Here is a 55554-nt window from a genome sequence, read left to right on the forward strand (position 1 = left end):
GCCCATGTCCTCCGCGCCTTCCACGCGGTGTTTCATGTCCGCGGCCGTGATGTACGCCTTCGAGGGGATACAGCCCACGTTGAGGCAGGTCCCCCCGTAGGCGTCCATCTCGACGAGCGTCGTGTCGAGGCCGAGCTGTCCGCCCCGGATGGCGGCGGTGTACCCGCCCGGCCCCCCGCCGATCACGAGGAGCTCCGTACCTGTAGAGACGTCTCCAACTACCATGCGCCGGGCTTCCGACGGCGTCGGCTTTGTTCTTGTGAATGACCGGCCGACCCTGCAGCCGCGAACGGAGACAGACGCTTCGTTCCGAGGCCGGCCCTACTCCAGCAACAGCAGGTCGGGGTTCTCGAGGTACTCGACGAGCGTGTTGGCGAACCGCGCGGCGTCGGCCCCGTCGACCACGCGGTGGTCGATAGAGAGCGAGAGCGGCAGGGTGTGCCGCGCCACGACCTCGCCGTCCTCTACGACCGGCCGCTGTTCCAGCTTCCCGAGCCCGAGGATGGCGGTCTCGGGGTAGTTGACGATCGGCGTGGCGTACTCCCCGCCGATGGCCCCGAAGTTCGTGATCGAGAACGTCCCACCCTGCATCTCCTCGCGGGCGATCGAGCGGTCGCGGGCCTTCGCCGCCAGCTCGTTCACCTCCTCGCCGATAGCGAGCATATCCTTCTCGCCCGCGTTCTCCACGACGGGCACCATCAGTCCGGCGTCGGTGGCGACGGCGATCCCGACGTTGTGGTAGCCCTTGACCAGTATCTCCTCGTTCTCCTCGTCGAGCTGGGAGTTGAGGATGGGGTGCTGTCGGAGCGCCGCGACGACGGCCTTCACCACGAACGGCATGTACGTCAGCCGCGTCCCGCGCTCCGCCGCGCGGGGCTTCAGCCGCTCGCGGACCTCGACGAGGTCGTCGACGACGGCCTGATCGTGGTGGCTGACGTGCGGGGCGGTGTACTTCGAGCGCTCCATGGCCTGCCCGATGGTCCGCCGGATCCCGCGATAGGGGACCCGCTCGACCTCACCCTCGGCGGTCGCCTCTACCTCGGCCCCCGTCCCGGGAGCCGACGCGCCGTCGCCGCCCGCCTCGGCCGAGACCGCCTCGACGTCCGCCTCCTGGGCCGCCCGCTGGGCCTCGGCGTACTGGCCCACCTGCTCGGCGGTGACGAACGACTCGCCCTCGCGCGTCTCCTCGGTCGGTACGTCGTCGAGGTCGACCCCCTCCTCGCGGGCGAGTCGACGGGTGGCCGGGGCTGCGAGCGTCCGTTCGCGGCCCGCCGGCTCCGGGCCGGCCGTCGCGCCGTCGCCGATTCCGGCTCCCGTCGACGCCGCTGTCTCGGTCCCCCCCTCGACGCGCCGAGTCGCCTGTCGTGGCTCCGACTCGGGCTCACCCGACTCGTCTCCGGACCCGGACTCACCCGTATCCTCGGCGGCCGCCCGTACGTCGGACTCGGTGACGCGACCGCCGGGGCCCGACCCCGAGACGGCACCGATGTCGACGTCGAGTTCGCGGGCAAGCCGCCGGGCCGAGGGTGCCGCGAACGTCCGGCCGCCACGCTCCGCCGCCGAAGCCGTCCCCTCGGCCCCGACCTCATCGCCGTCCGCCTCCTCGATCGGGGTCACCGCGGACTCCGGCTCGCTCGCCTCGTCGGGCTCCGTTTCCGTTCCGGTCTCGCCCCCCTCTGCGGGTTCGTCGGCCCCGGACTCCTCGCCCTCGACGTCGAAGGTTATGATCACCTCGCCCACGGGGACCATCTCGCCCGCCTCGGCGCGTATCTCCCTCACGGTGCCGTTCACCGGCGAGGGGACCTCCACGACGGCCTTGTCGGTCTCGACCTCGGCGACGGGCTGGTCCTCGGTGACGGTGTCGCCGACCTCGACGAGCCAGTCGACGATCTCGGCCTCGGTCAGCCCCTCGCCGACGTCCGGGAGCTTGAACTCGCGAACCATGCTCAGAACTCGTAGGCCCGGCGGATGCCGTCCTCGATCCGGGCCGCCTCGGGCAGATAGTAGTCCTCGAGCGCGTACAGGGGGACGGGCGTGTCGAACCCGGTCACCCGCTCGATGGGGGCCTCCTGGTACAGGAGGGCCTCCTCCTGTATCGTCGCCGTGATCTCGCCAGCCAGCCCGCCCGTCTTCGGTGCCTCGTGGACCACGCAGGCCCGCCCGGTCTTTTTAAATGACTCGACGATCGCGTCCTCGTCGAGCGGCGAGAGCGTCCGGAGGTCGACCACGTCGCACTCGATCCCCTCCTCGGCCAGGTTCTCGGCGGCCTCCATCGTCGGCCGGGTCATCGCCCCCCAGGTGAACACCGAGACGTCATCGCCCTCCCGCCGGGTGGCGGCCTCACCCAGCGGTATCGTATAGGGCTCGTCAGGCACCTCCTCGCGGAACGCGCGGTAGATGAGCTTCGGTTCGAGGAAGATCACGGGGTCCGGATCGCGGATGGCCGAAGCGAGCAGCCCCTTCGTGTCGTGTGGCGTGCTCGGGATGACCACCTTCAGCCCGGGTTCGTGGACGAAGAACGCCTCCTTGGACTCGCTGTGGTGTTCGGGCGCGCGGATGCCGCCGCCGTAGGGGGCCCGGACGACCATCGGACAGGAGAACCGCCCGCGCGAGCGGTTCCGGAGCCGTGCGGCGTGGGAGATTATCTGATCGAACGCGGGGTAGATGAACCCCATGAACTGAATCTCGGGGACGGGGCGCAGCCCGTAGGCGGCCATCCCGATGCTCGTGCCGACGATGCCCGACTCGGCCAGCGGCGTGTCGATCACCCGGTCGCCGCCGAACTCGTCGTAGAGGCCCTGCGTGGCCCGGAAGACACCGCCGTTCCTGCCGACGTCCTCGCCGAGGACGATCACGTCCTCGTCGCGCTGCATCTCGCCGTACAGGCCGTCGCGGACCGCCTGTACGAGGGTGAGGTTCTGCGTCGTCTGTTCCTGAGTGCTCATCGGTGGCTCACTCCAGTAGTTCCTCGTCGCCGTGGCGTTCACGTAACTGTTCCAGTTCGCGCCGCTGTTCGCGCAGTCGTCGGGGCATCTCGGCGTAGACGTTGTCGAAGATGGTCTCGGGGGCCGGCCGCTCGAACTCCTCGGCGGTCTCGATGGCGTCGGCCACCTCCTCCTCGACGCTCGTCACGATCGCGTCGATGCGGTCGTCGTCGAGGATCCCCCGCTCGTAGAGGTACGACTCCAGTCGGGGGATGGGGTCCTTCCGCCGCCACCGTTCGACCTCCTCGTCCTCGCGGTAGATCGAGGGGTCGTCCGCGGTCGTGTGTGCGCCGAAGCGGTACTGGACCGCCTCGATCAGCGTCGGGCGGAGTTCCCCCTCGTCGGGGGTCCTCGCCTTCTCGAGGGCGTCCCGCGTCACCTGGTAGACCGCGAGCGGGTCCATCCCGTCGACCTGGACGCCCTCGAACCCGTAGGCGTGGGCCTTCTGGGCGATGGTCGCACTCGCGGTCTGTCGTTCCCTGGGCACGGAGATGGCCCACTGGTTGTTGTTGCAGAAGAACACCGCGGGGACGTCGAAGACGCCCGCGAAGTTCAGCCCCTCGTGGAAGTCCCCCTCCGAGGTCGCGCCGTCGCCGAAGTAACAGAGGAACGCCTCGTCGTTCCCCTTGAGCTTCGACGCCCACGCCAGCCCCGTCGCGTGGAGCACCTGCGTGGCGATGGGCACCGCCACGGTGAAGATGTTGAGTTCGTCGAGCTTGTTCCCGCGCTCGTCGCCCATCCAGTACCGGAGCGTCTGGGGGAGCGAGAGCCCGCGGACGTACGACGCCCCGTGCTCGCGGTAGGAGGGGACCATCCAGTCCTCCTCGGCGAGCGCCGTCGCGGAGGCGATCTGTGCGCCCTCCTGACCCGACAGCGGAGGGTAGGTGCCCATCCGACCCTGCCGCTGGAGGCTCACCGCCCGCTGGTCGAAGTGACGGGCGAGCCGCATGTCACGGTACATCCCGACCAGCACCTCCTCGTCGAGATCCGGGACGGTCGCGTCCTCGAGGACCCGCCCCTCCTCGTCGAGGACCCGCACCTGGTCGTCGGGGTCCCGCTGGAGCGTGCTCATACCTCCCTCCGTACCATGGTTCACCTGTCTCCGCCGGCGGCATAGTCCTTGCGTAAAATTTGCCCTGTTCGTCCGGCGTGCCCCGATCTGGACGGGCATCCGGTTTCCCGAACCGGAACGGGACTCGGGACGTCCGGGACTCGCTCCTCGAAGCTCCACACTCGCCTGTCACTCGGCCCGAAGCCTACGTCCGGGCCACGCGCCGCACTACTCGCGGGTCGTTACACCCCCGCCTGCTCACGGGCTCCACCCGCTCGCACGGCCCGAGGGACCGGCGGTCCCTCGCTGCTCGCTAGTCGGAGGCCTCGCTCCCTGCGGTTCACGGCTCGGTTCCTCGCGGGTCACGCCGCTCCCCGCTCGCGTTTCGGGACGCTTCGTCCAGTCGCGCCTCGCTCTCGCTCGCTGCGGCCGCGCGTCTCACGGGTCGCTTCGCTCCCCGTTCGACTTTCCGTGGCCCGAACGTAGTGAGGGCCACGCGTCGCGTGGCTCGCGGTTCACTACGTTCACCGCTCGCTAGTCGGAGGCCTCGCTCACTACGTTCGCTGCGGCCTCCCTCGCCTCCTCGACGGACTTCCCCTCCCGCAGCAGTGCCTCGACGAAGAACTCGCCGGCCCTGAACGACGACCGGACCATCGGGCCGGACGCACAGTAGAGGAAGCCGAACTCCTCCTCGGCGACTCGTTCCCACACCTCGAACTTGTCCGGGTGGACGTAGTCGAACACCTCCAGGTGTGACCGCGAGGGCTGGAGGTACTGTCCGAAGGTCACCACGTCGGTTCCGACCTGCCGCAGGTCGGAGAGCGTCTGGTAGACCTCGTGGTCGTACTCGCCGACCCCGAGCATCAGCGAGGTCTTCACCTTCGCGTCGCTCTCCTCGTGGTACCGCTTCAGCACCGAGAGCGACTGCTCGTAGCCCGCCCGCCGATCCCGGACCGGCCACTGGAGCCGCTCGACCGTCTCGACGTTGTGCGCGAGCACGTCCGCGCCGGCCTCGCAGAGCTCGTCCACGAGTTCCGGGTCGCCCCGGAAGTCGGGCGTGAGCGCCTCGACGAGTATCGAGGGGTCCCGTCGCTTTATCTCCCGGACCGTCTCGGCGAAGTGGCCCGCCCCCTGGTCGGGGAGGTCGTCGCGGTCGACGCTCGTCAGCACCACGTAGTCGAGGCCGATCTCGGCGACGGCGTCGGCGACGTTCGACGGCTCGTCGGGGTCGGGAGGCTCCATCCCCCCGGTTTCGACGTCACAGAAGTTACAGCCCCGCGAGCATCGATCACCGAGGAGCATGAACGTGGCCGTCCCGGGGCCGTTGCGCCCGGACCAGCAGTCCCCCAGGTTCGGACAGGAGGCCTCCTCGCAGACGGTGTGGAGGTCGTGCTCGCGGAGCGTCCGCTTGATATCGGTGAACCGCTCGCCCGAGGGCGGGCGGGTCTTCAGCCAGTCCGGCTTGCGGACCCCACTCATCGCCCGTCCGTTCGGGGCGGAGGTTGAAAGCCCTGTGGTTCGACCACACACGGTGCCGGCGGGGGTCCCGGAATCGGCGTTCAATCGTTCCGACAGGTTTGAGAGGGAGAACCCTCTCCGTCCCATGTAGTATCGTGCTCCAGGTCGACAGCGAGGAGATAACCGGGGGGCCGCTGCTCAAGGCGCTGCTCGTCCTGGCGGTCCCGCTCCTCGCACAGAACTTCGTCCAGGTCGCCAACCAGGTGGTCGACCTGTTCTTCCTCGGGCGACTCTCGGAGGCGGCGGTCGCCGGCGTGAGCCTCGCGTCCCCGGCGGTCGTGCTGCTGTTCGCGCTGACCGTCTACACCCCGTTCGTCGGAACGCAGGTGCTCGTCTCCCAGCGCGTCGGCGCGGACGACGGCGGTGGGGCCGTCTCGGCGCTCGGAGCCGGCCTGCTCGTGGCGGCCGCGAGCGGCGTGCTCGTCGGCGCGGGGGCGTTCCTCGCCGCGCCGTGGCTGGCCGACCTCCTCGTGGCGGTCCAGCCCGCCGGCGAGGCGACGACGACCGTCCGCGGGTTCGCCGTCGACTACCTCCGCGTGATCGCGGTGGGGCTCGTCGCCGTGACGCTCGCCGACACCGTCGAGGCGGCGTTCGTCGGCTGGGGCGACTCCCGGGCGGCGCTCTACATCAACCTCGCGACCGTCGCGGTCAACGTCGTCCTCGACCCGCTGCTCATCTTCGGCCTCGGCCCGTTCCCGCGGCTCGAAGTCCTCGGAGCCGCCCTGGCGCTCGTCGCCGGGTCGGTCGCCGGCCTCGGGGTGGGAGTCGCCCTCGCCGCCACCGGCCGGGTCGAGGGGTACCGGCTCGGCGGAGCCGTCCGCTCGGCCCTGTCGGTCGACATCGGCGAGATCCGCGAGCTGGTCGACGTCGGGTCGCCGACCGCGGCCCAGCAGGCCGTCCGCCAGCTCGTCAACGTGCTGATGGTCGTGATCGTCTTCGCGGCCGGCGGGGCAGCCGGGCTGGCGGCGTACTTCGTCGGCGCGCGCGTCGCCAGCGTCTCGTTCGTCCCCGCGACGGGGCTCCAGCAGGCGGCGCAGTCGATCGTCGGACAGAACCTCGGGGCTGGTGCGGCCGATCGGGCCCGCCGGGCGACGTGGCTCGGCACCGCCGTCGCCGTCGGCGGGCTCGCTATCGTGGGTGTGCTCCAGTGGGTCTTCCCCGCCGAGATCGTCGGCCTGCTCGTCCCCGAACTCGACGGCCGGGCGTTCGAGTTCGCCGTCGCCTACCTCCGCATTCTCGCGTACGGCTACCCCGCAATCGGGGCCGCCTACCTCCTCGAGGGCGGGTTCAACGGTGCCCGGCGAACCCGGACGAGCCTCGTCGCCACGCTCGTCCAGTTCTGGGCCGTCCGTCTCCCGGTCGCCGCCGCCGGCGCGTTCGTCCTTGGGGCCGGCGTCGAGGCCGTGTTCTGGGCGGTCACGGTCTCGAACGTGCTCGTCGCCGTCGGGCTCGGCATCTACTACCGTCACGCCGTCGCCGGGGGGATGCTCACCCGGGCGACGGCGGAGGCCGCGGACTGACGGGGACGAGTTCAGGCGAACTCGTTACAGACGGGGATGCCGACGGTCCCGTAGTCGCTCATCGACGCCAGCGTCCCCGGGACGTCGTCGAGCGAGATGGTCTCGGAGACGACCGAACTCGGGTCGAGCTTGCCGCGGTCGACCATCCGGAAGATCTCGTCGTAGCGGGTCGGCTGCATCCCGAACGACCCGAGGAAGTCGATCTCCTGCATCACCATCGCGTCGGTCGGCAGCGCGACCATCCCCTGCTCCTCCTGGGTGGTGAGCCCGATCTGGAGGTGCTGGCCCCGCCGGCCGAGCGAGAGCACCGAGTTCCGGGAGGTCTCGGCGATGCCCAGGGCGTCGATCGAGACGTCCGCGCCGCCGTCCGCGAGCGCCTTGACCGCCTTCGGGACGTCGTCGGTCTCGGCGGCGTTGACCGTCTCGTCGGCTCCCAGGGATTCGGCCTTCGAGAGCTTCTCGTCGGTGAGGTCGACCGCGACGACGTTCGCGCCGAGCGCGTCCGCGATGTGGACCGCCGAGAGCCCCACGCCGCCGCAGCCGTGGACCGCCACCCAGTCGCCGGGGCCGACGTCGGCCCGGTGGGCCAGCCCGTGGAAGGCGGTCATGAACCGGCAGCCGAGCCCGGCCATGTCGACCGAGTCGACCCCGTCGGGGAGGTGGACGGCGTTCATGTCCGCCGTCGGGACGTGGACCTCCTCGGCGAACGCGCCCTGGGCGACCTCGGCGAACCCGAGCGGGACGACGTTCTCGCAGACGTTCGAGTGCCCGGCCATACACTCCGGACAGACCCCGTCCGCGAGGTTGAACGGAACGGCTACCCGGTCGCCCTCGCTCACGCCCTCGACCTCCTCACCCGTGGCGACCACCCGACCGGCCGGCTCGTGGCCCAGTATCTGTCCCTTCGGCGGTTTGGCACCGATCCAGTCCCAGTCCCCCTGCCAGCCGTGCCAGTCCGACCGGCAGACCCCGCACGCATCGACCTCGACGACCGCGCCGTCCGGTGCGGGGTCGGGTGACTCCACGTCCTCGATCTCGAGCGGTTCGCCGTACTCCTTCAGGACTGCTGCACGCATACCGCGTGAGGTATCGTTATAGTCCGTCATAGCGCTTTGGGGACCGGCCACCGGCGGGGGATACCGCTCCCGTTCGCCGCCACGGGATGGGAAACGGTTTTGCCCGTCGCCTCCCCCGGTTCGGTGTGGCCGTAGAGGGGAAGACCGTCGCCGACGTGGTCCCGTCGTTCGCGGAGGCGTTCCCGTTCGAGTCGTTCAACCGGATGCAGGAGGCCGCGCTCCCCGCCGTGCTGGAGCGCGACGACAACGTCGTCGTGAGCGCGCCGACCGCCTCCGGAAAGACCGCGCTCGCCGAACTCGCCATCTGCCGGACGCTCTCGCGGGACGGAACCGCCCTGTTCATCGCCCCGCTCCGCGCGCTCACCAACGAGAAGGAGGCCGAGTGGGCCCGCTTCGAGGAGCTGGGCTACTCGGTGTACGTCGTCACCGGCGAGCGCGACCTGAACCCCCGGCGGGCGGCGCGGGCGGACATCCTCGTGATGACCCCCGAGAAGGCCGACTCCGCCACCCGAAAGCACGATTCTCCCCGCTACCAGTTCGTGACCGACGTCGACCTCTGCGTCATCGACGAGGTCCACCTGCTCGACTCCGACCGGCGGGGTGCGGTGCTGGAGGTGACCATCTCCCGGCTCCGGCGGCTCTGTGACCCGCGGGTGGTGGCGCTGTCGGCGACGATGCCCAACGTCGAGGACGTCGCCCGGTGGCTCGACGCCCCCGAGGACTGCACGTTCCGGTTCGGCGACGACTACCGGCCCGTGCCGCTGCACGCGAGCGTCGAGACGTACGCCCACGGCGAGAACGCCTTCGCCGACAAGTACCGGCGGCTCTACCGCGCGCTCGACCTCTCCCAGCCCCACGTCGAGGACGGGGGCCAGGCGCTCGTGTTCGTCTCGTCGCGCCAGGACACCGTCCGGGCGGCCGAGAAGGCCCGCGACGTCGTCGCCGAGCGCGACATCGATATGGGTGCCCGGGGGGACTACGAGTGGCACACCGAGGCCCGCGAACTCGACGACGGCACGCTCTCCAACTCCGTCGTCGACGGCGTGGGGTTCCACCACGCCGGGCTCTCGCGCTCGGACAAGAACCGAGTCGAGGCCTGGTTCAAGCAGGGGAAGATAGGGATCCTGTTCTCGACCTCGACGCTCGCGTGGGGCGTGAACCTCCCCGCGCGGTGCGTCGTCATCCGGGACACGAAGCTCCACGACCCCCTGGAGGGGGAGGTGGACATGAGCCCGCTCGACGTCCTCCAGATGCTCGGGCGGGCGGGTCGGCCGGGCTACGACGACGCGGGCTACGCCTACGTCGTCACCGACGGCGCGGAGGCCGAGAAGTACCGGCGGCTCCTGCGGGACGGCAAGGAGATCGAGTCGCGGCTCGCGGGCGAGCTCGACGCCCACCTCAACGCCGAGGTCGCCCTCGGCACGATACGCGACCTCGACGACGTGATGGACTGGCTCGAGACGACGTTCTACTACGTCCGCGCCCGCGCGGCCCCCGAGGACTACCGGACCGAGGACCGGCTCCGCGAGCGGGTTCGCGAGACGCTCGGGTCGCTCGTCGAGGACGGCTTCGTCGAGACCGACGAGGAGCTCGGCCTCGAACCCACAGGGCTGGGTCGGTTGGCCTCGAAGTTCTACATGCGCCTCGACACCGCGCGGTCGTTCGCCACGCTCGCCCGGAGCGAGGGGATCGACGAGGACGCGGTACTCCGGACGGTCGCCGACGCCGGCGAGTTCGACTCCGTCTCCGCCCGACGCGACGAGCGCGAGGCGGTGCGTGCCGTCCTCGGCAGCGAGGTGCGGCGCACCTCGGAAAGCAGCGAGGCGCGGAGCGCCTCGAGCGGCGGACAGGCGAACGCTACCGGGACCGCGTCGGCGGGGGCGGACCTCGACCCGGGCAACCGGAAGGTGCTCGCTATCCTCCGGGCGTCGATGGACGGCACGACCCCCTCGGAGCTCCAGAGCGACGCGTGGGTCATCCGACAGAACGCGCTCCGGCTGCTCGGGGCGCTCCGGGCGTTCTGCGCGGAGTTCTCGGACCCGGCGGCGGCGAACCTCGTCCGCCGGGTGTCGGCCCGCGTCGAGCACGGCGTCTCGAGCGCCGCCGTCGGCCTGACGGCCATCGACGGCGTCGGGGCCGGTCGCGCGCAGAAGCTCGCCACGGAGGGGCTCACCACCCCCGAGGCCGTCCGCGAGGCGGGTGTCGAGGGGCTGGTCGCGGCTGGCCTCTCCGAGGGCGTCGCCGAGCGCGTCCTCGAGAACGCCCGGTCGCTCCCCGCCGTCGGCGTCGAGTGGGGCGAGTTCCCCGACTCTATCGCGCGCGGCGAGAACGAGATGTGCGAGGTCGACGTGCGGAACGCGGGCGGCGGGGCCTCGGCCGGCGTCCGCGTGACCGTCAACGACGTGGAGATGAACACCACGAGCGCGTACCTCGGCGAGGCGACCGTCCCCGTGGGGGTGTTCGGGGCCGACCCCGACGAGCTCACCTACGCCGTCGAGGTGACGTTCCCCGACCTGCCGCTTCCGCCGGTCCGCGAGGAGCGGGTCGTCCGCGTGGTGGACTGACCACGCCCGATCACCCCTCGAAGCCCCTCCTCCGGACTCGACTTCGATCGCTCGCTGGTCGCACGCTCATCGCATCACTGGTTCGCCGCGTTCACGAAGGCTCGGTAACCGGTGTACAGAGCGAACAGGACGAACCCCGCCGCCGAGTAGGAACTGACACCGAACGCGACGAACGTAGCCACGACCCCCAGAAACAGGAACAGGAGAGTCTGACCGACGATCACCCCGTTCGTACCGAACCTGTCCAACAGCCGCCCCGTGATGGAGTCGAAAACGAGGTACAGAGCCTCCGATAGCAGGTCGAAGTACTTGCCGATGATAGCGCCGAAGATCGCGGCGAGGACCAGTTCGGAGTCCCCGGTCGAGAGCAGATCGGTCGTGAGTAGAACGAGCGCAACGGCGACCGCGGCGAGCGCTCGAAAGGGGTTCAGTACCACCTCCCGGTTCAGTTTCCTCGCCCAGTCCGACCAGGTCGCGTAGTCGTCTACGCCCCCATGAGGATCGCCCTTCTCGGCCGTGATCCCGCTCGCCCCGTCGTTCTCCTCGGACATCCGTATCGGTCCGGTCCCGGCTTCCGTTAGGCTCTTTCCAAGCGCGTCGATCTATCCCGGCTACGCGCCGGTACGGGATCGAGCGACGGAGGAGGCCCTCTACCGCTCGAAGTCCCGTCGTACACCGCTCTCGAGGGGGTTCCTGTCGCCGGTCTTCCGGATAGTGACAGGAGCGATCGAAACGGACTAGATGCAGTCGGCGGACACGCCGGGCGGGTACCGTTGGCGGGCAACGGCGGTCGGCGTCGAGGGGATCGCCGACGTGGCCTCCCCCGTGTGGCAGGACCGCTTCCGGCGCGAACGTGCCGGCAGGCGGGGTTATCCCCTCGGAGCGCCTCCTGGTCCTCATGCATCGACAGGGGTACAGTCCGGACCGGACGGCGGACCGTGGTGAACGCGCGACGACAGTCGAGACCGGCTTCGTCGAGACGAACGGGATCGAGACGTACTACGAGCGCCGGGGGGAGGGGCCGCCGGTCGTGTTCATTCACGGCACGCTGATGAGCACGACGGCGTGGGACGCACAGACCGAGGCGCTCGCGGACGAGTACACCACGATCGCCTACGACGTGCGCGGACACGGCCGGACCGGTGGATCCGATATCGAGTCCTACTCCTTCGAGCTCTACGCCGAGGACCTCCACGCGCTCCTCGCGGCGCTCGACGTCCGGGAGCCGGTGCTCGTCGGGCTCTCCGGCGGGGGCTGTATCGCCCAGGTCTACGCCGCGCGTCACCCCGATAACGTGGCCGGGGTCGTCCTCTCGGACACGTTCACGACCGGGCCGCTGTCGCTCCCCGGGCGGCTCCTCTTCGCCAACCTGCGCGTCTTCGGCCTGCTCGATAGCGTCGTCCGGTACACGACACTGAACCGGCTTCAGCTTCGGGTCGCCAACCGACTCGCGCCGGGGTCGGGCGGCGACGGGACGACGACCCAGCGGCTCATCGAGGAGGCACCGACCATCCCTCACCCCGAGTTCGTGAAGATCACCGACGCGATGGCGTCGTTCCCGACGAGCGACTTCGACGGGTCGGACATCACCGCCCCGGCGCTGGTGCTGTACGGCGAACACACGTCCCGGACCTTCCGGGCGATGCACGCGCGGGTTCCCGAGGGACTCCCGAACGCCACGGTGGAGGTACAGGTCGTCCCCGACGGAGGCCACGCCTCGAACATCGACGACCCGGCGTTCTTCACCGGGGCGGTCCGGGCGTTCCTCGATCGGGTCCACGGCGGGGGGTGATACGGTCGTGCGCAATTCGTTACCGCCGTATCGCCGCACAGATCGTGTTCCGACGATCGAGCCAGCCGCCGATCGATAGCGTCGAAGATAGTTACGCACGACCGTATGAGTCGACGACCGCCCCCGACGCCCTTTTGACCCACAGCGGAGTAGCCGTTCCCATGCGAGCGCTCACGCTCGGCCCCGAGGGAACCTACTCCCACCGGGCCGCCCGCGCGGTGGCCGACGAGATCGAGTTCACCGAATCGGTCACGAACATCGTCGAGGGGGTCGCATCGGGCGAGTACGACCGCGGGGTCGTCCCCATCGAGAACAGTATCGAGGGGAGTGTCACGGAGTCGCTCGACGCGCTGGCCGAGCGGAACGTGGCCGTCGTCCAGGAGATCGTCACCCCGATCAGGCACGCGCTACTGGCCCAGGCCGGCGAGTTCGAGACCGTCGCGAGCCACCCGCAGGCGCTCGCGCAGTGCCGTTCGTACCTCGAACGGGAGTACCCCTCGGTGAAGACGGAGGCGGTCGCCTCGACCGCACGCGGGGTCGAGCGCGCCCGCCAGGACCCCAGCGTGGCGGCCATCGGCCACCCCGACAACGCCGGCGGCGACCTGCGCGTACTCGCCGAGGACATCCAGGACCGCACCTCGAACGCGACCCGATTCGTCGTCCTCGCCCCCGAGTCCGAGAAGAGCGAGGCGGGCGGGAAGAGTTCGCTGATCATCTACCCGAACACGAACTACCCGGGGCTGCTGCTGGAGATGCTCGAACCGTTCGCCGAGAGGGACATCAACCTCACCCGGATCGAGTCGCGCCCCTCCGGGGAACGCCTCGGCGACTACGTCTTCCACTTCGACTTCGCCGCCGGCCTCTACGAGGAGCGCTCCCAGGAGGTCGTCGAGGTCCTGCGCGGGATCGCCGGCGAGGGGTGGGTCCGCGAGCTCGGCTCCTACGACACGAAGCACGTTCTCTACTGACCATCTTTTTCCGCCTCGGGTGCGCTTCGCGCACCACTCGGCGGAAAAACATGGGTGAAAAAAGGCCGCTCGCTCGGGCCTGCGCCCCTCGCTCGCGGTACGGTAGCTAAGCCTCCTGTGGTTCGCTCGAAATAGCGACGGACCCGGATCGGACAGAAAGCCGCACCTGAATAGTCCTCCCGAACCGGACTACCCGGGCCCTACCCGAACCGTGGGAGGTCTGTCAGGAGTAATCACCATCGAGACTGAACCAGGGAGCGCGCTCCGTCGACAACTTCGAAAAGACACTTGCCGACCCGGCAGCACGTCCCGGCGTGCCCGGACGCTCCTCGCAGTCGAGCCCCCTCCAGTACGTCGGTGTCGCGGTCGCGCTCGTCGCCGTCGTCGGATCGGTCGCCCTCGGGTGGGAGTTCGGCGGGACCGGTGACACGACCCCGCTCGTGCTCGGTGGAACCTGTGCCGTCGTCGCGGTCGGATGGGCGCTCTATCGGCAGGCGTAACCGAGCGAGTCGGCCGAGGGCTGCCGGACGGGCGCGTCGTGTTCGACCGACCCCGGCCGGTTGGCGGGAGCCGTTCGGACGGCCAGAAAAGATATGCGTACGAACCACATCGGTTACGTTCGTGACAGGACGGCCCTTCACAGAATCATGAGTCTACAGTGCCCGGACTACTGGACGATGCAGGAGGCGATACGCGAGCTGTCCGACCAGGTCGATGCCGTCGAGCAGTTCCGGCAGCGATCCCCGCTTCCTCCGTATTCGGATTAGTCGCCCCGGTCGCCGGTGGGGCCAGTACGAACGATCTAACGGCCGAGATCTGACAGGTAGCACCGTCGCCGCTGACGGCCGGCTGCTCTCTCGGTGAGGTGGTCGTGAATCCGTCGCCGCGGGCTCAGAACGGCAGGAACCGGTCGTACGTCTCGTCGATGTAGTCGTTGATCCGGTCGCCCTCGGGACTCCCCCACGGGTTGCGCGAGAAGTAGTACATCGACGCGAGGACGACCCCGATGACGAGCGCGTACCCCGGCGCGACGGCGCTCACGAGGAACGTCGCCACGCCGGCGATGACGCCCGACAGCAGGATGTCGACGATCTGGTAGGCCACGCTCATGCCGGTGAGTACGGCCGGGGGCGGTATGTGGCCCCCGGTTCCGGCTCCGGTTCATCCACTCGACGGGGGCGGCGGACGTGAGCGACGTGCGGAGTCGCCCTCGTGTGGGACGGGTCGACCTCGAAAGCGGAATAGGGACCGAGGGAGGCACGGTGACGGTGTCTTTTTGCCCACGGGTCGAGCGTGGGAGGTATGCTCCAGTGGCCCGACGCGACCGTCTACGAGGCCCTCGCCGAGGTGGCCGACGAGCGGCCCGATCGGACCGCGGTCGTCTTCGAGGGACGGCACCTGAGCTACGCCGACCTGCTCGACGGCGCGCACGCGACCGCACGGGCGCTCGCGGCACGCGGTGTCGGCGAGGGCGACACCGTCGCCGTCTGGCTCGGCAACCGGCCCGAGTGGCTGACGATCCAGTTGGGAGCCTCGATGGTCGGGGCGAGCGTCGTCGCCGTCAACACCCGCTACCGCGCCCACGAACTCGAGTACATGCTCGCCGACTCGGGCTGTTCGCTCCTGTTCACCGAGTCGGAGTTCCTCGGCCGGGACTACCTCGACCTGCTCGCCGAAGCCGTCCCCGAGGTCGACGAACCGGACCCGTTCCCCACCGGATCGTTCCCCGAACTCGAAGGGGTCGTGGCCGTCGAGGGGCGTCCCGAGTATCCGGGTGTCACCGCCCACGAGGCGTTCCTCGACGCCGGTGGGGGTTCGATAGAGCCGGCGACGGACCCGCTTGCACCCGCGGCCGTCTTCTACACCAGCGGGACGACGGGCGACCCGAAGGGCTGTCTCCAGTCGAACCGGTCGCTCCTGAACCACTCCTACGCCGTGGGCGAGCACTTCGGCCTCGACGATTCGGACACCGCGCTCGGGATGATGCCGTTCTGCGGGATCATGGGCTACAACGCCTTCCTGAGCGCGCTCGTCCACGGCATCCCGCTGGTAGTGCTCCCCGCGTTCGATGCCGAGCGGGCGCTCTCGGCCATCGACGAGCACGGCGTGACGTACGCCTCCGGGACCGACGCGATGTTCGAGCGGATGCTCGACGCCGACGGGTTCGCCCCCTCGCGCGTCGCGTCGTTCGCGCGGGGCGCGGTGTTCTTCGCCGGCGGGTTCGACGACACGACGTTCGAGCGCATCGAGGCGGGGTTCGGGTTCCCCGTGGTCCAGCCCTACGGGCTCTCGGAGGCCAACAGCCAGGTGTTCGTCGGCGATCCGTCCGACCCTCCCGAACGGCGCAAGCGCGTCGGCGGGCCGCTCGTCCACCCCGACGAGGAGGAGGCCCGTATCGTCGACCCCGAGACGGGTGAGACCCTCGACGCCGGCGAGCAGGGCGAGCTCCTCCTCCGGGGGTACAACGTGATGCTCGCCTACCACGACAAGCCCGGGGAGACGGACGAGACCCTCGACGATTCGGGGTGGCTCCACACCGGCGACCTCGCCGAACGCGACGAGGACGGGTACCTCTACTACCACGCTCGCCTCGACGACGCGCTCCGCGTGCGGGGGTTCCTCCTCACGCCGCGGGACGTCGAGCGGGCGATCGAGGCGTTCGACGGCGTCGACCGCGCACAGGTCGTGGGCGTCCACCACGAGCGCCACGGCGAGGTGCCGGTCGCGTTCGTCACCCTGCGCGAGGGGGTCGAGACCGACGAGGCGACGCTCCGCTCGTTCCTCGACGACCGACTCGCCGACTACAAACACCCCGACGCGATCCACTTCCTCGACGCGTTCCCGACGACGGAGGGACCGAACGGCGTGAAGGTGCAGAAGTCGAAGCTCCGCGAGCGGGCGATGGAACGGCGGTCCTGATCCGGGGACGTCGCGTTTCGGAGGAACTACTAAGTCGGCGTCGTCCCTCTCCGGCTCGTGTCAACAGAGATCGTCCCGGGCGTCCACGACATCACCGTCCGCGAGGACGCCAACGGCCGACGCTATCGCGCGTACCTCGTCGAAGACGACGGCGAGGTGCGGAGCGCCTCGGAGAGCCGGACGGCGTCCGGCGGCGTCCCGACGCTGTTCGACGCGGGACTCCCCGATACGACCGACGCGCTGTTCGAGGGGATCGAATCGGCGGGGCTAGCTCTGTTGAAATCCTATTTTCTCGATACTCTTCGTTCCAGAATAGCCGTTAGGCAGGTGGAGAACTAATAGTTAGAGAAACCCCAGTTTCGATGGATAGTTAGGCGAGCGTGCTGCATACACAGCGCGTATCGGTCACGAGTGAGTGGTGTCAGTCGAGGTGATCGGTCGTCACACCTTTTTCACCGAGTGACCGCAAGCATTCGCCGATCAGAACATGACCGACTATCTAGGTCTGTCCTGGCGAGATGTCGGGGCGGGCCTCGCCGCCGGCGGGTCGGCGCTCCTCGCTGCCGTTCTGGTTAACCTCTGGAACTTCGTTCAGACGTTCAGGGCCCGAAGATTCGACTCCGCTATGCTAGCGGAGTATCGGCGAGGAAGTGAGATCTTCTTCCTCGGGGTGATCGTCACACCGGTCGTCGCTCTCATCGTAGCGACCGTTGTCTGGCGTGTGATGATGCCAGATGAGCCGGACCCGCGCTACGGCGCCGTAGCAGGCGTCGTTTCAGCGGTCGGGTCGCTCTTCATATTCGCAGCTCTGATAGGCTTCATGTTCTCTCTGAGTCAGATTTCCACTGGCGGACTCGCTGGTGCGCTCTCCGAGTTCGTGTTCCTCACTGCTCTAATCGCTGTATTCGGGGGTATCATTACTCTCCCCGTTATCGCCCCAATAGGGGCCATTGTGGGATACGGATACGAATGGCACTTGATCCGAAGGTAGAAAGCTCCGTTGAAACCCTATTATCCAGATATATTCTCGCCTGAAACAGCCGGTCGATGAGAGCTGCAAGCCTAGCGATGAGGTTATGTATAAAATTCTATTTGTAAACATTATGTCTATGTCACGGCGTTCTCGGTTCATCATCTACGAATCTCTCCTGATCATTCTTGGATTCGCTATCGCTGCTCAGGTAGCGCCACCAGATATCTACAGCCAGATTATTGGGACGTTAGTGATCTTAGCAATCACACTCCCACTCTCGTATTGGTTGGTCTACAAACGTCAGTAACCGATACGCGTCTTCTCTATACTGACTACAGCAAGGCAGAATGTATCACCTGTTGAGAATTTCAACAGAGCCACGGGGCTCGAACCCGAGCGGCTCGTCCTCACGCACGCCGACGCCGACCACGTCGGCGGGTTCGACGCCGCAGTCGAGCGATATGGCCTCGAAACGTACGTCCCCGAGCAGTCCGACCTCGACACGGAGAACGAGCTGGATCACCGGTACGGCGACGGCGACCGGATCGGCGGGTTCGAGGCCGTCTACGTCCCCGGACACCGCCACGACCACCACGCCTTCGTCGACGAGGAGCGTGGCGTGCTCGTCGCCGCCGACGCCGTCTCGGGGGGTTTCCCGAGGACTACCTCCTCCCACACGCCGCCGTCTACGCCGAGGACCTGAAGGGGACCGAGCTGAGCCTCGATCGGCTCCTCGACTACGAGTTCGACGCCGCGCTCGTCCACCACGGGACGAGCGTCACCGAGGGCGCGCGGAAGGTGTTCGACCGCTACGTGAACTTCCCCGGGCGGCCCGACGAGCCGGTGAAGTAGGGCGGCTCCCGCACGGTGGCGCGGAGCGTGTGAGTCCGGGTCGGCCACGCGGGGTTCGATCACTACCGCCGGTTCAACCACGCCGCGAACGGCTTGCCCGTCGACGCGCGCTCGATGTACTCCCGCTGAGTACGGGTTATCGCCTCGTCGAGCGACGCGCCGGCGTCGAGGCGCTCGCGGGTACGCGATCGCTTCCACGCGCTCGGGGTCGTCCGTGCGGCCCACCGCGCCTCGATCGGCTCCAGTAGCTCCGCTATCCGGCGTCTCCCGAGACCGCGGTCCACGAGCCCCTCCCGTGCGAGGTCGAACAGCTCCGGGTAGATCTCCTCGGCCTCCCCCGTCCGGTCGCCGTCCCGGGAGATCCACGCGAGGTCGGCGTCGAGTCCGTCGCGTGCGGCCGCGTACGTCGCGTCCCTGGCGGCGTCCCACGGGAGCGAGGCGACCGGGTGGTCGCTCGTCACGATCCCGTGGACGACCCCGACGACGAGCGCCTGGAGACCGACCACGTCGGCGGAGCCCGGTTGAGAGGGCAGGAGCCGGTGCTCGATGCGGGGCCCCTCCGGCCCGAGCACCGGCCGTACCCACCGCCAGCAGGTGCTCTGTTTGTGGAGTAGCTCCCAGTGCTCGGCGGCGAACCCGTCTCGTGGATCGTCGTCGACCCACTCGCGGAGGTACGGAGCGCAGGTCCGATCGGCGACGAGGCGGTCGACGACCTCCGCGGGCGTCCCGAGATCACGGGGGAACCTGACCTTGCCCGGCGAGCCGACGTTGATCGACTCGAAGATCGGGAGCCTGAGTTCGGAGGCACCCGCGAGGACCGTCTCCGCGTCGACTCCCGCCCCGTAGAGGTCCGGCGGGAGGAACGGGGAGTTCACCGCGAGCGCGAGAATCGGCCCGGCCGCCCGGAGGGTGGCGTTGAAGTACCGGGGGAAGGCCGCCGTCGGCGGCTGGAGGTGGACCTGCATCGAGGTGGCGAGTGACTCGATCATGATCGTCGGGAAACGCCGTCGGCACCCGGGAACGTCGAGTTCGACCGGCCCGTGAGCGGTGATATCGGCGTCGAGCGCGAGGTAGCGCGGGGCCTGCGAGGCGTTCGACGGGAAGGCGAACTCGGCGACCTGGTCGACCTCGCCCAGGTAGGCAACCGATCCCTCCAGGGGTGGTATCGTCCACATCCCGTCGGTGACGAATCGGAGGTCGGCCGCGTCGAACGCCCTCCGGACGCGCCCCACCCGTCCGTCGAGTTCGGTCGCCTGCGTGCCGAACCCCCCACGGTCGAACCCCGTCCTCGAGGTGTTGAGTTCGGCGTTGTGGCGGCCCAGTTCGCGCTCGCAGACCGACCCGAACACGGCGTCGGGGACGCGCGCCAGCTGGCCGTCGGCGTCCGTCGCGTACCCCTCCAGTTCGAGGCCGAGCGCGAACCCGGCGTCGAACCGCCCTCCTTCGAGGGCCTCGCGGACGGCCTCGGCCTGCGCTTCGACCCGGCGGTCGAACTCGCGGTGGGTCGCCTCCCGGCGAGTCTCCCTGACCGTCGCGAGGGTGTCCATGCGCCTCCTGGTCGGGCGACCAACATGAGAGTTCGTGTCACGCATCACGGGTGGCCGCCGACTATATACGACGGACGGTCCACGACAGGCTACATGATGGACGCGGACTCGGGAACCGACGGAGCCGTACCGAGCGCGAGCGAGGACGGCGGTCCACGATCGGTCGAGACGAACCTCTTCCTCACGGTGTCGGGACCGTCCGGCTGCGGCGCGACGACGGTCTGCGAGGCGCTCTCGGAGGCGATGGACTGTGGCTACGTCAGCGGCGGACAGATCTTCCGCGACCTCGCCGAGGATCGAGGGATGAGCCTCACGCAGCTGGTCGCGGAGGCCGACACCTCCGGCGATATCGACCGCGCGCTCGACCGTCGGCTCCGGACCATCGCCGAGAAGTGGGGGACCGCGAACAAGGCGTTCATCCTCGAATCCCGGCTCGCGGGCTGGCTCGCGGGCAACCGCGCGGACCTGCGGATCTGGCTCGACGCCCCCGAGGAGATCCGCGTGGCGCGGACACGTGACCGCGAGGAGATGGAGGCGGAGATGCGCGTCCGGGAGGTCCTGGAGGCCGGCCGCTACGAGCACGAGTACGGCGTCGACATCTCCGACCGGTCGTTCTACGACCTCGCGATCAACACCGCCCGGTGGGATCCGGAGGGGGTCGTCGATCTGATCCTGACGGCCGTCGAGCGGTACGACCCCGAGGCCGACGAAGGGGCGTTCCCGACACGGGACGTCGACCTGTAGGAGGCGTCTCGACCACGAACACCGCCCCGAGCGGCGAGTCGACCGGGCCGTTTCCGATCGGGACCGGCGCGGCCGCCCACTCTGTAACCCTTATCGGTACCGGGACGCGTAGGGGTTCCTACATGGACCGGTCCTCGCTCGACTGGCGGCCGACGGGCGTCGAACTGGCAGTGCTCGTCTCGGGGCTCACCAGTATGGGCCTGGAGATACTCGCCGGTCGGCTGCTGGCCCCCGAGTTCGGCAGCAGCATCTACACCTGGGGGAGCATCATCGGGGTGTTCCTCGCGGCGCTCTCGCTCGGTTACTACCGCGGCGGCCGGCAGGCCCGCGAGGCGACCCGGTCGAACCTCGCCACCCTCATGCTCTGGTCGGCGGGGTACGTCGCCGTCCTCCTGCTCGTCGGCGACCTCATCCTCCGGGCCACGGGCTCGTTTCCCGTCCCGGCACGGTTCGCACCCCTGCTCCCGGTGACGCTCCTGTTCGGCCCGCCGGTGTACCTCCTGGGGTTCATCAGCCCCTACGCCGCCGAACTCTCCGACCGCGAGACGCCGGGGGCCGCCTCCGGCCACGTCTACGCGCTCGGGACGGTGGGGAGCATCGCTGGCGCGTTCCTCACCACCTTCTTCCTCGTCCCCTCGCTGTCGGTCCAGACCGTCGGGATCCTGTTCGGCGTCGTGCTCGTCCTCGCCAGCGTCGGGCTCTCGCTCCCCTCGCTCGCGCGCGAGCGGCTCTCCCAGATCGGGGTCGTCCTCGTCGTCCTCGTCGCGGTGGTGATGACCGGCCCGATCGGCGCGGCCGTCGTCGGCGACACCGTCTACCGCACCCAGACCCCCTACCAGTCGCTCGCGGTCGTCGACGACGGCGACGTGCGGACGCTCTACCTCGACGGCCAGCCACACAGCGCGATGGACCTCGACGAGCCCTACCGCCACGTCTTCGACTACACCCGCTACTTCCACATCCCCCTGCTGATGACCGAGGACGTCGACCGCGTGCTGTTCATCGGCGGCGGGGGGTTCACCGGCCCGAAGCACTTCGCGGAGATGGGTATCACCGTCGACGTCGCGGAGATCGACCCCGTGGTCGTCCGCACGGCGGAGGAGTACTTCGGGGTCGAGGAGTCCGAGAACCTCGACGTACACACCGTCGGCGGCCGGCAGTTCCTCCAGGAGACGAACCGAACGTACGACCTGATCGTCCTCGACGCGTACAAGCGCGACAAGGTGCCCTTCCAGCTGACGACGGTCGAGTTCATGCAGTTGACCTCGGAACACCTCGACGAGGACGGCGTCCTGCTCGCGAACGTCATCTCGGCACCGAGCGGCCCCGCCTCGAACTTCTACCGCGCCGAGTACCGCACGATGGGCGAGGTCTACCCGCAGGTGTACGCCTTCCCGACCTCTTCCACTGGATTAGTCCAGAACATCGAACTCGTGGCGACGAAGAACGCGAGTCGGATCACGCAGGCGGAGCTCCGGCAGCGCGCGAGGACCCGCGACGTCGGCGCGGACCTCTCACGGGCGGTCGGGTTCTACCGGACCGACGTCCGGACCGGGGACGTGCCGGTACTCCGGGACGGCCGCGCGCCCGTCGAGCAGCTGCTCGACCCGATGGCCGGCCGGGCGTACGTCGTCGAGGAGGAGAACGGCACGACCTCGACGTCGGCGTCGGTCGAGCGCCGTCGGGCCGTGCGGCCGCCCGCGGCCCCGCCGTAGCCACCCCGACCCGTCGAAGGCGCGGGCGCACAGCGCCGTGCGTCCCGTGGTCCGGGTCGCCGGTGTCGTCGGCTTGATGTGTCCTCGTTCGGACTGAGCGTCCATACAGTCAGACCAGCCACACCCCCAGGTGCAGTCACTCCTGGAGACGGTCGCGGCGGCCGACGTACTCCCGCTCCACCAGTACGGCCCCGAGGGCGCTCGCGAGGTGTCCACGGAGATGCGCCCGGACGTCGACGGGCCCGGGGTGGGCGGGGTGACCGACCGGACGGTTCCCGGCCCCGACGGCGAGGAGGTCCCGATCCGCGCCTACCGGCCCGAGGGCGAGGGGCCGTTCCCGACGGTCGTCTTCTTCCACGGGGGCGGGTTCGTCATCGGTGGGCTCGACAGCCACGACGTACCCTGTCGACACCTCGTCCGCGAGAGCGGCTGTGGCGTAGTCGCGGTGGACTACCGCCTCGCGCCCGAACACCCGTTCCCCGCGGCGGTCGAGGACGCCTACGCCGCGTTCGAGTGGGTCGACGCGAACCCGGAGGAGGTGGACGGCGACGGCCGCCTGGCGGTGATGGGTGACTCGGCGGGCGGGAACCTGGCGGCCGCCGTCTCGCTGATGGCCCGCGACCGCGGCGGCCCCGAGATCGACCGCCGGATGCTGGTCTACCCCGCCGTGAGTCCCCGCGAGGACTGATCCTCCCGGGAGGCCAAGGCCGAGGGGTACTACCTGGAGGGGTCGGACATGGAGTGGTTCGGCGACTGCTACTACGCGAGCGACCTCCACACGGCCAACCCGTACGCGTTCCCCCTGGTCGCCTGCTCGCACGCGGACCTGCCGCCGGCGACGGTCCTGACGGCGGGGTTCGACCCGCTCCGCGACGAGGGCGCGGCGTACGCCGAGGCGCTCGAGGACGCGGGCGTGGACGCCGAGCACGGCAACTAGAGGGGATGATCCACGCGTTCTTCACGATGCTCGCCGGTCCGGTCGAACTCGACCGTGCCCACGAGGCCGTCGCGGACGTCGCGGGCGACCTCCGAACGACGTTCGACCTCGGGTAGCGGAGGTCCCGGACGCCGCCGGTGCCGGCCTCAGGCCACGTTCTTCGGCCGAATTCACTCCGGTTCCGCGACGGTCATGACGGGGACGGGGGCGGAGCGAACGGTCTTCTCGGCGACGCTACCGAGCAGGATACGGTCCGTGCCGCGTCTCCCCGTCGTGCCCATCCCCACGGCGTGTACGTCGTTCGACTCGATGCAGTCGAGGATCACCTCGGAAGGCGTTCCGTGTTCGACGTGGCGGACGGTACTCGTCACCCCCTGTGCCTCGGCCGCCGAGACGACGGTCTCGACGGCGTTGGTCGCGGCCTGTTCGCTCTCCTTCCCGGAGACCGTCGACCGAACGTCCACCCCGAGTGTACTATCGTCTACCACGGAGAGGACGTGCACGGTCGCATCGAGTGCCGCGGCGAGCTCGACGAGGTGATCGGCGGCGTGCGTCGCGGCGGTGCTCCCGTCGGTCGGAACGAGGAGGTTCTCGTAGGGGAATTCGAGCGTCTCGTCGGGCTGCATACGGGCCGAGAGAACGGGAACCGAGGAGAGCCGGACGACCTTCTCGGAGACGCTTCCACCGAGGTATCGCGAGAGCCCCTCGCGGCCGTGGGTCGGCATCACGATCAGGTCCTGATCGTACCGCTCGGCGTAGTCGACGATCGTCGGGGCCGGATTGCCCTGGACGATGTCGGTGTCGTACGACGTTCCGAGCGTGTCCAGCGTTTTCGCGGCCTCGTCGACGATACCCTCACCCTCCCGTTCGAGCGCATCGACGGTTTCGCCCTCGACGACGGTGACGCTGTCGCGCGTCGTATCGGCGACGTAGAGCACCTGGATCGTGGCGTCGGCCCAGTGAGCGATCTCGCTGGCGTGGTGGAGCACCTGGGCCGCACCGTCGCTACCGTCGTACGGGAGGAGAACGTTCTCGTACATGATCCGGTGGGCGGGAGGTACGGCTGCCGATCCCTAATGGGTTTTCACTGTCCCCGACGCGAGCGGCATCTAGCCACAGCGGATCTGTCGGGAGGGATCGTCACCCATCAGGAATTCCGGCCGCCGGGACGCTGCCGGTCAGTCGGGATCGTCCTCGTTCGCCACCGACTCCTCCTCGATCGGGGCGGCGGTTTCGGGGTCGACGGTCACCCGGACCTTCTGTATGCGGGTGTTTTCCACCTGCTCGGCCCGCAGTGTCACGTTCTCGTAGTCGAACTCCTCGCCCTGTTCGACGAGACGGCCCGCACGGTTGAAGATGAACCCCGCGATCGTCTCGAACTCCTCGCCCTCGGGGAGGACGATGTCGAGTGCCTCGTTGACCTCCTCGATGTTGACCTCGCCGCGGACCAGCACCTCGGTGTCGCCGACGAGCTCGATCGGGTGGTCCTCACCACCCACCAGTATCTCGCCGACGATCTCCTCGGTCATGTCCTCCATCGTGATGAGACCCTCTGTGGCACCGAACTCGTCGACGACGATGACCATGTGCGTCCGGTTCTCGCGCATCTCCGCGAGGAGTTCGTCGACGTTCTTCGACTCGGGGACGTGGAGCGTCGGGTTGACAACGTCCGCTACCTCGAGGTCGGGGAAGGTATCGTAGCTGGAATCGTCCAGTTCACGGATGTCGAAGACGCCGATCACGTCGTCCAGCGAGCCGTCGTAGGCCGGGAGACGGGCGTGCCCCGACCGGATACACTGCTCGATGGCCTCCTCGACGGTCGCATCCCCTGGGATGGCCGCCACGTCGAGGCGGGGGGTCATCACCTCCTTGGCGGTGGCGTCGGTGAACCGCAGGGCGCGCTGGAGCATCTGGCGTTCCTCCTCGTCGAGGACGCCCTCGCGCTCGCCCGTCTTGATCATGTTCCGGATCTCGTCGCGGGTGACGTACGTCGATTCGATGGACGCGCTGCCGCCGGTGATCCTGTTCACGAGGCCCGTCAGGTAGTAGAACAGGACGATGAGCGGCCACAGCACCTTCTCGACGACCTTCAGTCCCCGGGCGACGCGCCGTGCGTGCAGTTCGGTGTTCTCGACGGCGTAGGACTTGGGGGCGCTCTCGCCGAATATCAGAACCATCGACGTGATACCGAGCGACGAGACGATGACTGCCGTACTCGCGTCGAAGTAGAAGCCGACGAGGGTGGTCGAGATGGAGGACATCGTGATGTTGACCATGTTGTTCCCGACGAGGATCGTCACGAGCAGACGATGAGGGTCCTCCTTGAGGGATCTGACCGCGCGCGCGCCACGCTTGCCCTCCTCGACCATCGCGTCGATCTGGTGGGCCGGCAGGGAGAACAGTGCGATCTCCGACGAGGAGAAGAATCCGGACCCCACGAGGAGCATCAGGATCATGAGGACACCGACGAGGGTGACCCCTGTCTGCCCCAGTTCGACACCGACGATGGGCACGGTGTACAGTGTGGTACTGGCCTCAGATACCGCTACGAGTACGGATGCCATCATCGGTTCCGCCTATCACTCGAACGGGAAAGTAACCCCGGGTAACGGAGAAAGGAGGTCACGACCGGCGCTCGTACGTGGCCTGGTTTTCTTCCGCTCGTCTTTCGGTCGTGCGTCGAACGTCTCGGGTCGAAATCCCACGGCAGAAAGCCTCCGAGCGGTACCCATCCTCTCGCTCGGACGAACGCGGGGGTATCGACGATCCCCCCGGAAGAACCACCAGGGAGGATCGAGGTCAGTTCTATCGAGCGAGTGTCGCTACTCCAGCGCGCCGACGTTGCGGGCCAGCACGCCGACGCTCACCAGCGCGATGAGCCCGCCCGCGGTCAGCACCGGGTTCAGCCCGCCCGCCGGGACGCCTGCGATGAGGACGATCAGCCCGACCACGATGCCCACCAGCGGTCCACCGAACGCGACCGTCTCCTGGTCCATGCCATCCAGTACCCGTCCTCGATAGTAAATCCCTAGCACGGATCACGGGGCCGTCAGTCGTCGACGGACTCCGCGTCGGTCTCGGCGTCCACGTCCCGCTCGGAGGTGTCGACCGTCGGTCCCGGTCCGCGGGCCGGAGCACCGCTCTCGACGACGCCCTCGCGCCAGGTCCCCCGCCGGAACCAGGCGACGGCGAGGAGGAACGAGCCGAACGCGGCGGTCGCGTACGCCCACCAGATGCCCGACGCGCCCATGCCGAACCCCGATACGACCACGCCGCCGGGGAGGGTGAGGGTCCACGCGAACGCGAGGACGAGCGCCACCGGCACGCGGAGGATCCACCGCGAGAGGAAGGAGAGCGCCATGGCGACCTTGGTGTGGCCGGCCCCCCGGAAGGCTCCCTGGATGGTCATGACGCCGCCGAAGAAGGCCCACGAGGGGGCGACGACGCGGAGGAAGACGACTCCCTCGGCGACGACTTCGGGATCGGCGACGAAGACGCGGATCGCCGCGGCGGGGAAGGCGAGGACGAGCGCGGTCGCGCCAAGCAACAGGCCCATCGTCCCGGCGGTGGCGACGAACGCCACGCGAGCGGCGCGGTCGGGCGTCTTCGCCCCGAGGTTCTGTCCGACGCCCGTCGCCGTCGCCTGGCCGACCGCGCCCGCGACCGACCACGTCACCGACATCAGGCGGACGCCGACGCCGTAGGCGGCGGTCGCGGCGGGGCCGAACCGGGCGACGAACCCGGCCATCGCGACGGCGGCGAAGCTCCGCGCCCACCCGTCTAGGGTCGCCGGCGAGCCGATGTCGATCAGCTTCTTCAGCACCTCGCGATCCGGCCGGAGGTCCGAGAGGTGGAGTCGGACGCCGAACCCGCCGTGCAGGAGCACCACGAGCCCGAGGGCGACGGAGGCCCCCCGCGAGAGGAAGGTGGCGACGCCGGCCCCGAACGTCCCCCACGCGGGGAACGGCCCCCACCCGAGGATGAGGAACGGGTCGAGGACGACGTTCGCACCCGCCGAGAGTACCATCAGCCACATCGCGGTCCGCGTGTCGCCCGCGCCCTGGAGCGAGGCGCGAAAGGCGAAGAAGAAGAACGTGAACGGGAGCGCGAGGAAGATCACCTCGATGTACGCGAGCGCCTCCGTGAACACCTGGCCGCGCGCGCCGATGAGCGAGAGGAGCGGCCGACGGATCGCGAGTCCCACGAGCGCCAGCACCGCCGAGACCGCGAGCGTCAGCAGCACCGTCTGGGCGACGACGTGGTCGGCCCGCCGGTCCTCGCCCGCGCCGACGTACTGGGAGACGAGCGCGATGGTCGCCGCGGTGATACCCATCGCCGTCGAGACGAACATCCACGACAGCGGAAACATGAGCGAGACGGCCGCGACCGCCTCGGGGCTCACGCGGCCGACCCAGAACATATCCGCGAGATTGTAGAACGTCTGAAGCAGGTTGCCGAGCACGAGCGGCCAGGCGAGCTGGCCGAGTCTGGGCGCGATCGCGCCCGTGGTCATGTCGACGCGGCTCCGCTCCTTCGCTCCCACGAGTGGTTCGTCCGGACGACCGCCCCGGTTTTAACCCCCCGGATCGGAGCCGCCGTCCCCTCGGATCAGATCGAGGCGTCCGAGCGGTGGTACGGCCCCGCGCGGACGGCCTCGGCCAGCCGGGTCAGCTCCGTCTGGGTGAGCCCGTCGTCGACCTCGGCGAACAGCGCCTCGACCTCCTCGCGCGGGAGCTTGACCGTCGACGCCTGGTCGACGGACTCCCGGCTCCGCTCGCGGAGTTCGCGGAGCGTGCCGAGCGCGAGCAGGTACGGGAGTCCCGCGGCCTCCAGGAGCATCGCGTCCCCCTCGGGGACGCACTCCAGGTAGCGGCGGGCTCCGGGCGCGTAGGTCGCGGCGTGATCGACCAGCCGCCGGACGACCCGGTCGACCGCCGCCGACCGGGAGGCGTCGCCGACTGCGGCGTGGTCGATCCCCTCCTCGGCCAGCCACTCGGCCGGCAGGTAGACGTTGTTCTCCGTCTCGTAGTCGGCGCGGACGTCCCGGGCAACGTTCACGAGCTGGAGGAGGAGCGCGAACGCCCGGGCGTCCTCGGGGTCGGGCGTCGGCCAGCCGGTCCCGTAGTACTCCAGCAGGTTCGTGAACAGTTTGCCCACGGTGCCGGCGACGTACCAGCAGTACTCCTCGAGCTCGTCGATGGTCCGCAGTCGGAGCCCGCCCTCGTCGGCGTAGCGCCGGAGGAACCCCGCCATCCCGCTGGCCATCTCCCGGACGACCGGCCGCATCGCCGCCTTCACCGGTGGATCGAAGGAGTCGAAGACACGGAACACCCGGTCGGCGTCGACGACGACCTGCCAGTCGGAGTCGTCGTCCTCGGCTCCGGGGTCGTCCGGGCGGACCGGCTCGACCGCCTCGAGGAACGCCTCGACGTCGGTCTCCTCGGCCGGGTCGAGGACCGCGTCGTACGTCTCGAGGAGGTCAGCCCGGACCCCCGGGGGGATCGACGGGTCGTCCTCGACCGTATCGGCGATCCGACAGAGGAGGTAGCCGGTGCAGACCCACGACGCGACCGGCTCCTCGAGAAGGTCGATACTCAGGGCGAACGTCCGGGAGACCGACTCAACGGCGTCGAACGTCCACGCCCGGTCGGAAGTGACACCCGGCGCTTCGCTCATCGGCCGTACAGACGCCGCCCCGGTCTATAAAAGCCCGGTTGTCAGAACCGGGCGCAGTCGTCGGAAAAGGGTTCCGATCGAGGTTCCGGAGCCCCGAGACGGCCGAACGTCCCGCGGTGACCGAGCGCGGAGGCGACTATCGGGCGGCTACCGGGCGACTACCGAACACCGTCCGCGGCGGCGACCAGCTCCTCGACGCGGCCGACGCTCACGGGTGCCGTCGTCTCGCCGCCCTCCTTCAGCGCCGTACCCACGACGACGCCGTCGGCGATCGAGAGGAGTTCGTCGACGTTGCGGGCCGTGACGCCGCTGCCGACGAACACCGGGGCGTCGAGGCCGAGATCGTCACGGCGCTCGACGGCCCGCTCGACGTCGGCGAGCGCGGTCTCCCGGCCGGTCCGGGCACCCGAGACGACCACCCCGTCGGCGAGCCCCCGCTCCGCGGACTCGGCCAGCGACTCCGCCTCGTAACCCGGGTCCGCCAGCGGTGCCGAGTGCTTCACGTCCACGTCGGCGAGTATCCGCACCCCGCTCGCGTCGATGCGCTCCCGGAGCCGAGCGGTCTCGTGGGCCCGCCCCTCGAGTATCCCCTGGTCGGCCACGCGAGCGCCGACGTGGACGTTCACGCGGACGAAGTCAGCACCCGAGGCGGCCGCGACGGCGACCGCGGCCGGACCGTCGTTCCGGAGGACGTTGACGCCGACCGGGAGTCCAGCCGACTCGCGCACCGTCCGCGCGAGGCTCGCCATCTCGGCGACGACGGGTTTCGGGACGTCCTCGGGGTAGAACGGCACGTCGCCGAAGTTCTCGACCATCACCGCGTCGACGCCCCCGGCCGCGAGCCGCTCGGCGTCCCGGCGGGCCGACTCGTGGAGCCCCTCGCGACCCGCTTCGGGATCGTACCGGGGCGCGCCGGGGAGCGGCGGCAGGTGGACCATCCCCACCACCGGCTTCGACGCGCCGAAGGTCGAGTTCGTCTCCATGACCGGGGACTCGACCCTGGTTCCCTTAATCCTGGCCGAGCCGCGGGAGTCGGATCCACTCGTCCTCGGCCGGATCGTGGGGCGACACGGCCGGCCGGAGCCGTCGCGACCGTCGAAGGCGCTAACCGTCGGCAGGTCGATACTCCCGCATGGCTCGTACTCCCCGGACGCCCCCCGGGAGCCCCTTCGTGGGGAACGTCCTCCGGTTCGCCCGCGACCCGCTCCGGTACCTCGACGCGGTGCGGGATGCCTACGACGATCCGATCGTTCGGCTGTCGGGGCCGGGCGGCGACGTCTACCTCGTCCTCTCGCCCGAACTCGTCCGGCAGGTGCTGGTCGACGCGGACGCCGAGCGACGGACCCGACGGGACGGCGGGCCCGGCGACCCGGGCTACGTGAAGGCCGACCTCCGACCGGAGCTCACCGAGCCGTTCCTCGGGGAGGGGCTCCTCAACAGCGAGGGGGGCTCCTGGGCGGACCAGCGAGGGCGGCTCGATCCCGCGTTCTACGCCCCCGCGTTGCGCGGATACGTCGGCTCGATACGCGAGCACACCGCCCGGATCGCCGAGGACTGGCGCGGGGAACCCGACCGGGACGTCCACGCCGACATGACCGACCTCACGGTCCGGGTGATCGCCGAGACGCTCCTCGGGACCGAACTCGACGCCGGCGACGTCGCCACGGTCGAAGCGGCGATGGACGACCTCTCCGAGTCGTTCGGACCCTCGCTGAGCCGTGCGGTGCTCCCCTCCTGGGCCCCCCGACGTCGGCCGGCGGGGTTCGACCGCGCGATCGAGGACCTCGACGCGCTGGCCGGGCGGATCATCGAGGGACACCGCACCCCCGATCCGCCAGCGGACGTCGTGACGACGCTGCTGGCGGCCGCCGACGCCGGCGAGATAGCGGAGCGTCGGGTGCGAGACGAGGTGGTGACCCTCCTGCTCGCCGGCCACGAGACGACCGCGCTCGTCCTGACCTACGCGTGGTTCCTGCTCTCGGGCGACGAGAGTGGGGCGACGACCGATCGACTCCACGAGGAGGTCGACGCGCTCGACGGCCCGCCGGACTGGGAGGACCTCGACTCGCTCCCGTACACGGAGGCGGTCGTGAACGAGTCGATGCGGCTCTACCCGCCGGTGTGGGCGCTGTTCCGCGAGCCGAGGGGTGACGCCCGCCTCGGCGACTACCGCGTTCCCGCCGGGACGCCGCTGATCCTCCCGCAGTGGGCGATCCACCGCGACGGTCGGCACTTCGAGGACCCGCTCTCGTTCCGACCGGAGCGCTGGCTGGAGCGACGACCGACCGAGACGGCCGCGTACTTCCCGTTCGGGGCCGGCCCGCGCGCCTGCATCGGACGGGGGTTCGCGACCGTCGAGGCGAAGCTCGTCCTCGCGACGCTCGCCCGCGAGTTCGACGTCGGGGTCCACGAGGGGAAGCTGGATCTCGACGTCGCCATCACGATGCGGCCGGAGGGACCGGTCGGGGCGCAGGTGAGCACCCGTTCGTCGTAGGTACCGGAACGCTACCCGGTCGGGAGTTTATCTACCGGGCGTTCCCAGTGATGACGTGGACCGAACCGTCCGTGCCGTGGTCGCCGACGCGCTCCCGGAGGCGACCGTCTCGGGGATCGAGACGCCGGCGACGGGCAACAGGAAGCGGACGGCGTTCGTCTCGCTCGCCGACGGGCGCGATCTCGTGGTCCAGACCCGACCTGCGAACCCGGAAGACACGGGAGCGGGACTGGCGACCGAGGCCCGTCTCGCACGCGAGATCGACCGCCGGACCGAGGTGCCGGTCCCCCGCGTCCTCGCCGGCGGGACCGTCGAGGGCTTCGAGTACCTCCTCACCGAGCGGGCCCCGGGGGAGGACCTCCACGCCCGGTTCGTCGATCTGTCGCGGGCGGACCGCGAGGCGACCGTCCGGTCGATGGGACGGTGGCTCGCGGCCCTCCACGACGCCTTCGCGTTCGAGGGGTACGGATCGGTGGTGCTCGGAGGCGACCGGCTCCTCGTCGCCGACCCCGTGACCGACTGGCGGGCGTGGTTCCGTGGCTACGTCGAGCGGGCGCTCTCGTCGCTCGTCGACGGCACGAGCGAGAGCCTCGCCGGCCTCGCATCCCGGGTCCGCGAGGCGGTCGACGCCGGGCTCGCGGACCTGCCGACCGACCCGGCGGCGCGGCTGTTCCCGTGGGACCTCCGTCCGGGCAACGCGACCGTCGGCGGCGGGACGGTGACGGCGCTGCTCGACTGGGGCGAGCCGCTGGCGGCCGCACGCGGGCTCTCGCTGGCGAAGTCGGCGTACGTCACCGCCGACTGGTACCTCCCCGGGGCGGCCGACCGGCTCCGGTCGGCGTTCCTCGACGGATACCGCGACCGACTGGCGCTCCCCGACCGGTCGTCGACGGAACGGCGGCTCTACCGGATCGCGGCCGTCGTCGCCTCGGCCGTCGACTCCCGGGGCTGCGTGACCCGCCCGCGCTACCCCGAACTCGGTGACGAGGCGGCCGCGGCGTTCCACCGCCGGCACCTCCTCGCGGCACTAGACGGTGAAACGCCCGTTTGAGTGATCGTTCGGTTGATATGCTCCCCGTCGTTACCATCAGGTGCCGCCCGGGGGAACGCCCCCACCCCCGGGACGCCCGGTCCCTCCCTCCCCCTTCGCCGGGCGTGCGAGAACGCGCCGCCCGACCACCGGTCCCCGGATTCGATCCGGCTCCCGCCCTCCCCCCCTGTCAGATCCGGCCTCCACACGGTATCCAACCGAGCTGGTCGGGGGTGCGTCGCCGGCCACACGCTCCTTCCCACCGAAAGGTGGATTCAAACCGCCCCCCCGCACAACCCGGCCGTATGTCCGGGTCGGAGCTCGCGGAACGGGTCAGACAGGCACTGGACGTCGACCGCGAGGAGTTCGAGCGGCGGGTCGCGGACGAGGTCGAGGAGCTGAAGCGTGAGCTCCACGAGGGAGCGTTCGACAACCCCCAGGCGATCGTCGGGTTCGAGTACGAGTTCTACGCGGTGAACGCCGAGACGGACGCGCTGATGCGGGTCCCCCGGCGGCTGCTGGAGTTCATCGGCTTCGAGAAGGAGCTGGGGCTGCACAACGCGGAGATGCAGACCACGCCCCAGCCGCTGTCGTCCTACGGCCTGCGCGCGACGACGGCGGAGGTCCAGGCGAAGCTCGACGCCGCCCAGCGCGAGGTCCGCAACGAGGGGATGCGCCTGGTCAGCGACGGGATGTGGACGGTACCGCCGATCGGCGAGACGGCACGGTCGTACCTCGCCGACAGCGTCGAGGAGGACGGGATCAGACTCGCGACGGACATGTCCGACTCGGTTCGCTACCACGCGATGGCGAACACCGAGTTCGGCGCGACGATGTCGCTCTCGGCCCCGCACGTCGAGCTCGACGCCGAGACGGTGATGCCCGAGAGCCTCATCACCTCCATCCAGCCCCACTACCAGGTCCCCCAGGCGCAGGACCTCCCCGAGTACTTCCGGTACGCCCTCCGTATCGCGGGGCCGCTGGTCGCCCTCGCGGTCAACTCGCCGTTCTTCCCCCCGGACCTCTACACGGCCGACCCCGAGGTGGTGTTCGCGGACTGCCCGATGGAGAACCGCGTGAGCGTCTTCGAGTCCGTGCTCAACCCCCCGGACGACCCGAAGGTCCGCTTTCCCGAGGACATCGAGAACGTCGAGGAGGCGGTCGACGCCATCGCCGGCGACCGGACGGTCGTCCCCATCCTCCAGGAGCCGACGGGCCGGTTCGACGACCGGTTCGCGCACTTCCGGCACAAGCACGGTACGTTCTGGCGGTGGGTTCGACCGGTGTTCGACGGTGCCTCCCGGAAGGCGGCCAACGCCCGCATCGAGTTCCGCCCGCTCCCCGGCCAGCCCACCGTCCGGGACTCGGTGGCGCTCCTGGCGGTCTACGCCGGCCTGATGGAGTCGCTCCCCACCCGCGAACACCCCGTCTACGACCTCGACTGGACCGACGCCCACGAGAACTTCTACGCCGCCGTCCAGAACGGCCTCCGGGCCGATCTCGAGTGGATCACCCGGGACGGCGACCCGACGACCGATCCCGAGGTCGTCTTCGGCGAACTGTTCGAACACGCCCGAGACGGCCTCGAACTCCGCGGGCTCGACGAGGCCGAAGTGGATTACTACCTCCGGCCGCTCGAACGCCGGGTCGAGCTGGGCGTCACCCCCGCACGGTGGAAGTACCGCGAGGTCAGGAGCCGATACCAGCGAGGCGTACCGTTCACCGAGGCGATCTGGGGGATGCAGGCCGACTACGTCGACGCCCAGTCCGAGACGCTGATCGAGGGCTGTTTCACCGACTGGCTCGGGGAGTAGATTCCCACCGGGGAAAACGCCTTGAGCGCCCTCGCCTTGCGGGCGACATGGACGAACGCGACGGGCCGACGGCGGGGGGGCTCCTGCGGCGGGCCTGCGAGAAGCACGCGGATCGCCCGATAGCTACCTTCGAGGGCGAGACGTGGACCTACGGCGAGGCGTGGGAGCGCGGCGGGCGGCTGGCGGTCGCCCTGGGGAACCGTGGCATCGAACCGGGCGATCACGTCGGGACGATGATGTCCAACCAGCTGGAGTACCTCGCGGCGAACTTCGCCTGCGTCCGGGGCGGGTTCGTGCACGTCCCGATGAACGACATGCTCACCGCCGAGGAGTTCTCGTACATGCTCTCGGACTCGGGGGCCAGGGCCACCATCGCGGGGGGGAACTTCACCGGGACGCTCGCGGACATCGAGCCGGAGCTCCCCGACCTGGAGCTCGCGGTCGCCGTCGAGAACGGCGTCGGGGAGCAGGTCCCCCTCCAGTCGCTCGTGGCGGAGGCCGACGGGGACGGAACCCGCGACGTCGAGGTGGGGGCCGACGACATGCTCCGGCTGTGTTACACCGGTGGGACGACCGGCCGCCCCAAGGGCGCGCGCCACACCCACGGGACGCTGGCGATGGATATGATGGCCCACGTAATGGCCCTCGAGATACGCGACGCCGAGGAGGTGCTCGTGACGACGCCGCTCCCCCACGCCGCGGGCTACATGCACCTCGCGGCGCTCACGCAGGGCGCACACCTCACGCTCACGCAGGGGTTCGACCCCGAGGGATTCCTTGGGATCGTCGACGACGAACCGATCTCCTGGACGTTCCTCGTCCCCACACAGATATACCGGCTGCTCGACCACGAGGCGCTGGCCTCGACGGATCTCTCCTCGCTGGAGACGGTCGTCTACGGCGCGGCACCCATCACCGCCGAGCGGCTCACGGAGGCCCTCGACGCCTTCGGCGACGTGTTCGTCCAGATATACGGCCAGACCGAGATGCCCGACATCGGGATGGTCCTCCCCAAGGGGGACCACGTGATCGGCGAGACGCGGATCGAGTCCTGCGGGAAGCCGGCCGCGATGGTCGACGCCGGCATCGTCGACCCCGAGCGCGAGGATCTCGACTTCCGTGAGGCGGGCGAACCGGGCGAACTGGTGATGCGCTCGCCCTACGTCATGGACGGCTACCACGGGAAGCCGGAGCAGACCGCCGAGACGATCGTGGACGGGTGGCTCCGCACGGGCGACGTCGCCCGACGCGACGAGGCCGGCTACGTCTACCTGCTCGACCGCGCGAAGGACATGATCGTCTCCGGGGGGATGAACGTCTACACCACCGAGGTCGAGGACGCCCTCGACGAACACCCCGGAGTGAGACAGGTCGCGGTGATCGGCGTCCCCCACGAGGACTGGGGGGAGGCCGTCCATGCCGTCATCGTCCGCGAGGGCAACCTCACCGCCGCCGATCTGAAGGAGTTCGCCGACGGGAAGCTCTCGGCGTACAAGAAGCCCAAGAGCGTCGAGTTCGTCGAGGAGATCCCCACTACACCCTATGGAAAGGTCGACAAGAAGGCGCTCCGGGAGCCCTACTGGGAGGGCTCGGACCGACAGATAAGTTGAGCGGTCGGGTCCGGTTGGAACAACACCAACGACGGGCCACATCTCCCTGTTGGGTTGACCGAGCGCAACGAACACAATCCTCTCCATACGGAGCGACTGGTGTGGGTTGCAGATGTACCAGTACCAACGAGATCGGCGAGCACGTGCCCCCTTCGTCACCGAGATGATCTCTCATGAACGCACCACTAGTTGAGACGACGTTGGAGGTGCCATCCCTCCCGACTGACCCCCACGTGGCAGTCATCTCTAGGAAAACCGCGACCGTGGCCGGGACAAAGTAGAAAGACTACTCAGAGGCGACCCACGTACACTCAATCTGTTTACGCGGTGAATATTCAGAATATTTCCACTTCAACTTCGATTTTCTTGCCATCGATAGTCCGTGGTCCTTCGAGATCTGCCTTTATGTTGTGTCTATCATGAATAAATGAATCTGGATCCCAGATTATTATTATGAGATTATTGCAGTTCTCGTGAGCATGGTAGCTCCCTATATCTATTTTCAACTCGTCCGCCACATTCTTTCCATGAGTTTCATTCCGTACATATTTGAGTTCAATTCCTGTTGATATCTATGGAATAACAATATCAACCCGTTTTGAAGAGCCAGCATGCTTTGGAGTATATTCTTCTGTCCGTGTATCAAGGAAGATTGGTTTTATTATCGCATATAATAAGTCGTGAATGTCCTGTTCATCGTTGATTTCAAATGGGGGCCGGTTTCCGTAACGATTCTGGAGGGCATGTACAGATGTTTCTAAGTTCTGAGTGACTTTTCGCAATATAGCACGATTGTCAAGCGATCTATTTTCATCAACCAAATGATATCTTTCTTTCTCATGACCTGACGTCAGACTCTCCAAATCAGCGGTCATGAAGTTTGCAAAGCTAAACGATTCTCTCTGAGTATCTACTCTTGGATCCTCTATTACTCTTTCCCGAGCCTTGCTGTTGGATATCTTATTTAGCGCTTCTCTTCCAGAGCATCCCGAATCAGTATAGTGTAGGTACTCTTCATAGGCTTTTGCTGCTTCAACATACTCCACTATTTCTGGTGGTTTAAATGGCACACGACAGTACCGAAACTCGTCAAACTCCTCAAACCAGAATTGAGCGAAAACACAACCTTCGCTTTCTAATGTTTCTAAATCCTGCAACCCCCGCTCAGGAAAATATTCAAACTCATAGTCGAAGTATCCCATGGTACATTGAATCTAGGAGAGGGGTAATAGCTTTCGACAGATAAATTCAGTCGGTATAATGCCTGACTACACTTGTGTGTCATTCTGGAACTGTCTGGGACCCAGCGCTCTCTTCATTGCCGTAATTATACTCGAAGTGTAAGCATCGGTACTCGGTCGGTTTCAGACCTACCGAACGACTACGTCAAGATCGGACATCATGGCCCGGCGGCTCCACAGGTAGCGCCCGAGGACGATCCAGGCGAGGCCGTAGAGCAGCATCGGGCCGGCCCACGGGTCGGCTCCCTCGCCCATCACGTAGGTGGTGAACGCGATGGCGAACGGAACGCCGACGGGCAGGGCGGCGACGAGCAGCCAGGCGACGATACGCGGGCTCGTCGAGGCGTCGCTCCGCAGCATCGCGATACCGAGCGCCAGCATCCCGATCGACGCGGCGAGGAATCCGAGCAGGAACGCCAGGAAGCCGGCCTCCGAGACGGGAGGCATCGTGAGGGTAGTCACGACCAGCCCGACCGAGGCGGCGATCCAGCCGAGGCTCAACAGACCGAATCCGACCGTTGCGAGTCGGCCAAACCAGCCCCGCTCGCTCGCGTACAGCGCCGGAAGCGCGAGCGCGAGGACGAGCATCGCGACCGTGCCGAACGGCTCGACGTACTCGAACTCGGCCTCGTTCAGGACGCTGAGCAGGGCGAGTCCCGTAACCGCCATCATCGCTCCGCCGACGAGCCCGGCGAGGGCGCTCGCTCGCATCCATCGCCCGGTCGTCGGCTCTTCGATATCCCGTACTTCGTACTGAGTCATGGTGTCTTCCTGATTCCCGTAGAATCGACCCGAAGACGCGACTCTCGTAAAATCAAGCCGTAGGGAGCTATTATCAGTTATTAAACATGTCGAGTGAGAAACGGGAAACGACCGTCGGCGGGCTGGCCCCTGGATCGATCAGCAGGTCCGATTCCGGATGGGGGCGCTTATATCTCCGCACACCCCGGTGACGCTCATGCCCACGGACGCCCACTACTACGACGACCTCGCCGTCGGCGACACCTTCGAGACCCGGGGTCGGACCATCACGGAGACCCACCTCGTCCAGCACGCCGGGACGACCGGCGACATGAACGAACTCCAGATGAACGCCGAGTTCGCCGCCGACACGGAGTTCGGCGAGCGGGTCGTCCACGCGCCGCTCACCTACGCGATGATGGAGGGACTCATCACGAGCGACTTCCGTCACGAGGACTCGAACGTCTGTTACTACGGCCTCGACTCGATGCGGATCCCCGAACCGACGTACGTCGGCGACACCATCTCGGTGGGGAGGGAGGTCGTCGACAAGCGCGAGCGGGCACCGGGGGGTATCGTCACGTTCCGCGACGAGGTGACGACCGCCGACGGCCGGACGGTGCTGGTCTGTGAGACACTCGAGTATATGCGGGCTCGGGGGGATTGAGGACCCCTACGCCGGCCGGAAGTAGAACGCACCCTCGCGCTCCCCGACGTATTCGAGCGGCGCGTCGGGGGCGGGTCGCTCCCCCTCTTCGATACCGTCGACGCCCTCGATCCGCGCGGTGACGCGGACGGAGTCGGCGACGTCGACGAGTCCCACGACGAACGGCTCCTGACCCTGGTGGTCCGAGCCCGGGACACGGATGGTGGTACTGGCGTAGAGCCGCGCCGACCCGTCGAGGGGGCGGGGTTCGAGGGACTCCGCGCCGCACGCCCGGCAGACGCTCGGCTCGTGGCCGTACAGTGCGCCGCACTCCGCACACGCCCGCGCGGGGAACTCCGGCGGGGTTCCGCCCGACGTCACCGGCGGTCACCTCGCCCGAGGACGGTGACGGTACAGACCGCGCCGCTCCCGCCGAGGTTGTGCGCGAGGCCCACCGCGGCGTCCTCGACCTGGTTCTCGTGGGCCCCCCGGAGCTGTCGACAGATCTCGTACACCTGGCCGATACCGGTCGCACCCACAGGATGGCCCTTCGAGAGCAGCCCGCCCGAGGGGTTGACGGGAATCTCGCCGCCCACCTCGGTCCGGCCCTCGGCGACCGCGCGCGCACCCTGGCCCTTCTCGAAGAACCCGAGGTCCTCGCTGTCGCCGATCTCCGCCGGAGTGAAACAGTCGTGGAGTTCGACCACGTCCACCTCCTCGGGGCCGAGGCCGGCTTCGGCGTACGCGCTCTCGGCGGCGTCGACGGTCGCGTCGAGCGTCGTCAGGTCCTCGTAGCGGTGACCGGCGTTGTGGCCGGTCGCGTGGCCCGTCCCCAGCACCTCGATGGGGTCGTCGGTGAACTCCTCGGCTACCTCGCTCGCCGCGAGGACGACCGCCGCGCCGCCGTCGGCGGCCGGACAGCAGTCGTAGAGCCGGAGCGGGTCGGCGACGAGCCGCGACTCGACCACCTCCTCGACGGTGACCGGTTCGCGGAACCGGGCCCGGGGATTGCTCGCGCCGTTCGCCCGGTTCTTCACCGACACCGCCGCGATCTCCTCGCGGGTCGCACCGTACTCGTGGATGTAGCGGTCGAGGTAGATACCGTAGAACCCGGGGAACGTGAGCCCCGTCACCCCTTCGGTGAGTCGGTCGGCGGCGCTCCCGAGCGCGCGGGTGAACTCCGCGGTCCCGGCGTCGGTCATCGACTCGACGCCCGCCGCGACCACGACGTCGTACTCGCCGCTCGCGACCGCCCGGTGGGCCTGGCGCAGGGCGATACCCGAACTCGCACACGCCCCCTCGGTCGTCATCGCCGGCACGCCCGAGAGACCGACCTCGTCGGCGACTATCGGTCCGACCGCGCCCTGTCCCTCGAGGATGCCGGCGACGAAGTTCCCCACGTAGAGCGCCCCGACCGCCGAACGACCGACGCCGCCATCACGGAGCGCACGCGCGACCGCGCGGCTCCCGAGGTCCTTCACCCCACCGTCGAGAACCCCGAACGGCGTCGTCCCCGCACCGACGATGCTCACGTCTCGCATACCGTCCCGGTCGGGGGGCCCAGTTTAACACCCTTCCGGGCCGGGGGCCGGAATCGCGACCGGTAGCTATCCGTACTGGGCGGCCGAACGGGGAGTATGGAGCTCTCGTCAGCCGAACGCCGCCTCGCGAGCCGGGGGGCGCTCGCGGTCGGTCTCCTCCACGTCCTCCTGCCCGAACTGCTCGTCGACGTCGTCCGGTTCGTCTACGACGTCGCCCTCGACGTCTCGTTCGTCCCGCGCGACCGAACCGCCCGCCGTGTCCGACTACTGGGGGTCTTCCTCCTCCTCGCCGGAGCCGTCCTCTCCGTGTTCTCGGACTGAGGAGTGACAAGGGGTCGAGGGATCGGTTCCCGGGGCACGGCACCGATGGATTCAAGTACTTTTAGGTATGCCTAAATCACGCGGTGGGCATCAACCTGGATCCACCATCCGTCACCACCGCTCCTCGGGGCGCTGATCGGAGCGCCCCACTGGCTCCTGTCCGTCCGGAGCGCCGACCTCCTCTCGATAGTGAACAGACCAGCCGCGTCACTCCGCCTCGTGTTCGACGTAGGCGATGGCCTCGTGGGGCGTTTCTACGGCTTTGAAGCCGTCGAACGCCGAGCAGTCGTGGGTCCCGAGACCCGCGACCGGCCGGCCGTAGACGAACGCCAGACCGAGTTCGGAGAGCGTTCCCGCCGCTCCATCGACGGCGATACATGCCGTCCCGTTGAGCACGACGAGCGCGTTACGGGCGTCACCCAGCCCCGTCGCGATACCCGTCTCGACCCACTCGTTACCCGCCTCCGGGTCCCTCCCTTTCAGGACGCCGATGGTGTGGCCGCCCGCGTCCCGTGCACCTCGACAGACCGCCTCCATCACCCCGCCGTAGCCGCCACACACCACCACGTGGTCGCGCTCCGCGAGGAGTCGACCGACCTCGCGGGCCCGCCCGTACGTCTCCTCGTCGACCTCGCTCCCGCCGATGACGCTCACGCGCATGTCGAGGGCGACGGTCGGTCGGGGGAAACTACTGTCGTCGCCCGAAGGGCGTGATCGAAGTCACTGATTCTGAACTATCGTAACTAACTTCGGACCAGTGTGAGTATCTAAACACCGGCTTACTGCTTGTCACAGCACTCAACGGTTCGGAGTGAACGCCCGCAGAAGCCCGGAGTGAGAGCGAGACGCGGACCGGTCAGGCGCTGGCCTGGTCGATCCAGTCCTCGGCGCGGGAGACGGGGACCTCCGCGGCCTCGGCAACCGCCTCGGGGTCGGCGTCGGCGAGCGCCGCCGGCCCGTCGATGCCGGCCTCGCGGAGCCGTTCGGCGTACGTCGGTCCGATCCCGTCGATCGACTCGAGGTCGCCGCCGGCGACGGCCTCGGCGACCGCCGTCTCGACGTCCGTTCCCTCCTCGGCGGAATCGCCGGAATCGTCGACATCCGGGGTCTCGGGGCCGGATCCGCCCTCGGCCTCGACGGAGTCGTCCGCCCCGTCGGCGTCGCCCGTGTCCTCGATCTCGACGTTCACCTCCCCCTCCTCGACGGGGGACTTCTCGTAGAACCACTCGGCGACCCGGGGCCAGACGTCCTCGTGCGAGGAACTGGAGACGGAGAGACCGATGTGGCCGGTCGGGTACTTGATCTGCTCGACGTCGTCGGTGCCGACCACGTCCGCGAACGGCTCGCTCGCGCCACAGGGGATGAGGTGGTCGTACTCCCCCATGATGAGCAGCATCGGCATGTCGATGTTCGTGACGTCGACGTGTCGGTCGCCGAGATGGAGCTCGTTCTCGTAGAGCTGGTTTCCCTGGTAGATGTCGGTGAGGAACTGCTTGTACGCCTCGCCGGCGACGTCGATGCCCTCGTCGAGCCACCGCTCCATCCGGGCGAAGTTCTCGACGAACTCGTCGTCCTCGATGTTGTCGTAGAAGCGGACGTACTTCGAGACGAAGTTCGAGACGGGGTCCATCAGCGCGAACCCGACGTCGAGCATCTCGGCGGGCATGTTGCCGAACGCCTCGGTGACGTCCTCGGGGTCGTAGTAGGACTCGTCGCCCCAGAGCTCGAGCACGCCGCCCGACTGGTCCTCGAAGTAGAGGCCGGCGGCCATCAGCCCGAGCGAGCGGACCTTCTCCGGTTTCAGCGCGGCGTACATCGCCGCCATCGTCCCGCCCATGCAGTAGCCGAGCACGTTGATCGAGTCCTGGCCCGAGCGCTCCCGGACCTCGTCGACGCAGTTGTCGATGTACCGGCAGACGTAGTCCTCGAGGGTGAGGTGCTGGTCGAGGCGCGAGGGCTCGTTCCAGTCGACGAGGTAGACGTCGTGACCGGCCTCGAGCAGCCGCCGGACGACCGATCGGTCGGGCTGGAGGTCGAGGATGAACGGCTTGTTGATCAGCGCGTACGTGATCAGGATGGGCACGCCGTGCTGCTCGTCGGTCAGCGACTCGTAGTGAAGCAGTTCGAGCTTGTTCTCCGTGTAGACGACCTCGCTCGGCGTCTCGCCGACGTCGATCGACGCGACGCGGTCGAGCTGCTCGTCGGTGACGTTGGACTTCTCGAACGCCTCGGTCGTCGACTCGAGCACCTCCCGCTGGGTGTTCAGCGCGAGCGCGAACGGGTTGAATCCTCTTTCGGACGCCATCTCACTCCTCCAGGTGTTCCAGCACCCGGTCGAGCTTCTCCTCGACGGCGTGCTGGCGGCGTTCGAGTTCGATCAGCCGCTCGCCGACCTCCTCGACGTCCCCCTGCGTGGGGAGCCCGAGCTGGGCGAGGGTCTCCTCGCTGAACTCCTCCGTCTGGGTCTGCATCTCCATCATCGTATCGACCAGCTGGCCGTTGGCCGCGGCGAACGCCGACGTGGACATGACCTCCTTGAACGCCTGGTTGGCGCTCTGGAGCCAGACGTCGCGGAGCTCGGTGAACGAGACGTCCTCGCCCTCGGCGGCGTCGGCCGTCCGCTCGAACAGCTGTTCGGCGGCGTCGATCCAGACCTCGTAGGCGCGGGCGTACCCCTCGAAGTTCTCGGCCATCATCTCCTCGTCGGGGACGGAGTCGTTCATCGCGTCCGCCCACGACTCCATGAGGCTCGCCTGGGCCTCCATGTTCTGCTCGATGGACCGGGACATGGTGTCGTTCATCTGCTCGACCATCCTGGCCCACTGCTCCTGTACCTCCTGCATCTCGTTGGGTGTCTCGCTCATGGTGAATCTCGTCCGCGTGTAGCCGCTCGACCGATAAAACGGTAGGGTTGGGCCGGCTCAGGCCTCGACGTCGACGCTCGCGGCCTGCATCCGCTCGAACTGGGCCTGTAGCTCCTCGAGCTGGCTCTGGAACTGTTCGAACTGGGACTCGAACTGCTCCTGGAAGCGCTCGGTCTGGGCCTCGAACTGGGCCTGCATCTCCTCGCCGCTCTCCTCGAGCTGGGCCTGCATCTCCTCGAACTGGCTCTCGGCCTGCCGGAAGGAGTCGAGGGTCTGGCCCTCGATCTCCTCGTGCGCGTCGAGCAGCGCCTCGATCTGGTCGTTCAGCACGGACAGGTACTCGACGGCCATCTCGTCGTAGGCGTCGATACCCTTGGCGAACTCGCCCTCGGTCACGTCGAACGCCTCCTCGTGGGTCTGGTAGAGCGTATCGAACTGGCCGTCGACGGTCTCGCGGACCTGACCGGTCATGCTCGCCGCGCCGGGGACGGTCGCCTCGACGACGTCGAGGTAGCTGTGGACGGCGTTCTCCGTCATCTCGACGGTGCCGCGCTGGGCCTCCTCGGTCACTTCGACGCCGTCGAGGGCCGCGGCGTTCAGCCGCTTCTGGAACTCGACGCCGCTCTCGATGGCCTGCTGGCCCTGGCGGATCGCGCTGCGCTGCATCTCGAAGACGGTACTGACGGGGGTCGTGAAGGTGGGTTCGTTACTCATCGGTATCACTCCGGTTCCGCTTGACGGGGACGACGACGGTCTGGACGATGTCGCCCTCCTCGATATCGAGGGCCTCCCGCTCGGCGTCCGGGATCGATATCCGGCCGCCGCTCTGGACGCGCGTCTTGAACATCGCCATCTGACTCATCGCGCCGATCTGCGGGGCGAGACCGCCCGAGTCGCCACCACTACCGCCGAGGAACTGTTTGAACAGCTCCTGCTGCTGCCGGGTGGCCTGCTCGGTGGCCTCCTGAAACGCCCGCATCACGGGCGGGAACGCCGGGCCGTCGCCATCGTCTGTCATCGCGTACGGGATACGAAGGTGTCTGAGGGTAAAAAGATTGTCTTTCTCACCACTCAGAACCATTTGCCACCATCATTCGGTGTCAAGGGCGATTCAACCAGCATCCTTTAGTAGGAGTGGATGATATATACGGCTCATGAGTTCCGGGTCCTACCCGTCTCTGTTCGGGGTGTGGTCGCGTACGTCTTCGATGATGTTCGAGTCGTTCATGGAGGCGAACCGGGCGGCGATCGCCTCGATGGGAGTCCCGGCCCGTGGGCCGGAGAAGGAGGCAGAGCCCGACGAGCGGGAGCTCCCGGCAGAGGATCGCATCGAGCCCGGCGAGGACCTCCCCGAGTGGGACGTCGAGTTCCACGGCGACGACGACTCCCTCGAGGTGGGCGATAAGATCTGTTTCACCAAGACGCTCACCGAGGCGGACGTCGACCGCTTCGCCGCCGCCTCCGGCGACACCAATCCGATCCACCTGGACGAGGAGTGGGCGAGCGGGACGCGCTTCGGCGGCCGCATCGTCCACGGCATCCTCGCATCCGGGCTCATCTCGGCCGCCCTCGCGCGGCTCCCCGGCAGCGTCATCTACCTCTCCCAGGACGTCGAGTTCCGCGCGCCCGTCCGCCTCGGCGACCGCGTCACGGCGGATGTCGAGGCCGTCGAGTCGCTCGGCGGCGGCCGCTTCCGCCTCCGGACGCTCGTCAAGAAGGGCGAGGACGTCGTCATCGACGGCGAGGCCGTCATCCTCGTCGACTGACCGCATCGACACGCACCACACTCCGACCCGGACTTCTCCGCCGTCGCTCAGGCCAGGAACCCCGTCACGTCCGCGTTGAACCGCTCCGGGCGTTCGCGGGGGGGCCAGTGGCCCGTCCGTTCGTACACCTCTAGCTGTGCGTTCGGGAGGAGGTCGGCTGCCCGTTCGGACCAGGACGCCGGCAGGAGCGGATCGGACTCGCCGTGTACCAGCAGCGTCTCCGTCTCTAGCCCCGCCAGCCGGTCGTGGTAGTCCGTCTGGAGGCCGCTCGCCCGGAACTCGCTGCGCTGCCACGACCGGACCGTCCGGCCGACGGCGTCGTCCTGGACCGCCGCGTAGACGTCCTCGACGAGGTCCTCGGGCGGCGTCCCGGCGGTGACGCTCCGGAGGTGACCGCGAACCGTTGCCTGCGAGGAACCCAGGCTCCGCCACCACCCCCGGTGGACGAGCGGGATCCGCAGGCCGACGCTCGCCGCCGGCCGCCAGTGGGCGTCCCCGCCGAGCCCGTAGCTGTCCACGAGGACGAGCCGGTCGACGTCGTGATCGAGCGCGTGTCCGAGCGCGACGCTCCCCCCCATCGAGATGCCGACCAGCGACGGCGATTCGACGCCCAGTTCGGCGAGGTAGGCCCGCAACACCCGGCGGAAGAACGCCGTCGTGTAGCGGGTCGACGGCTTGTCGCTGTGACCGTGGCCCGGGAAGTCGATGGCGTGGACCCGGTGGTCCTCGGCGAGTTCCGGGAGGAGGTACCGGTAGGAGACGGTCGCCGCGTCCAGCCCGCAGCCGTGGAGGAGCACCACCGGATCGCCCGACCCGGCGGTGTAACACTGCACGTCGACCTCCCGCCCACGGCGGTCTTCACCTACCTCCAGCGTCGTCGTCTCGGCCCGTACGGCCCCGTCCCCGTCCATACCCCCACGCGGGCTCCCCCGGACATACCTCTTCCGCCTCCCTCGAACGGTTTCCGGCCCGCCTATCGGGGAACCCGCCGATCGGGAGTCACTCGCCGTCGAGCGGTTGCCCGCGGCGGTCGACGCGAGTCACCGGGAGGCCAGCCCGCTCGCCGTGTTCGTGGACCGCCGCCTCGTCCTCCGCCCGGTAGTGACAGAACGTCCCCGTCACTCGGCCGTCTTCGTCGGTCAGTACCTCCGAGTCGATCCAGCGGATGCCGACGCCCTCCTCGCGGAGCGCGGAGAGCGCCTCGCCGGAGGCCGCCGCCGCGTCGTCGAGGTCGTCTCGGGTGATCGGGTCGTCCAACGCGCGCAGTATCAGATAGTCGTTCAGGTCGTCGGTGTCGGTCATCGTTGGAGATTCTCGTCGGTCCCGGTCCGACCGCATTCGTTCCCGGTGTCCACGCCGATCGCCCGATCCACTGGCCGATCCGGTCCCGTCACGGCTCCCGGAACAGCCACGTCTATCCCCGCGCGTATCTTGAAACTGGTGCTGGTCCGTCAACGGCGCTCTCCAGTCGCCCCCGCCGATGGGATCGAGAACCTACCGCTCGACGATCAGCAGCGCGACACGCTCGAGCACCAGCGCCTCGATGTCGGCGTCGGTCGCCTCGCGCTCCGTCTCGCCGATCTCGAAGAACTCGCACACTCGCTCGGGGTCGTAGGCCCCGAGGGTCTCGGCGGGCTCGACCAGCCCCTCGATGGCCGTCGCCGCCGCTCGTTCGCGCCCCTCGACGCCGTCGCCCTCCCCGGTCTCGGGGTCGTCGACGAGGACGACCACGGGGACGACCCCCTCGCCGACGCCCATCCCGAGCGCCCGGTCGATCTGTCGCCGGCCGGCCGCGTACAGCAGCACCTCGACGGCGCGGTCCTGGACGATGGCCGCCCCGCGCCCGCGCTCGCGGTCGGCCAGTTCGAGGGCTCGTTCGAGGTGTCGACGCGAGACGACGTACCGGGCGTCGAACGTCTGGACCGTCACGCCGTGCTCGTCGCCGACCGCCGAGAGCGCGTCGACGAACGACTCGGCGTCGGGGAACCGCTCGCCCCCTACCTCGACTCGACCCTCGATCAGCTCCATACCGCCGGGTTCCCGCGGAGGCTTCCTACCGCTGTCGGTTCGGGTCCGCACGGGAGCGCGGGCTAGCGTTCAAGATGGGGACCACTCGCAGGTCGTCCCGGTGGTCAACCCCGCGTCCTCGATGTGGGCGGCGAGACAGCCGTAGTTGCAGTACCGGTTGCTCGGTTCGCCCGTCGGGTCCACGCCCTCCGTGACGCTCACCGGGTCGTGTCGTCGGACGTCACAGCCGCAGTAGACGCACTCGTACGCGCCGTCCGCGTCGGCCGGGGTCTCGACGCTCATGGCCGTCCGTTCGAATCGCGGGGCCAAGAGTCCGTCGCGGCGGCTCAGAAGTCACCGAACGTCGCCTGGTCCTCCTCGTCGATCGCTCTCTCGCCATCCCCCTCACCGTCCTCGACGGCGGGTGCCTCCGCCGGGCGCGCCGACTCGTCGGCGTCCACGCCCTCCATGGAGGGGTGCTGGTGCCCGGCGTTCTCCAGCACCGACTCGGCGGTCTTCCGCCGGCCTCGCAGCGCCCCGAGCACGACCGACTTGTCGGCCTCGCGCAGGTCCGCGCGGGTCTCGATGTCGGCCGCGTACAGCCGCCGGGCGCGCTTTCGACCCACGCCGCGGACGCCGGCGAGGTCGAGCAGCTCCTCACGGACGCCGTACTGTACCCGCTTCTTCGCCTCGCGGACGGCCGTCACGCTCCCCAGGTCAAGCTCCGCCGCGAGCGACTCCGCCGCGCCCAGCAACCACTCGGCCGTATCGACCTTGCCGCGGATGTCGCCCGGGCCGACCCCGTAGCGCTCGGTGATGCGGTCCTCGTCGACCTCGTCGGCCCAGTCCTCGAGCAGCTTCGCCGTCTTGAGCGCCGAGAGCCAGTCCTCGAACCGCTCGTCCTCGAACTCGCTCGGCATCGCGCCCAGGAACTCCGACTCGCGCTCGTAGGCCATCATCGCCAGGTCCTCGCGCTCGCCCGACCGGAGGTAGAGCTGGTACATGTCGGGTGTGCGCGAGACGAGGTGGTAGAGCCCGAGCGCGCTGACGTCGGTTGGGTCGGCGTCCCGGAGACCGTCGATGATCTCCGCGGCGCTCATGGGGTCGAGGTAGAGCCGCGAGACGGTGTGGCCGAGCCCGGTCGCCTGGAGGCCGTCGCCGTCCCGCTCGACGAATCCGTTCGCCTCCAGGTAGCCCAGCACGTCGTCGGCGACCCGCTCTAACCTACCCGATTCGTCGGTCTGTGAGGCGTACAGCGTCTGTTCGAGGAACTCCAGCAGCGCGCCGCGAGAGGCGGCGAACCCGCTCGCGACCGTGGCGAGGACGTGGGTGCGCATCGCCGGCTCGGCGGCGAGCTTCGATCGGACCGGTTCGGGCTGGGCCCAGACGTACCGGTCGAACAGCTCGTCGAGTTCGTCGTGGGCGTTCGCCAGCAGCACCGCCTCGCCGTAGGGATCCATCCCGGGTCTACCCGCCCGGCCCATCATCTGGTGGACCTCCAGCACCGAGAGGGGTGCCATCCCACCCGCCGACCCGTCGTAGCGCCGCCAGTCACGGACGATCACGCGCCGCGAAGGGGTGTTCACGCCCGCCGCCAGCGTGGGGGTCGCACAGACGCACTTGACGAGCCGGTCGCGGAACGCCTCCTCGACGGCCGACCGGTGGCCGGGCGCACAGCCCGCGTGGTGGAACGCCGCCCCCTGTTCGACGGCGTCGGCGAGGTCCTCGCTCGTTTCCGTGTCGCTCACGCTCCGGATCTCCTCGGCGACCTCCCGTAACTGGGTGATCTCCTCGGCGTCGAGGTGCTCTGCGGTGGTGCTCGCCAGCCGGCGGGCGGCGGCCTCGGCGTTCCGTCGAGAGTTGACGAACACCAGCGTCGAGCCGCCCTCCTCCGCGACGTTGCCCTCCTCGTCGTACTCGTCCTGGAGCGTGTCGCGGACGATGGCCGCGGTGGGTTTCTCGCCCGACTTCACCCGGAGCTCCCGCTGGGTCCCGTCGTCGAAGTGCAACGCCTGACCGTAGTGGACGCCCTTGCGGAGCTCGATGGGCCGCCAGTCCGAGTCGACGAGGCCGGCGTCGAGCCAGTCGGCGAGTTCGTCGGCGTTGCCGATGGTCGCCGACAGCGCCACCACCTGGAGGTCCGGGTTGATGCGCCGGAGTTTGGCGAGCGTGACTTCGAGGGTCGGTCCCCGGTTGCGGTCGTCGACCAGGTGGACCTCGTCGGCGACCACGCAGTCGAGCCGGTCGATCCACGACGCGCCGTTTCGAACGAGCGAATCGACCTTCTCGCTCGTCGCCACGATGATGTCCTTCTCGCCGAGCCACCGCTCGTTGGACTCGTAGTTGCCAGTCGAGACGCCCACCTCCACGCCGTACTCCTCGAACGCCTCGAACTCCGCGCGCTTCTCGCTCGCGAGCGCCCGCAACGGGACGATGTAGAGGGCCTTCCCGCCGGCGGCGACGCTCGCGAGCATCGCGAGTTCGGCCACGAGCGTCTTGCCCGACGCCGTCGGGACGCTCGCCACGAGGCTCTCCCCGCGCGTGACGCCCTTCTCGACGGCCTCGGCCTGCGGCGGGTAGAGCGACTCGATACCCTCCCCCGCGAGGTGGTCGGGGAGCCACTCGGGGACGCCGTCGACCTCCGAGAGTTCCATTGGCGGGAGGTAGGGCGGTTTCGGATTTAAACTGTCGCACACGGAGCAGGGAAAGAGATCGGTGCGTAGTGCGTCTTCCGGGGAGGACGGGGGAACCCTGATTAGATCGTATACGAGTGTATACGACATGAGCGAAGCGACCAAGACGCTCCGTGTCTCCGAGGAACTCCACGCCTACATCAAGGCGCACAACCGGGAGGGCGAGACGCTCAGTGAGACGCTGGAACGACTCGTCGGCGGTCCGTCACTCCACGAACTCGCTGGCGTCCTATCCGACGACGAAGCGGACACGTTCCGCGAGGCGATCGAAGAGAGCCATCGGGACCACGACGAGGAGATCGAGCGGATGCTGGACCGGATGGAATGATCCTCGACACGTCGTTTCTCATCGACGTGATGAACGCCGACGACGCGGCACTCGGGAAGGTCGACGAGATCGAAGCAGACGGTATTGAGCAGAACGTGCCCGCGATGACGTTGCAGGAGCTGTACATCGGCGTCGGTGCGAGCGACCTGCCCGAGCGCGAACGGCGGGAGATCGAGTACGTCGTCGAATCGAGACCGATCCTCCCGACGACCGAGGAGATCGCGCGCAAAGCAGGACGTATCGATGGACGACTCCGGAAACGGGGTGAGCGTATCGATCTCGGCGACGCCACCATCGGCGTGACGGGTGTCGTCCGTGACGAACCGGTCGTCACCGGGAACCCGGAACAGTTCGAGCGGATCCCGGGGCTCGACGTGGAGAGCTACTAAGTCACAACGGGAACGTATGTCAGGAGTTCTCCGACTCTTATCAGTGAGAAATCGCCGTGGACTCGCCGGGACCGAGCGAACGCGAAGCGTTCGCGAGGGTCGGCGAGTCCATCGACTGAGCGAGTGAAACGAGCGAAGGGAAGTGGACTCGCCGGGATTTGAACCCGGGGCCTCTTCCTTGCGAAGGAAGCGATCTGCCACTGATCTACGAGCCCTCGTGTCGCGTTCTCCGCTACTGTCGTCGATCGCTTGTAGCTTCCGATACCGGTTCAGTTCGGTCCACGCGCGAAGCGAAACGCGTGAGACGAGAGTCGGCTTCAGTCCTCGAGGACGATCTCGATGGAGACGTCGTTCGGGACCTGGATACGCATGAGCTGTCGGAGCGCGCGTTCGTCGGCGTCGATGTCGATGAGCCGCTTGTGGACGCGCATCTCCCAGTGCTCCCAGGTCGCGGTCCCCTCGCCGTCCGGGGACTTCCGGGTCGGCACCTCGAGGTGCTTGGTCGGGAGCGGGACCGGGCCGCTCAGGGCGACGCCGGTCTTCTCCGCGATGTCCCGGACGTCCGCACAGATGGTGTCCAGGTCGTCCGGGCTGGTCCCGGCGAGGCGGACGCGTGCCTGCTGCATCTTACCGCTCGTTGACGCTCAGCACCTTGCCGGCCGCGATGGTCTGACCCATGTCGCGGACGGCGAAGCTCCCGAGCTCGGGGATCTCGCTCGACGGCTCGATCGAGAGCGGCTTCTGGGGACGGACGGTGACGACCGCCGCGTCGCCGGACTGGATGAAGTCCGGGTTCTCCTCGGCGACCTCGCCGGAGGACGGGTCGATCTTCTTGTCGATCGACTCGATCGTGCAGGCGACCTGCGCGGTGTGAGCGTGGAACACCGGGGTGTAGCCCGCGGTGATGACGCTCGGGTGCTGCATGACGACGATCTGGGCCTGGAAGGTCTCGGCGACCTTCGGCGGGTCGTCCGCCGGACCGCAGACGTCGCCGCGGCGGATGTCGTCCTTGCCGATGCCGCGGACGTTGAACCCGACGTTGTCACCGGGCCCGGCCTGATCGACCTCCTCGTGGTGCATCTCGATGGTCTTGACCTCGCCGCCGACGTCCGAGGGCTGGAACGAGACCATATCCCCGGGGCTCATCGTCCCCGTCTCGATGCGGCCCACGGGGACCGTACCGATGCCGGAGATGGTGTAGACGTCCTGGATCGGAAGTCGCAGCGGGGCGTCCGTCGGCGGCTCGGGCTCGGGCAGGTCGTTGAGCGCCTCGAGCAGCGTCGGGCCGTCGTACCACGACATGTTCTCCGAGCCCTCGGCGATGTTGTCGCCCTCGAACGCGGAGATGGGGATGAACGTGGCGTCGTCGGACTTGAAGCGGACCTGCTTCAGCAGCTTGATGACCTCCTCACGGGTCTCGTTGTAGCGGTCCTCCTCGTAGTCGACGAGGTCCATCTTGTTGACGCCGACGATGAGCTCGGCGATACCCAGGGTGCGCGCCAGGAAGACGTGCTCCTGTGTCTGGGGCTGGACGCCGTCGTCGGCCGCGACGACGAGCACGGCGTTGTCCGCCTGGGACGCGCCCGTGATCATGTTCTTCACGAAGTCACGGTGGCCCGGACAGTCGACGATGGTGAAGTAGTACTCGTCGGTGTCGAACTCCTGGTGGGCGATGTCGATGGTGACCCCGCGCTCTCGCTCCTCGGCGAGGTTGTCCATGACGTAGGCGAACTCGAAGCCGCCCTTGCCCTTCTCCTCGGCCTCCTCGCGGTACTGCTCGATGACGTGCTCGGGTACCGACCCCGTCTCGAAGAGGAGTCGGCCGACGAGCGTGCTCTTGCCGTGGTCGACGTGACCGATGATGGCCAGGTTCTGGTGTGGTTTGTCAGCCATTGGTGTCTCACGCGCGGAACGCGCTGTACCGGAGAGTATGGCCCGATTTCCGTAAAACGATTTCGATACGGCGGCCCCGCCGAATCGAGTGACGACGGCGCGCTGTCACGCGTCGACACGGCACGCCTGCCCCGAACGCCGACGGAGCGCCGGTCGTTCGAAGCGCGGGGTCAGTCCGTGCTCGGGGCCGACCCCTCGTCACTCGAACGCACGGGACCCGAATCAATCCCGGATCCGGTCGGGCCCAGGTCCGGCTCCGGCGGGGCGGCCCCGACCAGTCGGCCGAACAGCCGGACCGGGAGCGGTCGTTCCTTCCAGGCGAGCCACCGTCTTAGCGCCCGATTCCGCCGACGGAGCGCCGACAGGTCCCCGTCCGCGTTCGACTCGGCTCGCTCGAGTTCCCGGGCGAGCCGGTCGTGCTCGTGTTCGAGGGTCTGTCGGCGCGCGCGCTCGCGGTGGAGCCGGTCGCGGAGCGTCTCGGTGCGTTCGTCGTGTGCGTCGTCCTCGTCCGCTTCCTCGTTCCCGGTCCGCGGGGCGGGCTCCCCCTCGCCGAGCAGGACGGCGTTGACGACGGCGGCGAGCAGGAGCACCAGCCCGCTGGCGTAGAGCCAGAGCAACAGCAGGAGCACCGCCCCGAGGATCCCCGAGGAGTCACCCCGGCTCGAGAACTGGATGTAGAGCTGGAAGACGAACTGGAGGGCCATCCAGCTGACGGCGGCGAACACCGCCCCCGGGACGGCGTCGACCCACCCGAGATCCGCGTCGGGGAAGTACCGGTACATCGGGAGGAACACGACCGCGAGCCCCGTGACCAGCACGGCGAGGCTGAGCACCCGCGAGAGGGGCCCGCCGTACGCCCCGAACACGACCATCGCGCCGACCATCCCGACGATTCCGATGCCGACCGCGACGAGGACGATCAGCCCGTCGCGGATCTGGTCGACGAAGGAGTTCACCGCGTCGGTCTCGTAGATCTCCGAGAACGCCTTGTCGAGCCCGCGGAAGATCTTCAGCGACCCCCAGAGCAGCGTGACGAGCCCGACGATCGAGGCGCTGGCACCCCCGACGCCGTTCTCCGCGGTTATCGCGTTACTCACCAGATCCTGCGCGGCGTTCGGGAGGACACCCTCGGTGAGTTCGACCACGCGCTGGGCGAGCTGCTCGTCACCCACGATCGTCACGGCGATGAACAGCAGAACGAGCAGCGGGATCAGGGACGCGAACGCCTGGTAGGCGAGGCTCGCGGCCATGAAGGGAACGTCGTCCTCGCGTACTTGCTCGACGACGGACTTCGCCACCCGCTTCGGGCTGTCGCGGACCGTCCGGAGTTCGGCGGAGAGGTCACTCACTACGGGAACGAGGAACCGGGGACCGCATAGAGGCTCGGCGAGCAGTTGCAAGTCGCAGGGGTCGAAGGAGCGAGGTCACAGGAGCGGCCGTGTCACCGACGGCCGTCGATCGTCCTACTCGAGTCGGGGGAGCCGCCCCACGTCCGAGAGCACCGCGCTCGCCGTCTCCGGGCCGCCGGCCCCGCGTCCGGAGACGTTCACCCGCCCCGCGTGTTCGGTTTCGAGCTGGACGATGTTCAGCGTCCCCGTCACCGCGAGCGTGCCGTGTTCGGGGACCAGCCGAGGGCCGACACGGACGCCCTCCTCGTCGACCTCGCCGACGAGCCGGACCGTCCGACCGTCCTCGGCCGCGAGTTCGAGCGCCGCGCCCGGGATGTCCTCGATCCCCTCGACGTCGGCGTCGTCGAGCGAGTACCCCCCACCGGAGAGCACGTTCGCCAGGATGACGCACTTGAGCGCGGCGTCCGTCCCCTGCACGTCGAAGGAGGGATCGGCCTCAGCGACCCCGAGGTCCTGGGCCTCGGCGAGGACGTGCTCGTAGCCGAGCCCCTCGGCGGCCATCCGCGAGAGCACGAAGTTCGCCGTCCCGTTGAGGACCCCCCTGACGGCGCTCACGCGCTCGGGGCCGAGATCCTCGATGGTGGCGAGCGCGGGAATGGCGCCCGCGACGGTCGCCTCGAATCGGAGGCTGCCCCGCGAGGCCCGCTCCAGTTCGCGCACCTCGTCGTACCGCTCGGCGACGGGGCCCTTGTTCGCGAGGACGACGTGGCGGTCGCGCTCCAGTGCGGTGCGGACGTGCGAGAACCCGGGCTCGGCGTCGTCGAGCGTCGTCGGTGTCGCCTCGACGAGGACGTCGTAGTCGGCGGAGAGTGCCGCCTCGTGGTCCGCCTCCCCGACGCTACCCGTCTCGGCCTTCCGGGAGAGCGCCGCCGCCACGTCGATCCCGGCGGAGTCGATGACAGCCCCCGAGGAGTCGGCGAACGCCGTCACCGTGTGCCCGTACTCGCCTGCGAGTTCGGCGACGTTCTCGCCGACCGCGCCCGCGCCGAGGACGGCGAGGCGCATCAGGCCTCACCCCCGTCGGTCAGCGGCTCGATGACGCGCAGGTCCTTCTCGGCGGCGATCTCGCGGACGGTCTCCAGCGCCCGCCCGCGGCCCTCCGAGGAGGCGACCAGTCGGAGCCTGGCCGCCGACTCCTCGGCCGTGCCATCTGGCGCGCTCAGCGAGACGTCCGCGACCGACGCGCCGCCGCACTCCTCGACGCGAGAGAGCGTATCCGAGAGGTCCGTCTCGACGAGGTGGCCCACCAGCACCACCGCGAGCTCCTCGCCGTACCGGTCCGCGCCGGCGCGGATGACGTTCACGCCGGCGTCGCGCAGCGCCTCGACGATGACCTCGAACCGCTCGGGGGTCGCCTCCAGGTCGACCTCGACCGGGATGTGCCCCCGCGGGGTGACGTTCCCCCGCTCGTGAAAGATCGACAGGAGGTTCCCGCCGTTCTCGGCCACCGGTTCGAGCGCCCGGAGCAGTTCGCCCGGCTCGTCGACCAGTTCGAGGCGGACCGTGTAGGCACGCACCTCGTCGCTCACGGCCGTCCCCCTCGCGTTCCGTCGCGTCGGTCCATTACCCCGAGTGACGCCCGACCCCGTATAAGAGTCACGGGCTCGGTCCGCGGACACTGGGAGTGGGGGCCAGGGACCGTGGGAGGCCCGTTCGCGCCGCCACACCACGACCCGCGAGCGCCACCGTTCCGCCGGGGTCGGAACTTTATATCCGGGCGACGAGGCCCGGCCATGACCGACCCGGCCTGGGAACCCACGGGCTACTACGCCGAGCGGAGCAACCTCGCCCGGTTCGTCGAGGAGTACGGCTACGAGGAGTACGACGACCTGATCCCCGGTACCGAGGACGAACTCGCCGACCTCTGGGGGGCGTTCGCCGAGGACACGGGGATCGTCTGGCGCGAGCCCTACGACGAGGTGGTCGACACC

54 protein-coding genes, 1 tRNA gene and 3 pseudogenes (2 of these 58 running past the window's edge) are annotated in these 55554 nt (G+C 68.7%); 22 read left to right on the plus strand and 36 right to left on the minus strand.

Annotated elements, in window-relative coordinates; genetic code table 11:
• The 5 genes from lpdA to lipA form a co-directional block, all read right to left on the minus strand.
• A protein-coding gene (gene lpdA / locus WDJ58_RS03085; protein WP_338916158.1) for a dihydrolipoyl dehydrogenase crosses the window boundary here: on the minus strand, positions 1-225 show its 5' end (the start). It extends 1200 nt beyond the left edge of the window; only the first 225 of its 1425 coding nucleotides appear in the window; it begins with the start codon at positions 223-225; its stop codon lies beyond the left edge, outside the window.
• Positions 226-321: 96 nt separating this feature from the next.
• Positions 322-1944 (minus strand): 2-oxo acid dehydrogenase subunit E2, encoded by a 1623-nt coding sequence (locus tag WDJ58_RS03090; protein ID WP_338916159.1) that lies wholly within the window; start codon positions 1942-1944, stop codon positions 322-324.
• A 2-nt stretch (positions 1945-1946) separates the two neighbouring features.
• A complete protein-coding gene (locus WDJ58_RS03095; RefSeq protein WP_338916160.1) occupies positions 1947-2945 on the minus strand; it encodes an alpha-ketoacid dehydrogenase subunit beta in 999 nt (332 codons plus the stop codon).
• 7 nt (positions 2946-2952) lie between these two features.
• The gene (gene pdhA / locus WDJ58_RS03100; protein WP_338916161.1) at positions 2953-4056 is read right to left on the minus strand and encodes a pyruvate dehydrogenase (acetyl-transferring) E1 component subunit alpha; all 1104 of its coding nucleotides are present in this window, start codon (positions 4054-4056) and stop codon (positions 2953-2955) included.
• Between the two features lie 513 nt (positions 4057-4569).
• Entirely contained in the window at positions 4570-5514 is a 945-nt protein-coding gene (lipA, locus tag WDJ58_RS03105) for a lipoyl synthase (RefSeq protein WP_338916162.1), read from the minus strand.
• Between the two features lie 134 nt (positions 5515-5648).
• Between lipA and WDJ58_RS03110 the strand changes: the two genes are divergently transcribed.
• A complete protein-coding gene (locus WDJ58_RS03110; RefSeq protein WP_338916163.1) occupies positions 5649-7073 on the plus strand; it encodes an MATE family efflux transporter in 1425 nt (474 codons plus the stop codon).
• 11 nt (positions 7074-7084) lie between these two features.
• Here the strand turns inward: WDJ58_RS03110 and WDJ58_RS03115 are convergent, their stop codons facing one another.
• Positions 7085-8149, minus strand: a complete 1065-nt coding sequence (locus WDJ58_RS03115; protein WP_338916164.1) for a zinc-dependent alcohol dehydrogenase family protein — start codon at positions 8147-8149, stop codon at positions 7085-7087.
• Positions 8150-8274: 125 nt separating this feature from the next.
• On the opposite strand from WDJ58_RS03115, the gene WDJ58_RS03120 reads away from it, so the two are divergent.
• The gene (locus WDJ58_RS03120; RefSeq protein WP_338916165.1) at positions 8275-10713 is read left to right on the plus strand and encodes a DEAD/DEAH box helicase; all 2439 of its coding nucleotides are present in this window, start codon (positions 8275-8277) and stop codon (positions 10711-10713) included.
• Positions 10714-10787: 74 nt separating this feature from the next.
• Here WDJ58_RS03120 and WDJ58_RS03125 read toward each other — a convergent pair whose 3' ends face one another.
• The gene (locus tag WDJ58_RS03125) at positions 10788-11264 is read right to left on the minus strand and encodes a hypothetical protein (protein ID WP_338916166.1); all 477 of its coding nucleotides are present in this window, start codon (positions 11262-11264) and stop codon (positions 10788-10790) included.
• Positions 11265-11611: 347 nt separating this feature from the next.
• On the opposite strand from WDJ58_RS03125, the gene WDJ58_RS03130 reads away from it, so the two are divergent.
• The 3 genes from WDJ58_RS03130 (at position 11612) to WDJ58_RS03140 (ending at position 13973) form a co-directional block, all read left to right on the plus strand.
• Complete coding sequence (locus WDJ58_RS03130; protein WP_338916167.1) at positions 11612-12505, plus strand: alpha/beta fold hydrolase; 894 nt, start codon at positions 11612-11614, stop codon at positions 12503-12505.
• A gap of 161 nt (positions 12506-12666) precedes the next feature.
• Positions 12667-13473 (plus strand): prephenate dehydratase, encoded by an 807-nt coding sequence (pheA, locus tag WDJ58_RS03135; RefSeq protein WP_338916168.1) that lies wholly within the window; start codon positions 12667-12669, stop codon positions 13471-13473.
• A 314-nt stretch (positions 13474-13787) separates the two neighbouring features.
• On the plus strand, positions 13788-13973 hold the full coding sequence (locus tag WDJ58_RS03140; RefSeq protein ID WP_338916169.1) for a multidrug transporter: 186 nt from the start codon (positions 13788-13790) through the stop codon (positions 13971-13973).
• A 391-nt stretch (positions 13974-14364) separates the two neighbouring features.
• Here WDJ58_RS03140 and WDJ58_RS03145 read toward each other — a convergent pair whose 3' ends face one another.
• Positions 14365-14583 carry a hypothetical protein gene (locus WDJ58_RS03145; RefSeq protein ID WP_338916170.1) on the minus strand — a complete coding sequence of 73 codons (219 nt, stop codon included), beginning with the start codon at positions 14581-14583 and terminating at the stop codon, positions 14365-14367.
• A 192-nt stretch (positions 14584-14775) separates the two neighbouring features.
• Here WDJ58_RS03145 and WDJ58_RS03150 point away from each other — a divergent pair, with 192 nt between their 5' ends.
• The 4 genes and pseudogenes from WDJ58_RS03150 to WDJ58_RS26315 form a co-directional block, all read left to right on the plus strand.
• Positions 14776-16392, plus strand: coding sequence for a class I adenylate-forming enzyme family protein (locus WDJ58_RS03150; RefSeq protein ID WP_338916171.1), 1617 nt, complete (start codon positions 14776-14778; stop codon positions 16390-16392).
• A 57-nt stretch (positions 16393-16449) separates the two neighbouring features.
• Positions 16450-16731 carry a hypothetical protein gene (locus WDJ58_RS03155; protein WP_338916172.1) on the plus strand — a complete coding sequence of 94 codons (282 nt, stop codon included), beginning with the start codon at positions 16450-16452 and terminating at the stop codon, positions 16729-16731.
• Positions 16732-16879: 148 nt separating this feature from the next.
• On the plus strand, positions 16880-17383 hold the full coding sequence (locus WDJ58_RS03160; protein ID WP_338916173.1) for a hypothetical protein: 504 nt from the start codon (positions 16880-16882) through the stop codon (positions 17381-17383).
• 310 nt (positions 17384-17693) lie between these two features.
• A pseudogene (locus WDJ58_RS26315) lies at positions 17694-17798 on the plus strand (hypothetical protein); the annotation flags it as partial.
• A gap of 131 nt (positions 17799-17929) precedes the next feature.
• Here WDJ58_RS26315 and WDJ58_RS03170 read toward each other — a convergent pair.
• Positions 17930-18133, minus strand: coding sequence for a hypothetical protein (locus tag WDJ58_RS03170; RefSeq protein WP_338916175.1), 204 nt, complete (start codon positions 18131-18133; stop codon positions 17930-17932).
• 146 nt (positions 18134-18279) lie between these two features.
• Positions 18280-19764, minus strand: a complete 1485-nt coding sequence (locus tag WDJ58_RS03175; protein ID WP_338916176.1) for a hypothetical protein — start codon at positions 19762-19764, stop codon at positions 18280-18282.
• Positions 19765-19860: 96 nt separating this feature from the next.
• On the opposite strand from WDJ58_RS03175, the gene cmk reads away from it, so the two are divergent.
• The 3 genes and pseudogenes from cmk (at position 19861) to WDJ58_RS03190 (ending at position 23160) form a co-directional block, all read left to right on the plus strand.
• Positions 19861-20508: a (d)CMP kinase gene (gene cmk, locus WDJ58_RS03180; RefSeq protein ID WP_380661552.1), complete on the plus strand. Its 648-nt coding sequence runs from the start codon at positions 19861-19863 to the stop codon at positions 20506-20508.
• Between the two features lie 122 nt (positions 20509-20630).
• Positions 20631-22223: a spermidine synthase gene (locus WDJ58_RS03185; RefSeq protein WP_338916178.1), complete on the plus strand. Its 1593-nt coding sequence runs from the start codon at positions 20631-20633 to the stop codon at positions 22221-22223.
• 220 nt (positions 22224-22443) lie between these two features.
• Positions 22444-23160, plus strand: a pseudogene (locus tag WDJ58_RS03190) (alpha/beta hydrolase).
• A 170-nt stretch (positions 23161-23330) separates the two neighbouring features.
• Here the strand turns inward: WDJ58_RS03190 and WDJ58_RS03195 are convergent.
• From WDJ58_RS03195 to WDJ58_RS03220, 6 genes are all read right to left on the minus strand, one after another.
• The gene (locus WDJ58_RS03195; RefSeq protein WP_338916179.1) at positions 23331-24200 is read right to left on the minus strand and encodes a universal stress protein; all 870 of its coding nucleotides are present in this window, start codon (positions 24198-24200) and stop codon (positions 23331-23333) included.
• A gap of 138 nt (positions 24201-24338) precedes the next feature.
• Complete coding sequence (locus WDJ58_RS03200) at positions 24339-25727, minus strand: hemolysin family protein (RefSeq protein ID WP_380660149.1); 1389 nt, start codon at positions 25725-25727, stop codon at positions 24339-24341.
• Positions 25728-25982: 255 nt separating this feature from the next.
• A complete protein-coding gene (locus WDJ58_RS03205; RefSeq protein ID WP_338916180.1) occupies positions 25983-26156 on the minus strand; it encodes a hypothetical protein in 174 nt (57 codons plus the stop codon).
• 53 nt (positions 26157-26209) lie between these two features.
• Positions 26210-27673, minus strand: coding sequence for an MATE family efflux transporter (locus WDJ58_RS03210; protein ID WP_338916181.1), 1464 nt, complete (start codon positions 27671-27673; stop codon positions 26210-26212).
• A gap of 95 nt (positions 27674-27768) precedes the next feature.
• Entirely contained in the window at positions 27769-28836 is a 1068-nt protein-coding gene (locus WDJ58_RS03215) for a phytoene/squalene synthase family protein (RefSeq protein WP_338916182.1), read from the minus strand.
• Between the two features lie 158 nt (positions 28837-28994).
• Positions 28995-29819: a BtpA/SgcQ family protein gene (locus tag WDJ58_RS03220; protein WP_338916183.1), complete on the minus strand. Its 825-nt coding sequence runs from the start codon at positions 29817-29819 to the stop codon at positions 28995-28997.
• Positions 29820-29968: 149 nt separating this feature from the next.
• Between WDJ58_RS03220 and WDJ58_RS03225 the strand changes: the two genes are divergently transcribed.
• The 4 genes from WDJ58_RS03225 to WDJ58_RS03240 all read left to right on the plus strand — a co-directional run bounded on the left by WDJ58_RS03225 (position 29969) and on the right by WDJ58_RS03240 (position 35784).
• Positions 29969-31330 (plus strand): cytochrome P450, encoded by a 1362-nt coding sequence (locus WDJ58_RS03225; protein WP_338916184.1) that lies wholly within the window; start codon positions 29969-29971, stop codon positions 31328-31330.
• Between the two features lie 55 nt (positions 31331-31385).
• Entirely contained in the window at positions 31386-32381 is a 996-nt protein-coding gene (locus WDJ58_RS03230) for a phosphotransferase family protein (RefSeq protein ID WP_338916185.1), read from the plus strand.
• Positions 32382-32665: 284 nt separating this feature from the next.
• Positions 32666-34174, plus strand: coding sequence for a hypothetical protein (locus tag WDJ58_RS03235; RefSeq protein ID WP_338916186.1), 1509 nt, complete (start codon positions 32666-32668; stop codon positions 34172-34174).
• 47 nt (positions 34175-34221) lie between these two features.
• Positions 34222-35784: an AMP-binding protein gene (locus tag WDJ58_RS03240; RefSeq protein WP_338916187.1), complete on the plus strand. Its 1563-nt coding sequence runs from the start codon at positions 34222-34224 to the stop codon at positions 35782-35784.
• 335 nt (positions 35785-36119) lie between these two features.
• On the opposite strand, the pseudogene WDJ58_RS03245 reads toward WDJ58_RS03240, so the two are convergent.
• Together WDJ58_RS03245 and WDJ58_RS03250 are read right to left on the minus strand one after the other, a co-directional pair.
• Positions 36120-36986, minus strand: a pseudogene (locus WDJ58_RS03245) (hypothetical protein).
• Positions 36987-37154: 168 nt separating this feature from the next.
• The gene (locus WDJ58_RS03250) at positions 37155-37787 is read right to left on the minus strand and encodes a hypothetical protein (RefSeq protein ID WP_338916188.1); all 633 of its coding nucleotides are present in this window, start codon (positions 37785-37787) and stop codon (positions 37155-37157) included.
• A gap of 196 nt (positions 37788-37983) precedes the next feature.
• On the opposite strand from WDJ58_RS03250, the gene WDJ58_RS03255 reads away from it, so the two are divergent.
• Positions 37984-38433, plus strand: a complete 450-nt coding sequence (locus WDJ58_RS03255) for a MaoC/PaaZ C-terminal domain-containing protein (protein WP_338916189.1) — start codon at positions 37984-37986, stop codon at positions 38431-38433.
• Between the two features lie 6 nt (positions 38434-38439).
• Here the strand turns inward: WDJ58_RS03255 and WDJ58_RS03260 are convergent, their stop codons facing one another.
• Entirely contained in the window at positions 38440-38793 is a 354-nt protein-coding gene (locus WDJ58_RS03260; protein WP_338916190.1) for a Zn-ribbon domain-containing OB-fold protein, read from the minus strand.
• The gene (locus tag WDJ58_RS03265) at positions 38790-39953 is read right to left on the minus strand and encodes a thiolase domain-containing protein (RefSeq protein ID WP_338916192.1); all 1164 of its coding nucleotides are present in this window, start codon (positions 39951-39953) and stop codon (positions 38790-38792) included. Before WDJ58_RS03265 ends, WDJ58_RS03260 begins: the two co-directional genes overlap by 4 nt.
• Positions 39954-40049: 96 nt before the next feature.
• On the opposite strand from WDJ58_RS03265, the gene WDJ58_RS03270 reads away from it, so the two are divergent.
• On the plus strand, positions 40050-40274 hold the full coding sequence (locus WDJ58_RS03270) for a hypothetical protein (protein ID WP_338916193.1): 225 nt from the start codon (positions 40050-40052) through the stop codon (positions 40272-40274).
• A gap of 207 nt (positions 40275-40481) precedes the next feature.
• Here the strand turns inward: WDJ58_RS03270 and WDJ58_RS03275 are convergent, their stop codons facing one another.
• The 5 genes from WDJ58_RS03275 to WDJ58_RS03295 form a co-directional block, all read right to left on the minus strand.
• Positions 40482-40934 carry a TIGR00725 family protein gene (locus WDJ58_RS03275; protein WP_338916194.1) on the minus strand — a complete coding sequence of 151 codons (453 nt, stop codon included), beginning with the start codon at positions 40932-40934 and terminating at the stop codon, positions 40482-40484.
• Between the two features lie 196 nt (positions 40935-41130).
• Entirely contained in the window at positions 41131-42579 is a 1449-nt protein-coding gene (phaC, locus tag WDJ58_RS03280; protein WP_338916195.1) for a class III poly(R)-hydroxyalkanoic acid synthase subunit PhaC, read from the minus strand.
• Position 42580: 1 nt separating this feature from the next.
• Positions 42581-43138, minus strand: coding sequence for a poly(R)-hydroxyalkanoic acid synthase subunit PhaE (locus WDJ58_RS03285; protein ID WP_338916196.1), 558 nt, complete (start codon positions 43136-43138; stop codon positions 42581-42583).
• A 57-nt stretch (positions 43139-43195) separates the two neighbouring features.
• The gene (locus WDJ58_RS03290; RefSeq protein WP_338916197.1) at positions 43196-43852 is read right to left on the minus strand and encodes a hypothetical protein; all 657 of its coding nucleotides are present in this window, start codon (positions 43850-43852) and stop codon (positions 43196-43198) included.
• Positions 43845-44156, minus strand: a complete 312-nt coding sequence (locus tag WDJ58_RS03295) for an AbrB/MazE/SpoVT family DNA-binding domain-containing protein (protein WP_338916198.1) — start codon at positions 44154-44156, stop codon at positions 43845-43847. Before WDJ58_RS03295 ends, WDJ58_RS03290 begins: the two co-directional genes overlap by 8 nt.
• Positions 44157-44349: 193 nt before the next feature.
• On the opposite strand from WDJ58_RS03295, the gene WDJ58_RS03300 reads away from it, so the two are divergent.
• A complete protein-coding gene (locus WDJ58_RS03300; protein ID WP_338917809.1) occupies positions 44350-44904 on the plus strand; it encodes a MaoC family dehydratase in 555 nt (184 codons plus the stop codon).
• Positions 44905-44951: 47 nt separating this feature from the next.
• On the opposite strand, the gene WDJ58_RS03305 is transcribed toward WDJ58_RS03300, so the two are convergent.
• The 5 genes from WDJ58_RS03305 to WDJ58_RS03325 form a co-directional block, all read right to left on the minus strand.
• Positions 44952-45815 carry an alpha/beta fold hydrolase gene (locus tag WDJ58_RS03305; protein WP_338916199.1) on the minus strand — a complete coding sequence of 288 codons (864 nt, stop codon included), beginning with the start codon at positions 45813-45815 and terminating at the stop codon, positions 44952-44954.
• Positions 45816-45903: 88 nt separating this feature from the next.
• A complete protein-coding gene (locus WDJ58_RS03310) occupies positions 45904-46206 on the minus strand; it encodes a nickel-binding protein (RefSeq protein WP_338916200.1) in 303 nt (100 codons plus the stop codon).
• 192 nt (positions 46207-46398) lie between these two features.
• The gene (cgi121, locus tag WDJ58_RS03315; protein ID WP_338916201.1) at positions 46399-46932 is read right to left on the minus strand and encodes a KEOPS complex subunit Cgi121; all 534 of its coding nucleotides are present in this window, start codon (positions 46930-46932) and stop codon (positions 46399-46401) included.
• Positions 46933-47001: 69 nt separating this feature from the next.
• Positions 47002-47214, minus strand: coding sequence for a hypothetical protein (locus WDJ58_RS03320; protein WP_338916202.1), 213 nt, complete (start codon positions 47212-47214; stop codon positions 47002-47004).
• Positions 47215-47258: 44 nt separating this feature from the next.
• Positions 47259-49565 carry an ATP-dependent DNA helicase gene (locus tag WDJ58_RS03325; RefSeq protein ID WP_338916203.1) on the minus strand — a complete coding sequence of 769 codons (2307 nt, stop codon included), beginning with the start codon at positions 49563-49565 and terminating at the stop codon, positions 47259-47261.
• Between the two features lie 127 nt (positions 49566-49692).
• Here WDJ58_RS03325 and WDJ58_RS03330 point away from each other — a divergent pair, with 127 nt between their 5' ends.
• The gene (locus WDJ58_RS03330) at positions 49693-49932 is read left to right on the plus strand and encodes an antitoxin VapB family protein (RefSeq protein ID WP_338916204.1); all 240 of its coding nucleotides are present in this window, start codon (positions 49693-49695) and stop codon (positions 49930-49932) included.
• The gene (locus WDJ58_RS03335) at positions 49929-50321 is read left to right on the plus strand and encodes a type II toxin-antitoxin system VapC family toxin (protein WP_338916205.1); all 393 of its coding nucleotides are present in this window, start codon (positions 49929-49931) and stop codon (positions 50319-50321) included. The genes WDJ58_RS03330 and WDJ58_RS03335 overlap by 4 nt, the downstream gene beginning before the upstream one ends.
• A gap of 143 nt (positions 50322-50464) precedes the next feature.
• On the opposite strand, the gene WDJ58_RS03340 is transcribed toward WDJ58_RS03335, so the two are convergent.
• The 6 genes from WDJ58_RS03340 to WDJ58_RS03365 all read right to left on the minus strand — a co-directional run bounded on the left by WDJ58_RS03340 (position 50465) and on the right by WDJ58_RS03365 (position 55152).
• A tRNA-Ala gene (locus tag WDJ58_RS03340) sits at positions 50465-50536 on the minus strand.
• Positions 50537-50638: 102 nt separating this feature from the next.
• On the minus strand, positions 50639-50947 hold the full coding sequence (gene rpsJ / locus WDJ58_RS03345; RefSeq protein WP_338916206.1) for a 30S ribosomal protein S10: 309 nt from the start codon (positions 50945-50947) through the stop codon (positions 50639-50641).
• 1 nt (position 50948) lies between these two features.
• Positions 50949-52214 carry a translation elongation factor EF-1 subunit alpha gene (tuf, locus tag WDJ58_RS03350; RefSeq protein WP_338916207.1) on the minus strand — a complete coding sequence of 422 codons (1266 nt, stop codon included), beginning with the start codon at positions 52212-52214 and terminating at the stop codon, positions 50949-50951.
• Between the two features lie 170 nt (positions 52215-52384).
• The gene (locus WDJ58_RS03355) at positions 52385-53563 is read right to left on the minus strand and encodes a YihY/virulence factor BrkB family protein (protein ID WP_338916208.1); all 1179 of its coding nucleotides are present in this window, start codon (positions 53561-53563) and stop codon (positions 52385-52387) included.
• Between the two features lie 114 nt (positions 53564-53677).
• Positions 53678-54628 (minus strand): homoserine dehydrogenase, encoded by a 951-nt coding sequence (locus WDJ58_RS03360; protein WP_338916209.1) that lies wholly within the window; start codon positions 54626-54628, stop codon positions 53678-53680.
• A complete protein-coding gene (locus WDJ58_RS03365) occupies positions 54628-55152 on the minus strand; it encodes an amino acid-binding protein (RefSeq protein ID WP_338916210.1) in 525 nt (174 codons plus the stop codon). The genes WDJ58_RS03360 and WDJ58_RS03365 overlap by 1 nt, the downstream gene beginning before the upstream one ends.
• 204 nt (positions 55153-55356) lie before the next feature.
• Between WDJ58_RS03365 and WDJ58_RS03370 the strand changes: the two genes are divergently transcribed.
• A protein-coding gene (locus tag WDJ58_RS03370) for an AMP-binding protein (protein WP_338916211.1) crosses the window boundary here: on the plus strand, positions 55357-55554 show its start. Its footprint extends 1731 nt past the window's final position; the window shows 198 of its 1929 coding nt (coding positions 1-198); the start codon lies at positions 55357-55359; its stop codon lies beyond the right edge, outside the window.

This window comes from Salinirubellus litoreus (genome assembly GCF_037335815.1).
Classification (GTDB): Archaea; Halobacteriota; Halobacteria; order Halobacteriales; family Haloarculaceae; genus Salinirubellus; species Salinirubellus litoreus.

What these genes read in the sequence shown, in the direction of transcription:
- WDJ58_RS03090 (WP_338916159.1), bottom strand. Translation starts at nt 1,944, where the DNA reads ATGGTTCGCGAGTTCAAGCTCCCGGACGTCGGCGAGGGGCTGACCGAG.
- WDJ58_RS03095 (WP_338916160.1), bottom strand. Translation starts at nt 2,945, where the DNA reads ATGAGCACTCAGGAACAGACGACGCAGAACCTCACCCTCGTACAGGCG.
- pdhA (WP_338916161.1), bottom strand. Translation starts at nt 4,056, where the DNA reads ATGAGCACGCTCCAGCGGGACCCCGACGACCAGGTGCGGGTCCTCGAC.
- lipA (WP_338916162.1), bottom strand. Translation starts at nt 5,514, where the DNA reads ATGAGTGGGGTCCGCAAGCCGGACTGGCTGAAGACCCGCCCGCCCTCG.
- WDJ58_RS03115 (WP_338916164.1), bottom strand. Translation starts at nt 8,149, where the DNA reads ATGCGTGCAGCAGTCCTGAAGGAGTACGGCGAACCGCTCGAGATCGAG.
- WDJ58_RS03125 (WP_338916166.1), bottom strand. Translation starts at nt 11,264, where the DNA reads ATGTCCGAGGAGAACGACGGGGCGAGCGGGATCACGGCCGAGAAGGGC.
- WDJ58_RS03130 (WP_338916167.1), top strand. Translation starts at nt 11,612, where the DNA reads ATGCATCGACAGGGGTACAGTCCGGACCGGACGGCGGACCGTGGTGAA.
- pheA (WP_338916168.1), top strand. Translation starts at nt 12,667, where the DNA reads ATGCGAGCGCTCACGCTCGGCCCCGAGGGAACCTACTCCCACCGGGCC.
- WDJ58_RS03145 (WP_338916170.1), bottom strand. Translation starts at nt 14,583, where the DNA reads ATGAGCGTGGCCTACCAGATCGTCGACATCCTGCTGTCGGGCGTCATC.
- WDJ58_RS03150 (WP_338916171.1), top strand. Translation starts at nt 14,776, where the DNA reads ATGCTCCAGTGGCCCGACGCGACCGTCTACGAGGCCCTCGCCGAGGTG.
- WDJ58_RS03160 (WP_338916173.1), top strand. Translation starts at nt 16,880, where the DNA reads ATGACCGACTATCTAGGTCTGTCCTGGCGAGATGTCGGGGCGGGCCTC.
- WDJ58_RS03175 (WP_338916176.1), bottom strand. Translation starts at nt 19,764, where the DNA reads ATGGACACCCTCGCGACGGTCAGGGAGACTCGCCGGGAGGCGACCCAC.
- cmk (WP_380661552.1), top strand. Translation starts at nt 19,861, where the DNA reads ATGGACGCGGACTCGGGAACCGACGGAGCCGTACCGAGCGCGAGCGAG.
- WDJ58_RS03185 (WP_338916178.1), top strand. Translation starts at nt 20,631, where the DNA reads ATGGACCGGTCCTCGCTCGACTGGCGGCCGACGGGCGTCGAACTGGCA.
- WDJ58_RS03195 (WP_338916179.1), bottom strand. Translation starts at nt 24,200, where the DNA reads ATGTACGAGAACGTTCTCCTCCCGTACGACGGTAGCGACGGTGCGGCC.
- WDJ58_RS03200 (WP_380660149.1), bottom strand. Translation starts at nt 25,727, where the DNA reads ATGATGGCATCCGTACTCGTAGCGGTATCTGAGGCCAGTACCACACTG.
- WDJ58_RS03205 (WP_338916180.1), bottom strand. Translation starts at nt 26,156, where the DNA reads ATGGACCAGGAGACGGTCGCGTTCGGTGGACCGCTGGTGGGCATCGTG.
- WDJ58_RS03210 (WP_338916181.1), bottom strand. Translation starts at nt 27,673, where the DNA reads ATGACCACGGGCGCGATCGCGCCCAGACTCGGCCAGCTCGCCTGGCCG.
- WDJ58_RS03215 (WP_338916182.1), bottom strand. Translation starts at nt 28,836, where the DNA reads ATGAGCGAAGCGCCGGGTGTCACTTCCGACCGGGCGTGGACGTTCGAC.
- WDJ58_RS03220 (WP_338916183.1), bottom strand. Translation starts at nt 29,819, where the DNA reads ATGGAGACGAACTCGACCTTCGGCGCGTCGAAGCCGGTGGTGGGGATG.
- WDJ58_RS03225 (WP_338916184.1), top strand. Translation starts at nt 29,969, where the DNA reads ATGGCTCGTACTCCCCGGACGCCCCCCGGGAGCCCCTTCGTGGGGAAC.
- WDJ58_RS03235 (WP_338916186.1), top strand. Translation starts at nt 32,666, where the DNA reads ATGTCCGGGTCGGAGCTCGCGGAACGGGTCAGACAGGCACTGGACGTC.
- WDJ58_RS03240 (WP_338916187.1), top strand. Translation starts at nt 34,222, where the DNA reads ATGGACGAACGCGACGGGCCGACGGCGGGGGGGCTCCTGCGGCGGGCC.
- WDJ58_RS03250 (WP_338916188.1), bottom strand. Translation starts at nt 37,787, where the DNA reads ATGACTCAGTACGAAGTACGGGATATCGAAGAGCCGACGACCGGGCGA.
- WDJ58_RS03255 (WP_338916189.1), top strand. Translation starts at nt 37,984, where the DNA reads ATGCCCACGGACGCCCACTACTACGACGACCTCGCCGTCGGCGACACC.
- WDJ58_RS03265 (WP_338916192.1), bottom strand. Translation starts at nt 39,953, where the DNA reads ATGCGAGACGTGAGCATCGTCGGTGCGGGGACGACGCCGTTCGGGGTT.
- WDJ58_RS03270 (WP_338916193.1), top strand. Translation starts at nt 40,050, where the DNA reads ATGGAGCTCTCGTCAGCCGAACGCCGCCTCGCGAGCCGGGGGGCGCTC.
- WDJ58_RS03275 (WP_338916194.1), bottom strand. Translation starts at nt 40,934, where the DNA reads ATGCGCGTGAGCGTCATCGGCGGGAGCGAGGTCGACGAGGAGACGTAC.
- phaC (WP_338916195.1), bottom strand. Translation starts at nt 42,579, where the DNA reads ATGGCGTCCGAAAGAGGATTCAACCCGTTCGCGCTCGCGCTGAACACC.
- WDJ58_RS03285 (WP_338916196.1), bottom strand. Translation starts at nt 43,138, where the DNA reads ATGAGCGAGACACCCAACGAGATGCAGGAGGTACAGGAGCAGTGGGCC.
- WDJ58_RS03290 (WP_338916197.1), bottom strand. Translation starts at nt 43,852, where the DNA reads ATGAGTAACGAACCCACCTTCACGACCCCCGTCAGTACCGTCTTCGAG.
- WDJ58_RS03295 (WP_338916198.1), bottom strand. Translation starts at nt 44,156, where the DNA reads ATGACAGACGATGGCGACGGCCCGGCGTTCCCGCCCGTGATGCGGGCG.
- WDJ58_RS03300 (WP_338917809.1), top strand. Translation starts at nt 44,350, where the DNA reads ATGTTCGAGTCGTTCATGGAGGCGAACCGGGCGGCGATCGCCTCGATG.
- WDJ58_RS03305 (WP_338916199.1), bottom strand. Translation starts at nt 45,815, where the DNA reads ATGGACGGGGACGGGGCCGTACGGGCCGAGACGACGACGCTGGAGGTA.
- WDJ58_RS03310 (WP_338916200.1), bottom strand. Translation starts at nt 46,206, where the DNA reads ATGACCGACACCGACGACCTGAACGACTATCTGATACTGCGCGCGTTG.
- cgi121 (WP_338916201.1), bottom strand. Translation starts at nt 46,932, where the DNA reads ATGGAGCTGATCGAGGGTCGAGTCGAGGTAGGGGGCGAGCGGTTCCCC.
- WDJ58_RS03320 (WP_338916202.1), bottom strand. Translation starts at nt 47,214, where the DNA reads ATGAGCGTCGAGACCCCGGCCGACGCGGACGGCGCGTACGAGTGCGTC.
- WDJ58_RS03325 (WP_338916203.1), bottom strand. Translation starts at nt 49,565, where the DNA reads ATGGAACTCTCGGAGGTCGACGGCGTCCCCGAGTGGCTCCCCGACCAC.
- WDJ58_RS03330 (WP_338916204.1), top strand. Translation starts at nt 49,693, where the DNA reads ATGAGCGAAGCGACCAAGACGCTCCGTGTCTCCGAGGAACTCCACGCC.
- WDJ58_RS03335 (WP_338916205.1), top strand. Translation starts at nt 49,929, where the DNA reads ATGATCCTCGACACGTCGTTTCTCATCGACGTGATGAACGCCGACGAC.
- rpsJ (WP_338916206.1), bottom strand. Translation starts at nt 50,947, where the DNA reads ATGCAGCAGGCACGCGTCCGCCTCGCCGGGACCAGCCCGGACGACCTG.
- tuf (WP_338916207.1), bottom strand. Translation starts at nt 52,214, where the DNA reads ATGGCTGACAAACCACACCAGAACCTGGCCATCATCGGTCACGTCGAC.
- WDJ58_RS03360 (WP_338916209.1), bottom strand. Translation starts at nt 54,628, where the DNA reads ATGCGCCTCGCCGTCCTCGGCGCGGGCGCGGTCGGCGAGAACGTCGCC.